We start from the raw sequence: 57,671 nt of genomic DNA on the forward strand, positions 1-57,671 counted from the left end.
GTGAAAAATATGTAGATTATTCAAAAAAAGTTTCACAATTTTTGGAAAATCACGATATTAGCGGTCAGATTGACGACAGAAACGAGAAGACAGGTAAAAAGATCCGTGATGCTGAATTAAACAAAATTCCTTTCATGCTTGTCGTAGGAGAAAATGAAGAAAATGAAGGCACGATTTCTGTAAGAAGACGTGGAGAAGGAGATCTTGGAGTCATGAAAATGGAAGATTTCGTTGCTTACTTTAAAAAAGAAGCAGCCATATAATAAATTTAAAATTAAAAGATTGAAGGATTCAAGAGTTAATACAATAACAGAATCTTTCAATTTTTAAATATTTGAATCAATTAAATTAAGTAATTAACCAATAAAATTATAATACAATAGCACAAAGATTTAACAACAGGGGCCCACAAAGACGTCCGGTACAAGAGGACTTACACTTGATCAACGATAAAATTCGTGTGAGAGAGCTTCGTTTGGTGGGCGATAACGTAGAGCCAGGAATTTATCCAATTGACAAAGCAAGACAGATTGCTGCAGATCAGGAATTGGATTTAGTAGTAATTTCTGATAAAGCAGAACCTTTTATTGCAAGAGTATTAGAATATAAGAAATTCTTATACGAGCAAAAGAAAAAACAAAAGGAACTTAAGGCTAAGCAAGTAAAAGTGGTAGTAAAAGAGATCCGTTTCGGACCTCAGACTGACGACCATGATTACGAATTCAAAAAGAAGCATGCTGAAAAATTCCTTGAAGAAGGTTCTAAATTAAAGACCTACGTATTTTTTAAAGGACGTTCGATTATCTTTAAGGACCAGGGAGAAATTTTGCTTTTAAAACTTGCTCAGGAACTAGAGCACGTAGGAAAAGTAGACCAGCTTCCTAAACTTGAAGGAAAAAGGATGATTATGATGATGAGTCCTAAAAAACCAGCAAAATAATTAAGTCATTATTTTAATATAAAAAAACCTCAAATTACTTTGAGGTTTTTTTATGCTTTAATTTTAAGAAGAGAATGCCATACTACTCTACCGTCTATCCTTCAAAATCACCACAATCATGCTCTGTGAAAAGAGGTAAAGCTTTTTCGGTAGTAAAATATTTGGATATTCTTTTGTTTTTTAATTCCAGTTTTTTGCCTTCTATTACGAGTTCATAAACGGGTGCTTTATCTATTTGGGTTAAAATATAGGTTCTTTCCGGAGTTTTAAAAACAGTTTTGTTTCCTTCATTAGAGTATGAAAAATCATCAATTATAAAAGTATCTTTTTCATCACAGACATTCGTCCATCTGATTTGCTTCTTTGTTATAGACAGGCTTGTCAGATCGCATGAATAACAGTTTCCGGAGAACTCTATACCATATTTATCATGTACATTGGTACTTTTACTATTCAACAAATCAATAGGAACTAATGTTGAAAAATCACCTGGTATTTCTAATGTTGCCGGATCAATCTTCACTGGTTCTGGTTTAGGTGCTGCAATTTCTTTTTTGGTGTCCGGAGAAATATTTTTTTCCACTTTTTTGTCTGTAGCGGGTGAACAGGATGCCAGTAAAGCAGTCACCACCGAAAGGCTGATTATTAAGTTTTTCATGTTGATAAAAGTAAATTACAATATTGGGTTTATCGTTTTGTAAAATTGTCCAAATTCTGCCACTTCATATATCCCTATTTTCAGCCATTTATTGCCCATATTCAGGCGTTTTTGTTGGCTGCTGGTACGAATACCGATACATTTGCCCCAAAATATAATAAATGAAAGTCATCAATCAAATCTTTATATCGTCAATGATGGTTCTTGCAGGATGCAATCAACAGAATAAAACATCAGAGAGTAACAAACCCGAAACTGAAGTTAAGCAAAAAACAATAACATTATCTGATTTCAAAAAAATAAAAGGTGTGGATAATGTTCAGGAAGTACCATTTCAATTATTTACCAAGCTGGATTCTATACAGTTTTTTATAACGCCGAGTAAAGATGCCGCTCATTTGAAAATGGCATATAATAAGCTTGATAACTATTACGGATTTGAAGAGTTTGAAGACTTCTATTCTATCCATTACAGCATTAATAACAATATTTCGAACAGTATTGAAGCATTTGTCCTGAAATCAGAATTCACTCCGGCATATGAGCTTACATTAAAAGGTGTGGATCTTTATGAGATCAGAAGCAGTACATTTAAACAATCTGATGATTTTAAGAATAAATCTTTTAAGAAGTTTGGAACTATTACTGAGATTTCAGAACAGGAATTTAAAACCAGTTCAAAAAATAGAATCAACGAAACATTGGTAAAAAATCCAAATATACAACTGCAGGCAGATAACTGGGTATACAAAGAAAATGGCAGAGAAGAAGTGATTACACAACATGAAAGCATCTCTACAGAAACGGGGCCGCTTGCCAATGAATATGTAGGAAGATCACCTTACTTAAACCTGGAAGTATTCAAAGAAAATTCTGATGAAGTTGTAGATTCCTATTATTCCTTTTTCAATATAAAAAACGCAGTTATGTTTGAACTGAGTACAGAAGGCTATCCACAAATCCTTCCTTCCAAAGGCTGGGTTACCTTTGTTTCATCCAATAATGATGTGGGGAGTAATTTTGTGATTTCCAAATATTTTCCACAAACCAAAAAATAGGACAATCTTTTGTATGTGAATTTCACTAACTTCAAAATAGCAGATGATAAAAAAGCATTCTGGACAGATCATGATACTTTTTATACAGAAGTCTACCCGCTGAATTCCGCTTCGGCTAATGGTAAAAAGCAGAAAACGGCTTATATAAAAATTCAGTTGAAGGCTGATCTGTTTTAGGATAAATTAAAAAACCCCTGAAATCAGCCAGTGTTTATGGGAATAAAGTCCAATATCTTTGCTGCAATATTTAAAGAGATACAATGAAAAAATTAAGTTTGACCTTCCTTTTTTGTTTATTAAGTTTTATGACTTTCGCGCAATCGTTGAAAGTGGTTATTAAGCAGGACGGAAAAGTGATTGAGCCTGTGAATGATGTTTATGAACTGAAAAAATCTACTTTTCAATTTGAGATTACGTCTACCAACCTGGAAGGATTTTTAATAGGTGCCACTACGAATAAAGACATCTATGCAGGAGCTCTGGGCGTTTTGAATATGGATGTGCCATGGTTTCAGAATACAGGTATGGCAGAAGAGCTATATAATAAGGACAAAGAGATGTTTCTGATGGATTCTGCACCATCGTACTGGTACTATACAGATGCGAAGGATCACAGATTTGATAAAAACCCTAAAGGTAATGCCAAACAATGGACAGCTACCCGTACTATTACAAGGTTTTATGATATCATGGTAGATCAGCCCATCAATCTGAAAGATTTTGACGGCAGCGTTTTTATGCTGATGTATCAGCCTGAATATAATGATGAATATGATTTAATAGGAAAGAAAAACCTGTTTCAGGCTGCGTTGAAATTCAAAGACTAAGAGAACACACCCGATTATTTGATTATATAAAAAAAGGTCTGCTTTTACGATGTAAGCAGGCCTTTTTGTTGGATGAATATGTTATTCGATTACCAAACCGTATTCTATAGCCAGCTTAATGGCAGAACTAAGATTAGAGGTTTGAAATTTTTCAATAAGATTTTTTCTGTGGCTTTCTACCGTGTGCGGGCTGATAAAGAACTTTTCTGCCATTTGATTGGTTGTAAGTCCTTTTGCTGCCTCGGCTAAAATTTCCTTTTCTCTTCGGGTCAGTTTCGGGACATGATTTAATCCATCTGCAGATTTTTTTTCCAGAACAGATCTGGTTTGTGAGCATAAAAATCGGTTACCGGCATTTACGGCTGTAATTCCTTCAAGGATTTCGGAAACTGAAGCATTTTTCTGAATGTATCCCAAAGCACCTTCAGCCAAAGTACTGTTAATAACAGGCAGCTCATTGTGAACGCTGAGAATGATAATCTGAAGGTTACTGTACTTTTTCTTTAAAGGCTTTATCAGCTCGATGCTGTTGATATCTGCCAGATTGATGTCCAACAGTAAAATATCAACTGCTTGTTTTGCCAGACCTGCATTCATTTCTGAAACGTTTTTGAAACAGTCTACAACATCTATCGTATCGCTGTTTCCTAAAATATTTTTCAGTCCTTCCAAGAGAAGTGGGTGATCATCTGTTATGGCTACTTTTATCATGTTTAATGAATAGGAATTTGAAGTTCTATACTGGTACCAATATTCAGTTCGGAGGTGATATTCATTGTTCCTTTTAAAAATTGGACTCTTAATTCTATGTTGTGAAAACCTGCTGTTTTTCTCACATCCAGGTTTGTATGATCGAAGCCTTTACCATTATCTTCTACTGTAAGATTTAACAGATTTTCTTCTTCGCTTACCTGAACAATAATCTCTGAAGTATCGGCATGTTTTATCGCGTTATTCACCAATTCCTGAATGATTCTGTAGATAATCAGCTGCTTTTCCTTTGATATTGAATTGCTGTAATTGATAAATTCGGTATGGATTTCTAATGCGTTATTGGATATACGGGAAGCAAACTCCTGAATGGCTACTTCCAATCCGTATTTCGTTAATAAATCAGGCATTAAATTATGTGCTACTATTCTTAACTCTTCTACAGCTCCATCAATTTGCTCAATCGATTTTGAAATTCCTTCTTCTATATTTTCGGACTGATGAGGATTTAAATAAGACAACTGATGTTTCGTTCCTGAAAGCAAACCTCCCAATCCGTCATGAAGATCACGGGCAAGACGGCCACGCTCCTGCTCCTGCCCTTCAAGCAATGCGGTAAGTGTAGATATTTTTGAGTTTTGTTTCTCTTGTTCCATGGCTAAAGCATGCAGCTCGTCTCTTCGTTTAATAGACTTTGCACGCTGTTTATAGGCATAAAGCAATAAGAGAATCAGAACAATGAAAAAGATAATAAAAAAGATGTAGTACGTATTGATCTTTTCCTTGAATGCCAACAGCTTTTTAAAGTTGTTGATATCGTTATTTTTCTGCTGGGTTTCCAGTTTTGCCAAACGAAGCTGCTGTTCTTTTTTCTCTGATTCAAGTTCTGAAAATTTCAGTCGCTCACGCTGGTTTTCTTCTACCAGTTTTAGGTTGTTGTAGACCTGCTCACGCTGTGCACGCAAAATGTTAATCAACTTAATTTCCTGTGCTTTTTTATCACTTTCCAGTTGTAATTTGATGTATTTCTGCTCCTGTCGTTCTTTATCAAACTGCGATTCTAATCTTTTGGTAATATCAAGTTTTTCCTGATCGTAAACACTTTTGTATTGATCAACATAGCTTTTATAATAAGTCAATGCTTCTTTGTAATTCCCTTGCTCTTCACTGATTCTGGATAAAGACTCAAGAATAGACAGTTCAATATTATGATCTCTCACCGGACTTTTTCCAATTTCCATAGAGGCTTTTAGAAAATAAGATTTGGCTAAATCATAACTCTTATTCTGCAGCGCCAGTTCTGCCAGAATCCCAAACGAAGAAGCGATATGAATGGCATCACCGGTTTCCAGACTTACTTTATTAGCAAGCTGGGCATATTGCATCGCCTTATCACTGTCAAATTCTGTATATAAATTGGCTAAATTAATGGCCGCATAAGAAAGACTGCTTCTGTTAAGCATCCTGTCTTTATTTTTGTTGAAAGTCGCAATAGCCTGCAGATAATACTGCTCTGTTTTATCTCTTAACTCTGTATTTGATGGATTTTGAATGTATTTTTGTTCATACACATACCCCATTCGCATATAGGCATCGAAGATAAGATTTGGATCATTTTGCCTGGATGCCAGTAATAGAAACTGTTTACTATATTTTTCTTCCAGCTGGTATTCATTGAGATTAGAATAAATAGTGGATAATTCTTTTGCTACATTGCCAAATCTCCCGTACAGCGTAGAAGTTGTTGGTGAGTTTTCGTAATAATCAATCGCTTTCAGGTAAGCAGAAACAGCATCGGTCGTTTTATTATTACGGGCAAGGATCCAGCCTTTTGCATATTGTACATAACCTTTTGCTTCATTACTATTCGTTTTTAAGCTATATGCCTTTGCGATGTCAAGACTTTTTGAAGACTCCGCTGTTTTATTATCCAGCCGATAGTTCATGGCTTGCACCGCGTATAAAATTGTGGCATACTTTCCGTCTGTCTGTCTTACAGCAATGGAAATATTGGTTTCTAAAATCTGATAAGATTTAGGTTTAAGGTTATGAAAAAATAAGGCAGTCGCGTATTTGGGAGCCAGGTTGAGCTGTTCTGCCGTATTGCTTGATGCATGATTGTATTCTCTTTCTAATTTGCTTAAAACATCCTGCGCCTGAACAAAAAACGGACAAATAAGTAAAATAAATATAAATAATAGCCTGTGCATCAAATCCTTATCTTTATTAAATTGCATTCCATTAAGGAACGTAAATATAGGTAAATCCCTGCTAATCTATCTCGAAACCATGTCTTTCGGCAAAAGATCTCCATTTCTGAAATTTCTTTTCATTTTTAAAGACCGGATCTTCACCATAGTAATACACCAAACGTTGAGTTGCATATTCGTAGGCACTGTAAGCATTGGCCTGTTCAAAATACTTAATGGCTTTCTTCACATCTGTTTTTACACCCATACCGAATTCGTAGATAATACCATAATAAATACCTGAATATGACTGATCATAGTCTTTCTTTAAGTATACCAAAAGGTTTTTATAATCTCTGAACTGGTAATAGATTTCTGAAATTTTATCGTAATTATAGGAGTATTTTTTTTCGGCTTTCTGATAAAAATCCAAGGCTTTATTGTAATCCTGAAGCACATGTTCTCCAAAATAATACAAATCACCCAGGTTGACAAGTGCCATTTCGTCACCAATCTCAGCACTTTTTCCGTATGCCTGAATTGCTTTTTTGATATTAAAAGAATATCCTATTCCGTTGTGATACAAAGCCCCGATATTATTCCAGGCTACAGGATGGTTTTGCTGTGCTGCTTTTTCGTAACAGATGATTCCTTTTTGTGGATCAAACAGTGATTCTATTTCAGGATCGGTAAGCAGTATTCCTATTTCTACCAGGCTGTCTGTGTCGCCTTTTTGAGCAGATAATTCAAACAAACGAAGGGCTTCATGGTAATTTTGATTTTCTTTTGCGTCAAAAGCCATTTTTTTAATGGTTCCGACTTCCATGAATTGTTCGGCGTTTTTACCTGCCTGACTTTTCCAATGGTTATAAAAGAAAGTAAAGTATTCCAAATCTTTTCCCCGGAACGAATACCGGTCCAGATAAATGGCTCCATATTCGGAAACCTCTACCCTCTGAATACTTCTGTCTTCATCCATTCTAAACATATTTTCATCCTGATACAGAAATAACAAACCTTCTTCTGTTCTATAATTCAAAGGATTGGAAATGTAATTGTATAATTGGGCTGACAGACCATTCTCAAAATCAAACAATTGATACCCTTCATTTTTTTGAATAGATAAAAATCCATTTTCCACATAATGAATTTGTTTAATTTCTGATTGGGGAACGATTAACCAACTTTCGTTGTCTGTATCAAAAAGTCCTGTTCCTGTTTGGGTTTCCAGAATAAAGACATTGTTTTTGTATCCGGCATTAGATTGTGCCTTTACCTTAATAATAGATTCATTTTCTAAAAGAAACTGATGTTTTAAAGTGTGATACATCTGCCAGTTTTTATCTTTACGAACAGCCAGAGTTTCAAAATTATCAATTAGAATCAGCTGATCTGCTTCGTCAATGATAAGGTTTCCTTTTTCATCTATTAATTTTCCTTTTTTATCAAATTTGTTTGGTTTAATCCAGAAACAGACACTTGTTTTTACGATACTTCCTTCTAAAAAATCACCCAGATAGTTTCCTTCTTTCGTATAATATTTACGCTTGCTGGTGCCTTTTTGTTTGGTGAAAAATAATTCAGGGAAATAATCGTACTCATAAGAGCTTTCATTTTCTACAGGGATAATAAGTCCGTTCTCATCACTGTAAATTCCAAACTTCCCGTTATTCTCTACGCCTAAGAATCCATAGGCTACTCTTTCAATAGCATCATAGCCGGGAGGAACCATCCAGGTGTTTGAATAGATTTTTAAAATTCCTGATTTTCCATTCACTTTTACTTCGCCTAAAGGCTCCTGCGCAAAATCAAATACATCAAAGGCTTCTTCATACACCGGAGAAACCCATTCTTTTCCGTTACTTTGCAGATAACCGAATAAACTATCTTTTTGAATCACAGATATACTGTAATTATAGTCTGCTTCAAAAATATCATCATAAATGGCTGGGGCTAAAATACTCCCTTTTGCATTCTTCAAGCCAAATTTTCCATCTTCTTCAAATATGGAGGATGCGGCTTTTTTATAAGCAAGTTCCTCAAAATAGCCCAATCCGTAATCAATCCAGTCGGTTTGTAAAATTTCGAGAAATGAGGAATATCCTATCTGCGAGAACAGGGAATCCAGCAACGAAAGATTTTGAGTTTTTACAGCCTTTTTATAGAGTTTGCTTTTCTGTTGAATTTCCATCAGCCATTCCTTTGCCTGTACCTTATGCTTTTCTTCGTTCATATTGAAAACATCCGTTGCATTCAATACAAAAGAGTCATAAGGCAGAGCTTCCAGGAATTCAAACATTTTATTAACAGGCTCGTAGTAAGCTTTCTTGTAATGCAGCTGGTAAGTATCTGCCAGCAGGTTGAAAAAGTAACGCAACTGAACAATTCCCTGGTTTTTATCTGAGAAAAACTCAACGCCTTCCACTTTGATGTCTTCCGCCAGCAAAGGATACAGCAATAATGGAATTTCATAGTTCCACTCGCCCAGATAGGTATCGAATGTCTGATTCGATTTTTGATCGTAATTATATAAATAAATCCGGTGTGCCATTCATTAAATTTTATCCGTCGGAAAGCAGTAAAACGTTTTCCGGTTACAGGGATTGTTATTGAAATTAAATATTAGTATTTTGTGAAGCTGTCATCTGTAATTTGTTATTAAGTATTCTTGCAGCTGGTGTACGTTACCAAAAGATACTCAGCCCTATTACTTTTACAGCTTCTTCTTCACTCAATTTTATTTGGCTAGTGTTTTTACCCATTCGTTTTAGTGTTTGCTCGAAATAAGAATTTATTTGTTAATTGGGCGTGAAAAAGAAAGCTATAAAAGTTATAAAAATATTTATATAAGTAAATGTGAATGACTTTAAATCACGAGGTTCTTCATCGGATTAGTTTAATATTTTTCCGGATTAAAGGTAATAAAAGGGGTTGCATGAAAATATCCCTGATAACAGTGGTTTTTTGTTTATTCATTTTTAGAATCTATTCCATCATATCTTTTAAGGCATATAGACTTCAGCCTGTTCAAATAGTATCATATAACAATAAAATGCGGTTAAGACTACTCCAATAAGCCCGGAAATAAGAAATCCGAAGATATAATATCGTCCCGTTTTATTTTTCTTTAGTATAGAATTGATAATAAAAATGATGAGCGTACATAAAAATCCTGTTCCGAAAAACAGAATCAAAACAGCAATAAACAACGCTCTTTCCAGGTGTAAATCTGCAGATGACAGCATAATATAATTTAGTTTATAATGAAATCTTATTCATCGTATTCAGCAATATTAGAGAGAATTGAAGAACATTGCAATCCCGATTATCAGCTATATTTTAAAGTAGATATCACCTTTCAAAGGTTACCAAATATATTATCTGCAAATTTCAAATAATACTGAGGTTTATATTCCTCTATACTTTTAAAATATTAATGATGTATTATTTATTTACATTTTGTCAATCATAATTCCATCACACTATTATATTATAAAACTACAATTTGTTCTATTATGATTGTTTTACAAATAAACACTAAATAGTGTGTTAAATAAAATTAAAAAATACCGTAAATAAACATTTACATTAAATATCAAATTCTTTAATATGTGAATTATATTAGAAAACTATTATATTTGCCTCGTCAAAAAATAACCTATGAAATTAAAATTATTGACTTTTTTAAGTCTTTCGATGCTATTAGCATCTTGTGCTCAGGACGAAAATCGTGATAATACAATGCCTGCCGAAAAGAAGATTGGTTTACAAAAAAATAATACTTCCCGCATTGGAAATCTTACGACTGTAGAACTCTTACAGGAAGTATATAATCCTTCGGTATTAAATGCAGGGGAAGCCATTACTTTGGTGCAAAACGACAGAAAATATCAACTCATCATGCAGCCTGATAACAATCTGGTGCTATATATGACAAGATTTGGGCACACTTCTGCATTATGGAGTTCCAACTCTTATTCTGCCCTTGGCGGTATAACGCAACTTATTGCACAAAATGACGGAAATATGGTCATTTATAGAAATGGAATTCCTCTATGGAACACCAATAAAACGGTTAACTTTTATGTGAATGATCCGCACATGAAGCTTCAGCTTTTCTCCAGGTCCGGAACACTGATTACTCCAGGATTCAGAATGAAATTTGTTCTGGGAGGAAATAATCAAAATATAAATGATGTCTTCGAGGTGGATTTCGATTAAAATTAAACTTATTACTTAACCGTTTCTTTGAAACGGTTTTTTATTGATATGATAAAATCAAGATTATAACCCTTCGAATTGATTTTTTTCGTATCTTTGCGCACTATTATTCCTAATGTCCTTAGGAGTAACCAAAACAGATATTGATAACAAAAACAATAAAAAAGCAGAACAATGCCAAAATTAAAAACGAAATCAGGTGCTAAGAAACGTTTTGCTCTTACCGGATCTGGTAAGATCAAAAGAAAAAACGCTTACAAAAGCCACATCTTAACTAAGAAAGAAACTAAGCAGAAGAGAAATCTTACTACTACTTCTTACGTAGCTAAAGTGGACGAGAAAAGCGTACAACGTCAATTAGCAATTAAGTAGTTTTTATAAATCTATATTCGGTTTATAAGAATTCAAACAAATTCAACATTTTAACCCTGAAACGGTGCAAATAAGAGTAACATCAGTTGCCGCCCTTTTCAAAAAAACAATTTAAATTATGCCAAGATCAGTAAATGCCGTAGCTTCAAGAGCTCGCAGAAAGAAAATTTTTAAGCAAGCTAAAGGTTTTTTCGGTAGAAGAAAGAACGTTTGGACTGTAGCTAAAAACGCGGTAGAAAAAGCAATGCAATATGCTTACCGTGGTAGAAAAGAGAAAAAGAGAAACTTCAGAGCACTTTGGATCACTCGTATCAACGCGGGAACCAGAGAGCACGGAATGTCTTACTCTCAATTTATGGGAGCTCTTAAAAAGAACAACATCGAACTTAACAGAAAAGTTTTAGCAGATTTAGCAATGAATCACCCTGAAGCTTTCAAAGCTGTTGTAGATCAAGTAAAATAATGTAGAATAGATTTTGTTATCAATATAAGTCCCGGGTTTTTCCCGGGATTTTTTTTGCTTTATACTTTTCAATTCTGTGTGTTTTCAAGTTGAAATTCAGTTTCAGTTACTTCAGATTTCAGAGGCATTTGATATATCATTAATAAAATTCATCTAATCATAAAGTAGAATACTGAATTTTCAACATAAAATATTTAAAATAACAGAAAAATATACATTAAAACCAATTCATTAAATGAACATCAGCCTAACATAACAATAAACTGTATAAAAAGTTATATTATTATTAAAAAACTAATTAATTACATTAAAACAGATTTAATTATTAATAATAAATCATGATTTATTGCTATATTTACAATCTCTAAATAAAATATCAAAATGAAAAGAGCTGCAGTTTTTTTGCTGACTTCCATTGCACTGCAAAATATAAGTGCACAAAGTTTTATTCAGGCTTATAAAAACCGGGCTGATATGGTCACGCAAGCTAATATTAACACCAACCTTCAGGAATTTGCAGCCTTTGGAATAAAAAAAACAGGGACAACAGCTAATAATAATGCGCTGGACTGGCTAAAAAACAAATACCTGTCTTATGGATATACAGCCAATGATTTCTCTGAAGATGCTTTCACCTATGGAGGCAATGCATCAAAAAACCTGATCATCACCAAAACCGGTACTTTGTACCCTAACAAATATGTTATTATCTGCGGGCATTACGACACCATCGTAGGACCTGGGGTAAGCGACAATGGCAGTGGAACCTCTATCATCCTTGAGGCGGCAAGAATTCTGAAAGATATTCCAACAGAGTATTCTATTAAGTTTATCCATTTTTCCGGAGAAGAACAGGGTTTGGTGGGAAGTAATCATTATGTAAACAATGTAGCATACCAGGGAGGTACAAAAGTTCTGGATATAAAGCTGGTTTTAAATATTGACCAGGTTGGAGGTCTTATAGGAAATAATAACAATACCATCACCTGCGAAAGAGATACAGGAGGAATGTCTTCCAATAACGCAGCATCCAATACTGTGACTCAGGAATTGATGACATGTACAACCCTCTACTCTCCTCTTCAGACCAATCTTTCCTATGCTTACAGTTCTGATTACATGCCTTTTGAAGCTAAAGGATATACGATCACAGGGTTTTATGAATATATCAAAAGTAATAATGAGCACACTGTAAGTGATACCTATGCCAATATCGACCCTGTATATGTTTTCAATGTAGGAAAAGCGGCTGTGGGAGCATTACAGCACTTTGCCGTTGCCACAACATCAAGTAATCTTTTAAGCACCCATGAGACCACAGCACAGAAGCCAGCAGAAGAAATCAGAATTTATCCCAATCCTGCAAAAGATCTTATAACGGTAGAATTTCAGCAAGAAGTAACATCATTCAAAGTTGAGATTAATGACATGGTAGGAAATATAGTCTTACATGCTGAAAACGAGAAAAAAATAAACACATCCGGTCTTACAAACGGAGTTTATATGGTTACTATCAAAACGGATAAAGGAAATACAACAAAGAAAATAATCATTAATAAATAATGTCAGACTTGAGATATAGATGAATGTTAGATTTATCTGTACTTCAGTATTACAATCATAAAATGAAGAAAATCGCTACTTTTTTACTGGCTTCCATCGCCATGCAAAGTCTTGGAGCTCAAAATTTCATTCAGGCTTATCAGGACAGAGCGAATATGGTAACCCAAACCAATATAACAACTTACCTTCAGGAGTTTGCCAATTTAGGAGTAAAAAAAACGGGTACAGCAGCAAACAATAACGCTCTTGAATGGCTTAAGACCAAATACCTTTCCTATGGGTATACTGCCAGCCAGATGGCAGAAGATCCTTTTACTGCAGGAAGTTATAATTCTAAAAACCTGGTGATTACGAAGACAGGAACTGTGTATCCTAATAAATATGTTATTATCTGCGGCCATTTCGACAGTATTACCGGTTCGGGAGTCAATGATAACGGAAGCGGAACTTCTATTATTCTTGAAGCAGCCAGAATCCTGAAAGATGTACCAACGGAATATTCTATAAAATTTATACATTTTTCCGGAGAAGAACAGGGACTTCTGGGAAGTACTCATTATGCCAATACGGTAGCATATCAGGGAAGTAACCGTGTTTTGGATATCAAACTTGTCTTTAATCTGGATCAGGTGGGCGGTGTGATGGGAAATAACAACAATACAGTTTACTGTGATCAGGATCTCGGTGGGCTTACCTCCAATAATGCCGCTTCTGCTGTTGTGACTCAGGAATTAAGAAACTGCACAGCACTTTATTCTCCTCTTCTGACTGCTGTAGATCCGGCTGAAGATACAGATTATATTCCTTTTGAGCAGAAAGGCGAAGTGATCACAGGATTTTTTGAAAGAATCAGAAGTACATACCCGCATACGGTAAATGATACTTTTGCCAATACGGATCCCGTGTACATTTATAATATAGGAAAAGCATCTGTGGGGGCACTTCAGCATTTTGCTGTTGCTACGGGTACATTGGGTACGCATGAAGCTGTGGTAAAAAATACATTGGAAACTGTAAAAATTTATCCAAATCCGGTAAAGGATATCATTAATATTGAACTTCCTGATTCCGGAATTAAGAATTTTACTTTTGAAGTGACCGATTTCCAGGGAAGATCTATTTTCAAGAAAACAAATGAAACAAAAATCAATGCTTCGGGATTGGAAAATGGCGCTTATCTTGGAATTTTAAAAGCTGGAGATCAGACTGTGGTAAGAAAAGTGATGATTGAAAGATAATTTGCATTGCATATCATAAATTATAAAACCTTTGAAGCTGTTCAAAGGTTTTTACTTTTTAGACAACTGCACATATTAAGCATCTGCAACACATCAATGTCTTTCAATGCGAAATCTATTGATAACATAGCAAAAATTTCATTTTATTTTAAAATATTAAACACTTCGTTGTGATTTATTTACTACATTCGTGTTACCAAAATAATATCATATATGAAAAAATTTACAACAGTTTTATGCACTGCACTGATGATGCAGAGTATAGGGGCGCAAAGTTTTATCCAGGCTTATAAAGACAGAGCGGATATGGTTACTCAGGCCAACATTACTACAAATCTTCAGGAATTCAGTAATTTAGGAGTAAAAACTACAGGTTCAGTAGCCAACACCAATACATTGAACTGGATTAAAAACAAGTATCTTTCTTATGGTTATACTGCCAGCCAGATTGTAGAAAGTCCGTTTACTTTCGGAAGCACCAGTTCTAAAAACCTGATTATAACTAAAACAGGAACACTCTATCCCAACAAATATGTTATTATCTGCGGGCATTTTGACACCATTTATGGCCCTGGAGTGAATGATAACGGAAGCGGAACTTCTATTATCCTTGAAGCGGCAAGAATTCTAAGAAATGTCCCGACTGAGTATTCCATCAAATTCATCCATTTTTCCGGCGAAGAACAGGGATTAAAAGGAAGCAGTCACTATGTAAATAATGTGGTGTATCAGGGAGGTGTACGAAAATTAGATATAAAGCTGGTCTTTAATCTTGACCAAGTAGGCGGAGTAAAAGGAAACAACAATAATACAGTGTATTGTGATGAAGATCAGGGAGGTCTTTCCAGCAATAATGCAGCTTCTGCAGCAGTAACTCAACAGCTGAGAAACTGTACAGCACTCTACTCTCCTCTTCAGACTGCCGTAGATCCGGCTGAAGACACAGATTATATTCCTTTTGAACAGAAAGGTGAAGTGATTACGGGCTTTTTTGAAAGAATCAGAAGCACTTATCCTCACAGCTCCAAAGATACTTTCACCAATATGGACCCTGTCTATGTTTATAATATTGGAAAGGCTACTGTGGGAGCTTTACAGCACTTTGCAACAGCTTCCACTACACTGAGCAAACCAGCATCTAAAAACGCTTTGGAAACAGCAAAAATCTATCCCAATCCTGCCAGCAATGTTCTCAACATTGAATTGCCGGATTCCAAAGAAACAAACTTCAGTTTTGAACTCAGCAATGCGATGGGAAGATCAATACTGAAAACAACTAATGAAAGAAAGATTGATGTTTCCAGCCTTCAAAACGGAGTGTATATTGGAGTTTTAAAAGTAGGAGATCAGACTCTTGTTAAAAATATCATGATTGAAAGATAAAACATCTTCATATTCAGAATAAAGAAAACAGCAGGGGACTCTCCTGCTGTTTTGTATTTCCAAGGTACCTCATTTTACTTTACACAGTCATTTTGTAATGCTAATTCCTTAATTTTAGAAATTATATCTTCATCATTAATAAATCCCGCTCTGATATCTGTTAGTAATTCTTCTAATGTTATTTTATAATGATCTGCTTTATTATATGATAAAAAACCTATTATTTCATCAAAAGCACTGTCATAGTCTTTTAATTTACAATAAGATAGATATTTAATTTGAGAAGCTAATTCATTTTTAGGATTTTTTTGCAGTAATCTATCAGCAATTTCGATTGCCCAATCATACTCTTCTAAATTAAACCAACAATTTGACATGAATAACAACCTGTAGTTCTCAGACTTTAAGGATAAACCATTTAATGTCTCTAAAATAGTAAGTGCTGGGATGTACTGTCCAACATCCATCAAATTTTTAGCTTTTTGTAGGGGAGTCATGAGTTAAAAGATTAGTTTATTTTTTAAAATTAAAAACATCTTTCATTTTGAAGAAGTACAAATTCCTTTTTCCTATCAAATATTCAAAGGTTTTATTTATTTCTGTTTTGAAGAATCTCCTCTATCTCTTCCATTGAAAACCCTTTCGCTTTTAATAAAATCAAGAAGTGATAAAGCAAATCTGCGGCTTCATTTTTAAAAAGATCATCGTTATTGTCTTTTGCTTCTATAACCAGTTCTACGGCCTCCTCACCTACTTTTTGAGCCATTTTATTGATTCCTCTCTGATATAATGAGTAAGTATATGAGTCTTCAGTCTTCATATCTATTCTCTGAGATATTTTCTCTTCCAGCTCATACAGAAACCCTTTTGCATTTTTTTCACCGAAACAGCTGAAACTCCCTGTGTGGCAAACTACATTTTTAGGAACAGCTTTAATTAAAATGGTATCCTGATCGCAGTCTATATCAATACTTTTTACCGTTAAAAAATTTCCTGATTCTTCCCCTTTGGTCCACAATCTGTTTTTGGAACGGCTGAAAAATGTAACAATGCCTTCTTTTTTTGTTTTTTCAAAGGCTTCTTCATTCATGTAGCCCAGCATCAGCACCTGCAATGTTCTGCTGTCCTGAATGACCACCGGAACAAGGCCGTTATCTTTATTAAAATCTATTTTCATCGTACTTCAATTTTTTGAGTTTTTAACTGTTGTTTTAAATCCTGAATCTCTATTTCATTAAAATGGAATATACTGGCTGCCAATGCTCCTGTAGCCTTTGTTTCATTAAATACTTTAACAAAATCATTTGCAGCACCAGCTCCTCCTGAGGCAATCACCGGAATATTGACCGCTTCAGAAACCAGCTTTGTGATCCTGAGATCAAACCCATTTTTAGTACCATCACCATCCATCGAAGTCAGCAGAATTTCTCCTGCTCCCAAACGCGCTGCTTCCTGTGCCCATTCTATAGTAGTAAGCTCAGTGGCTTCTCTTCCTCCTTTGATATGCACAAGATCAAGATCACCAACCTGCTTTGTATCAATAGCTACCACAACACATTGGCTTCCGAATTCTTTAGCCAGATCAGAAATAAGTGCCGGATTTTTTACAGCCGAAGAGTTGATGCTGATCTTGTCTGCACCCTCTTCCAAAAGCTTCCTGACATCTTCTACAGATGATATCCCACCTCCTACTGTAAAAGGAATACTAAGCTCTTTGGCAATATCTTTTACCAGCTCTACAAATGTTTTTCTATCTTCAATAGTTGCCGTAATATCCAGAAAAACGAGCTCATCAGCACCTTCCTGTTCATACTTTTTGGCCAATTCAACCGGATCGCCTGCATTTTTAAGGTCTTCAAAATTGACTCCCTTTACTGTAGATCCATCTTTAATATCCAGACATGGAATGATTCTTTTCTTAAGCATTTTCAATAAAGTTTTGAAGTTGTTGCAGGCTTATTTTACCCTCATAAATTGCTTTTCCGATAATTGTACCGGCACAGCCGATATCTTTCATTTTATAGACATCAGCGATGCCTGAAATACCTCCGCTTGCTACGAGCTGAACAGATGTTTTATATAAAATCTCAATATACAGTCCTGTGGACGGGCCTTCCAGCATCCCATCCTTTGAAATATCGGTACATATTGCTGTCTGCATTCCTTTTTCCTGATACTGAAGAATAAAATCAACAATATCATGATTGCTTTCTTCCAGCCAGCCGGAAGTTTTAATCTTCCTGTTTTCACAGTCTGCCCCCAGAATAATTTTCCCGGAACCGTATTTTTCCAGCATTTCGAAACAGAATTCAGGATCCTGAACCGCAATACTTCCTAAAGTAATCTGCTTTGCTCCGGAATTAAAAGCCGTTTCAATATCTTCCTGAGTTTTTAACCCTCCTCCAAAATCAATATGCAGTGAAGTTGAAGCAGCGATATTTTCTAAAACCTTTTGATTGACAACATGTTTCGATTTCGCCCCGTCAAGATCCACTAAATGAAGATATTGAATCCCAAAGCTTTCAAATTCTTTTGCCACTTCTACAGGATCTTCATTGTATATTTTTTTTGTACTGTAATCTCCTTTTGACAGACGGACACATTTCCCGTCGATAATATCTATAGCCGGAATTATTTTCATCATTATAAATTTATAAAGTTACTGACAATCTGATTTCCTACCATTCCTGATTTTTCAGGGTGAAACTGCACTGCATAGAAATTATCTTTCTGCAAAGAAGCACTGAATGGCAGGATGTAATCACAAACAGATGTTGTAAAGTCTGAAAGCTCACAATAATAGCTGTGAACAAAATACACATCATTATTCTCTTCTATCCCTGAAAATAATGGCGATGTCTGTTCTGAAAGCGTATTCCAACCCATGTGTGGAACAATATCCTTTGCCGGAAATTTTCTGACATTGATATCAAAAATCCCCATTCCTTCGGTATCTCCTTCTTCATTTCCTTTACACATCAGCTGCATTCCTAAGCATATTCCTAAAACAGGCTGTGTAAGGCCAGGAATCAAGAGATCAAGTTCTTTTTCCTTCAACAGTTTCATCGTTGAAGAAGCCTCTCCAACACCTGGAAAGATCACTTTATCTGCTTTTAAAATCTGTTCAGGATCATCTGTGATCACAGAATCAACATTCAGCCTGTTGAGTGCATTCTGAACAGAATTGACGTTTCCTCCGTTGTATTTTATTATAGCAATCATATTTATAAACTTCCTTTTGTAGAAGGCAAACTGTAATTAGTATCTGATTGGTTTACTGCCATTTTAATGGCTTTCGCAAAGGCTTTAAAGATAGATTCAATTTTGTGGTGTTCGTTATCTCCTTCTGCTTTTATATTCAGATTGGATTTCGAGGAATCTGTAAATGACTTAAAGAAGTGAAAAAACATTTCTGTTGGTACATCTCCTATTTTTTCTCTTTTAAATTCAGCATCCCAAACCAACCAGGGCCTTCCTCCAAAATCAATAGCCACCTGAGAAAGACAGTCGTCCATCGGAAGCAGGAATCCGTATCTCTCAATCCCTTTTTTCTTTCCTAAAGCTTTTACAATAGCCCCTCCCAGCACAATCCCGGTATCTTCTATCGTGTGGTGCTCATCTACAGTAAGATCTCCATTAACTTTAATCTTAAGATCCATGTTCCCGTGTCTTGCGATCTGGTCAAGCATGTGATCAAAAAAGTGAAGCCCTGTTGTAATATCTGATTTTCCGTTTCCATCGAGATTGACTTCAATTTCTATATCGGTCTCATTGGTTTTTCGGGATACCTTAGCCTTCCTCATTCCTGATTTTAAGAACTGATAAATCTCTGCCCATCTCGTTGTAGACAGCTCTGCTTCTTCATTAAAGTTTTTGTTAAGATAAATAGCTTTAGCACCCAAATTTACAGCTAATTGAACATCAGTACTTCGATCACCAATTACATAAGAATTTTCAAGATCATAGTTGCCATAGATGTATTTCCCCAGCATTCCGATTCCTGGTTTTCTTGTCGGGAGATTTTCGTGTTCAAAACTTCTATCAATTAAAACATCGCTAAAAATGATCCCTTCATTTTCAAATGCTCTTATCATTTTTTCCTGTGGTTTTATAAAATTTTCTTCAGGAAAACTTTCAGTTCCCAACCCATCCTGATTGGTTACTATTACCAGTTCATAATCCAGTTCATTGGCAATTTTTGAAAGGTATTGGAAGACTCCCGGATAAAACTCAAGCTTTTCCAGAGAATCAACCTGAAAATCCGTAGGCGGTTCAATAATCAATGTTCCGTCACGGTCTATAAAGAGTACTTTTTTCATTTTTAGATACGTTTTAAAAGATTAATTAGTTTTTCATTTTCTTCACGGTTTCCCACATTGATCCTGATGCATCGCGGAATAGCCGGATCTCTTCTGCTGGTCAAAATTTCCTCTTCCAGCATTTTTGAATACACATTGTCAATATTTTCCATTCTGATCAGAAAGAAGTTTGCATCTGTGGAAAATACTTTTGAAATGCATGTAATTCCTTCAAACTGCTGCTTCAGCCATGTTCTCTCTTCCAAAATGCGGTTTACGTTTTCCTGAAGTCTGCTTTCATCATCCAATGTCTTTAAAATCAATTCCTGGCTCAATACATTTACGTTATAAGGCGCTTTTACCGTACTGATCAGGTTGATAATTTCCTCGGATGCGTAAGCCATTCCTACTCTTGCTCCTGCAATTCCCCATGCTTTAGAAAATGTTTGCAGTACGATCAAGTTAGAATATTGATCCAAAAGCTCCAGGCTTGATTTTTTTCCTGAGAATTCTATATAAGCTTCATCTACCACCACAATTCCTTTGAAATTCTGAAGGTAAAATTCAATATCATCAATACTATTTCCGGTAGGATTGTTAGGCGAACATAAAAAGAAGATTTTAAGAGATGGATCTGCTGAAATTTTTAAGAAATCACTTTTGATGATCTCAAAGTTTTCATCCAGATCCAGTTTCAAAACTTTATTTTCATTAATAGTTGCATAGAAAGCATACATCGCGAAAGACGGATTCATCATCAGAATGGCATCTTTTTTAGGCTCACAGAAAATTTTAATGATAAGGTCTATCAGCTCGTCACTTCCGTTTCCTATGGCAATCTGTGAGGGTGAAAGGTTTTTAAGACCCGCAAGCCTGTTTTTAAGCTCTTTCTGAGTGGAATCCGGGTAACGGTTGCATTCCCCAAAAGGACTTTCATTCGCATCCAGCATAACGGGTGCATTAAATTCATTATGATCCCTGAAACTGCTGTAGGGCTGTAATTGTACTATATTTTCTCTTACCAGAGTCTTGATACTGTTATTTTTCATTGTATTGTTTATTTAAAACTATTTTTAAACCATTAAGATGAATTGAATTATTAAGGATATTGAAGAAAATATATTCAGATCTTTATTAAGCTGTGAGCTAAATTCAAATGTATTTAAATCTTAATTTTACTTAAAAGTTTCATTTTCTTAATGGTTTAAATTCTTTTTTTGATAAACGCAAAGGCGCAAAGTTTTTAATTCTTTTGCTTTTTTAAGGCGCGAGAATATCGAAGATTTTCAGCAAGGGTCTGAATTTTATTTTGTTTTTTATATGCATTATTCAATTTTATCGGCGATAAAATCCTTGCGTCTTAAAACATGCTCCAATTATATCCTTCTTGCGTCTTTGCGTTTTCCAACATTTATTATTTTAATCTTATGGATACTGCATTTTTGTGGGCAAACAGGCCTTCTGCTTCTGCCATGAGTTCTATTGTTTTTTCTAAATTCCGGAGACCTTCTTTTGAAAGATGCTGGAAGGTTATTTTCTTCACAAAACTATCCAGTGAAACTCCGCTGTAGTTTTTTGCATATGCATTGGTAGGAAGAGTGTGATTGGTTCCACTGGCGTAATCTCCGGCACTTTCACAGGAATAATTTCCAAGGAAAACTGAACCTGCATTCTGAATTGCCGGGATATATTTTTCAAAATCGGCAATGGCCAGAATAAGATGCTCAGGAGCATAGAGATTGCTAAACTCAAGAGCTTCTTCTAAAGTATTCACCAAAATAAAAGAGCTGTTTTCCAAGGCCTGAGCTGCAAATTCATTCCTTGGTAATTCTTTGATTTGCTGCTCAACAGCACTGATTGTTTCATTAAAAACTTTAACATCAGTCGTAATAAAAACAACCTGGCTGTCACTACCATGTTCCGCCTGTGAAAGAAGGTCTGCGGCACAAAATTCAGGAACAGCTTGTTCATCTGCAATCACGAGAACTTCACTCGGACCGGCAGGCATATCGATCGCGATCCCAAAACGCTGAGCATACTCTTTAGCGGCTACGACAAACTGATTTCCCGGGCCGAAAATTTTATTAACCTGAGGAATACTTTCTGTTCCTAAAGTCATAGCTGCTACAGCCTGGGCACCACCTGTTTTAAAGATTTTTGAAACTCCGCAAAGGTCTGCCGCATACAGGATCGCAGGATTGACATTTCCATTTTTATCCGGCGGTGTACACAGAACGATTTCTTTACAACCTGCGAGGTTTGCAGGAACAGCAAGCATCAGCACTGTAGAAAATAAAGGAGCAGTTCCTCCGGGAATATAAATACCCACTCTTTCAACTGCACGATTCTCGCGCCAGCAAACAACACCTTTCGTAGTTTCGATTTTTTGAATCTCCTGTTTTTGTGATGCGTGAAATATTGAAATATTCTCTTTTGCCTGTTGAATCGCCTGTTTCAGTTCATCTTTTACCTGCTTTTGTGCATCTTCAATTTCTTCTTTGGAAACCGAAATGCTTTGAGTATCTGCTTTATCGAATTTTTTATTGAACTCTATTAGAGCTTTATCTCCGTTTTTTTCAACTTCTGCAAAAATTTCTGTGATGAGCCCTGAAATTTCTTTCTGCTCAAGAACAGGGCGCTTTACCAGGTCTTTCCAGTTGTCTTTTGTGGGAAATCTGTATATATTCATTGTACTATTTTTAATTTTAACAAACTATTACACTGTTGACTTTTAATTTTTTTTTACGCAAAGTCGCAAAGTTTTTAATTCCTATATCTTTTTAAGGCGCAAGAAAATCTAAGATTTTCAGCAAGTATGTGAGTATTTAAACAGTATTCAATTTTATCGCAGATAAAATATTTGCGCCTTACAACAGTCTTAATTTTTATTCTTTTGCGTCTTTGCATTGGCCAATATTTTAAATAACCATTTTATCAATTGGAATGATTAAGATATCCTGTGCTCCGTTATCTTTCAGCTCATCAATTACTTCCCAGAATCGTTCTTCATCAATTACAGAATGAATGCTGCTCCAGCCTTCTTCTGCCAACGGAATTACTGTAGGGCTTTTTAATACAGGAAGAACTTCTGATACTTTCTGAATTTTTTCATTGGGAACATTCATCAGAATATATTTTGAGTTTTTTGCTTTTAAAACAGCTTTAATTCTGAATACAAATTTTTCCACAATCGCTTCTTTTTCAAGGGATAATTGTGGGGTCTGAGCTAATACTGCCTCGGATTTGAGTAAAGTAACCGTTTCGCGCAATCCGTTTTTGAACAATGTGCTTCCGGAGCTGACAATATCACATATCCCGTCTGCCAGACCGATATTAGGAGCTATTTCTACGGAACCTGAAATAACGTGAATGTCTGAAGTGATTCCTTCTTTTTCTAAAAAGCTTTTAAGGGTATTTGGATAAGAAGTGGCAATTTTTTTACCTTGAAAATAAGAGAGTTCATCGGTTTCCACTTCTTTGGGAACAGCCAATGAAACGCGGCATTTTGAAAACCCAAGCTTCTGGATTGTTTTTATATTTTTACCTTTTTCAATCAGGAGATTTTCGCCTAGAATAGCAACATCCACCACTCCATCTTCCAGGTATTGCGGGATGTCTGAATTCCGAAGGTACATGATTTCCATCGGAAAGTTATCTACTGAAACTTTGAGTTGGTCTTTCCCGTTGTTGACGAAGATTCCGCAGTCTTTGAGAAGCTGTAGTGATTCTTCGTAAAGCCGGCCGCTTTTTTGGATTGCAATTTTTAATTTACTCATTTTGCCTTTTTTGGGTCCGAGCAAATAAAAACTGATCTATTGAAATTTCTGAGGAGAATTCAGGAAACAAAAAAACCGCCTATTTACTCAGACGGTTTTAATTATTTTTGATTTTAGCACATACTTATATCAATCAATTCCGCCTAACAGAGATGATGATAATGATGTAATGCTAAAAAAGTTGGTTTCATTGTATTGAATTATGATGCAAATGTAGGATTTATTTTTAAAATGCAAAGTTTTTTCAGATAATTTTTTGATAAAAATTCATCAACTGTTTTGCAATAGGTTCGTCATTAAATTTCTGAACAAACTCGAAACCCTTTTCCTCACGGCGTTTTCTCTCAGATTCATTTTCCCAGAGAAATTTGAGTTTGGCCCGAATATCAAGATCATTATCCGGATTGATATAAACAGAGTCTTTTCCTCCTGCTTCGGGCAGACAGCTTGTATTGCTTGTAACCACAACAGTTTTGGAGAAAAGTGCTTCAATCACAGGAATTCCGAAGCCTTCAAAGAAACTCGGATAGACAAAAATATCTGCCAGTTTATAGATCGCAGCCAATTCATCTATAGAAACTCCCTCCAGAAACAGCACCTGTTTTTCCATCTTGTTTTTTTTAAGGAAACTCTCTATTTTCTGATAATATTTGGTCTTCCTTCCCACTACTACAAGAGGAATTTCTGTACCCTTGATTGCTTTTACGACATTTAAAAGATTTTTACGGTCTTCGATGGTTCCTACGTTGAGGATAAATCTTTCAGGAAGATTATATTTGTCCTTTACAGCCTGCATCAGTTCAGGAGACTGCTGTTCTTTAAAAGCATGATGGCATCCTTGATAAATGACTTCAATCTTAGTCTCAGGAACTTTTAAATACTGAATAATATCTCTTTTGGTCTGTTCTGAAATAGCAATGATTTTGTCGGCCATATCAGCTGCTTTTTTAAATTTCCAGAAATGTATTCTCCTGTCAAAAAAAGAGTAATACTGCGGATATCTTACAAAGATCAGATCATGAATAGTAACCACCTTTTTAATAGGTTTTGGGTCCCATTTTAAGGGAAGTTCGCCGGATAAACCATGGAAAATGTCAGCTCCTTGCTTTTGGGCGTCTTTACCCATTTTCAGCTGGCGTGAAAAGTTTCCTTTTGAGGTTTCAATACAATGAACATTCGGGCGCTCAAGGATCTCTTTTCCGCGTTCCGATTTGTTTTTATTAAGCAACAGATATTCGTTATCCGGTTCATACTCAGAAAGTATTCTTACCAGATCTCTTGAGTAATTTCCCAATCCGGATGTGTTATGGAAAAACCGTTTTGCATCAAAAGCAATCTTCATCGTTGTATCTGTTTTTGAAATTCCTGAAATGTACCGAATGTATGTCCTTTCGCTTTCAGCCAGCCTACGAACGAATCAAATCTTTCCACCATTTCTTTTCCTGAGTTTTTTACTGTAAATCCAGGAAGTTTAAAGGCTTCATCTTTAATCTCTGCAAATTCCCACGGATGGAAATAAATATTAAGATAATTGTCCTTTTTCAAGGTATCTGAAGCCAGTTTCTTGTATAAAAACAATGGAAAGTTATGGAAACTTAACCAAAACAGTGGAATTCTGAAGTTAGGAGAAACCGAGGCCGGAACCTGAGTTACACCCCCTTCTTTGAAATAGGTTCTGGAAACTTTTAAATTATTATATCTTCCCGGTAAAAACGTAGGATTGATGGATGAATTGTAGGAATATCCTGCCCTTTCAACTTCTTTTTCGTCTACGGGCATCATTCTCGGCATTCTCAATCCGGTTACTCTTGTAGAAAATAATTCTTCCAGTTTTTCTCTTGATTCTTTCAGGTGTTTGTCTTCAAATTCTGAGTGAAACCACGTGTGAGAAGCCAGTTCATGACCTTCGTTCAATAGTCTTTCAATAAGATGTCTGCTGTTTTCTGCAAAAACTACGGTAGAAAAAAAAGTAGCTTTTGCATTATGTTTTTTAAGGATATCGAGTATTCTCTCTAATCCTGTCTGTGAAATTGAAATCTGCTTTTCAAAGGGAATTTCACCCTTATATTCTAATGGCATATCAAATTCTTCAATATCAAAACTCAATAAAACCATTCTAAAAATTTTTGTTTTTAATAATATAATTAGGTCTGTCTTTCACCTGTTTAAATATTTTACCTAAATAAATCCCCATGATTCCGAGGATGATTAACTGAAGTCCTCCGAAGAAAACAATCGTCATAATCAATGAAGCCCAACCCGAGATCTCCGTTTTTGCAATAAAGGAATGAACTACATAAGCACCATATCCGATTACTGAAAGTGCTGAGAATAAAAAGCCCAGATAAGCCGCCAAATACAATGGTTTCACACTAAACGCTGTAATTCCCGTAAAGGCAAAGGTGAACATTTTTTTAAGATTATAGCTGCTTTTTCCTGAAAGTCTTTCTGCAGCGGTAAAATCAATTCCAATCTGTTTAAACCCCATCCAACTCGTCAGGCCTCTGAGAAATAAGTCATCTTCGTTAAAGTTTCTCATTACATCAACTGCTCTGGCATCCAGCAATCTGAAATCTGAGCCGCCGCCTTTTGTTAGGTTAACGTCTGACAGACTTGATAAAAGCTTATAAAATAAGTCTGATGTTTTTCTTTTAAAAAGGGATATCTCTTTAGGATAAGTCCTGAAAGTAAAAACCACATCATAGCCTTCCTCCCATTTCTGAATCATTTCAGGAATAATTTCCGGCGGATGCTGAAGATCTCCGTCCATCGAAATAACTGCATTTCCCTGTGCACTGTCCATTCCTGCTTTCACAGCGGGCTGATGCCCAAAATTCCTCGAAAACTCAATGAATTTCACTTCATCGTACTGATTGGAAAGTTCTTCTAATTTTTGTTGTGTATTGTCTCTGCTGCCATCATTTACAAATATGATTTCAAAGTCGTAATTAGGTAAGCCATCAAAAACTTCTTTAATTTTCTGATGGATCATTGCGACATTTCCTTCTTCGTTATAGGCAGGAATTACAATTGAAATTTTCTTCATATTTATTAATTCAGGCTGTAATTTTTCTCAAAATCTTTAGTCAGAAGTTCATAAGTTACTCTCAACCAGATTACAATACAAGGTACAGCTTTTAATGAATATTTGATGATATAGTTTTCTTTTACAAATTTCGGAAATAGGTCCGAAGTGGAAAAACAGGTGAAAATAATAACGAAAACAAGCAATCCTATAATAAGCGGTGTTCTTTCTTTCTGCAGAAAAAACCATATCAGCACTCCTACAACCGCAATAATATAGGTTGGAGATTCTGAACTGGAACTGAACAATACCAAAAACAGTAATGTTGAAGCCAGAATCATCAATTGGAATGCATAGTGCTTATACTGCTTAATTCTGATATATGGTAAAGCAAAAAGCGGTAATCCGCCGGCTAAAAATACAAGATTGGAAATAGAAGCATCTCCTAAAATTCTTCTTACAAAGCCCATCAGTGAAATGTCCTGCATATTTCCCAACACCTGATTTTCACTGTTTTTTTCTACAATAGACCGAAACCAGTCAGAGTAACACTGAATCACAAACTGAGGGCTTGAATAGGCCATTGGAAGTACAAAAAACAGTACTGCAACAGCAATTCCTGAAAGAATAAATTTCGCTTTATTTTTAATGAAGAAAAACTGTGTCAATCCTACAATTCCGTAGATTTTCACAAATATTCCTATTAAAATTGCCGTTACAGATTTTACCTCTTTTCTTTCGTAAATATAGACTGCAGATAAGAGTAAAAGGCCTGTCAGTGCTACGTTAAACTGTAAACTTAAAGCTGCTGTAATGTATTCCTGAAGGCAAAGCAGTCCGAAAATTGCTTTTTTACTGTCTGAAAACGGCAGTTTGTAAATACCATAAATGAAGATAAAAGTATTGGCAATATTCCATAGTGAAATTCCCAGCCAATCCGGCATCATGGCAAACGGAGCAATCAATGCACTGAAAAATACGCCATAATGGTTTAAATCAAAATAAAGATCGGGATAATGGATAAATAAGTTTTTCTGATTGACAGTATTAAAAAATACATTTTTAAAAATCAGATAGTTATTGATCGCATAATCTCCTCTCAGATATTTGGAAATTGCTGTAACAACGGATATAATAAGATAAACCCCAAATATATATTTAGGGTTTAATAATATTTTAAGAAATTTTTCTTTCAAGATTGTAGTTTTAGTTTAAAGTATTAATCTTAAACAGCTACATTATTCTCCCTCAATGCATCATTAAGAGATGTTTTCTTATCTGTAGATTCCTTTCTCTGACCAATGATCAAAGCACATGGAACCTGGTATTCCCCAGCAGGATACTGTTTTGTATAGCTTCCAGGGATTACTACTGAACGTGCAGGAACTCTTCCTTTGATTTCGATAGGTGTATCTCCTGTTACATCAATAATTTTTGTAGAAGCTGTCAATACTACGTTTGCACCCAGTACAGCTTCTTTTTCTACGTGAACTCCTTCTACAACAATACATCTTGAACCGATGAAGCAGTCATCTTCAATGATTACCGGAGCTGCCTGTAACGGCTCCAATACTCCACCGATACCTACACCACCACTCAGGTGAACATTTTTACCGATCTGCGCACAGCTTCCTACTGTTGCCCATGTATCTACCATTGTTCCTGAATCTACATAAGCACCAATATTTACGTAAGATGGCATCAAAATCACTCCCGGAGCAATATAAGCTCCTTCTCTTGCCACTGCATGTGGTACAACTCTCACCCCTTTTTCAGCATAATTTCTCTTTAAAGGCATTTTGTCATGAAATTCAAACGGACCTACTTCAATAGTTTCCATTTTCTGGATCGGAAAATACATTACTACTGCTTTTTTCACCCATTCATTTACCTGCCATCCGTTTTCAGTAGGCTCTGCTGTACGAAGTTCACCTTTATCAACCAAAGAAATAACCTCCCTAATCGCCTTCTGGCTGTCTTCATTCTGCAATAAATCTCTGTTGTCCCAGATATTTTCAATAGTTTGTTGTAACGACATGTTTCTTATTTAAAATTATACCGGCCAAAGATACAAAAAAGTTCAGCAAAACGGGTTTTAACATCATGCTTTTAATAAAGACTCAACATGCGCTTCACCCTCATTTTGTAGGTCAGGTAAATTTGCCCATGTTCTTTTAGGAGATACTCTTCTTCAAGCCTGATCTGGATCTGGATCAAAATACTTCCTATCAGAAAAAAAGCAAGCGCAATGACAGTAGGAAAAACAAGGCAAAATCCGATAAGACTGATGGTCATTCCCAGGAATATGGGATTTCTTGAAAATCTGAATAATCCATGGGTTACCAAATCTGTTTTCGTTGTACTGTCAATCCCGATACGCCATGAGTTTTTCATTTGTAACTGGGCAATAACAACCCAAATCAAGGCCATCATCATTAAAACTAAGCCTGTGTATTGAATGAGATTATATTCCAAAACATTGATTTTAAAAGCAGGGAAAATATCTTTCGGAAAAAATAAAAGAAGTATCACATAGATAAACAAAGCAAATAAAACCAGCTTAAAATAAAATCCGACAAGTCCATATGCGGAATCATCTTTGGGAAGAACATTAGGATTTTTACCTATTTGCTTAGCCACTCTGTAGCTGATACCTACAAAAGAGACCAAAAAGAAAATAATAAAGTAAAAAGGGATAAAAAATCTGATGAAATCTGCCATATGATAATAGTTTTAGGCAAATTTGCTAAGTTTCGTGATGCAATGCTATTGCAATGATGAATAGCAGATAGATGACAACGGAAACGTAAAAATTTCCCCTCCTCCGGAGGGGTGGCGAAAATTCAAAGAATTTTTGACGGGGTGGTTTGTAAAGACTAACGAGATAACTATAAGTTTTGGCTAAAGCCAATTGATTGATTGCCATTTTATTGAACGGGCTAAAGCCCGCTCCTATTGAATATTTCACTCGTTATGATCTCGCAGATTGAGGAGATTACGCAAGATTTTAAATGTATTTACTCCAAAATAATAAACTCCATCGTTTTTACTACATGTTTTTCCTGAATAATTCCCCGCGAATATTGAATATTATGATCACTGTTATATTTTGTCAGATATGCCTGATTAATTTCTTCAGTAAGATCATTTACATCTTCAGGAATCATAGCTTTTATGGAATAAACTGTTTCGCCACATTGAATCTCTCCTGTGGAATCTTCTAAAAAAGTATTGTACCAGCTTTTTTCGGCAAGTCCCCACGACCTTGCAAATATTCGGTTTTGGACTACAACCATCCATATTTCCAGAAATTCAGGTCTTTGATGTCCGGCTTTTATTCCGATAATCGTATGATTTTGAATATAATCTAATGCTTTTTCTTTATTCATTATCTTAATTTTATGTAAAACTAAAACATTAGTAGATGAATCAAAAATTATTTATGTACAAGGCAGGAAATATGATCTAGTTGAACGCTTTTCTGATGTAAAGAATATTTTAAAGCATCATGTTACCAAGAGCTGTCTGCAGACATTCTTTATAGCTTTTGGCGACTGTAATTTTTAAATCACCGCAGATTAAGTGATTGTCTTCTAAAGATTCAATATTGGTGAGATTGACGATGTATGAATTGTGAACCCGCATAAATTCTTCCGGCAGGGTTTCAATGAGATCTTTAAGTGTTTTGTAGTAAATATATCTTTTATGATCTACGGTATGAACTTCCACATAGTTTCCGAGCCCCTTGATGATAATAATATCTTTGAAGAAAAGCTTGACCAGCTTTTTATCTGTTTTAATGAAGGCAAAGGTCCGGTTTTCTATCATTTAAAGATTTTTTACAGAACTCTTTGGGCATGAAGGTAGGCCTTATTCCAATATTTTTCGTTCAGGGATGAAATAATCACCCCTTTTGAGGTAGAAGCATGGATAAACTTTACTTCTCCGTCAGGCCCAATATCATGAACAATTCCTACATGAGATACTCTGCTTCCTCCTGCTGTGGCAAAAAACAAAAGATCTCCAGGTTTTACGTCTCTGATATCAATATTTTTTCCGGCTTCAGCCTGATCAGAAGATCTTCTTGGGAGGTTGAAGTCGTTTTCTTCAAATACTTTTACGGTAAATCCGGAACAGTCAAATCCTGATGATGTATTTCCCCCGAATTTATAGGGTGTTCCGATGTATTTTTCGGCGTCCTTCAGAATATCATTAATTGATCTGGATACACTTCCGTCAAATTTTGAATCCAGTTTTCTGAGGTTCTCAGATTTTGCAACTGTCTTTGTATTTGATTTCTTACTGCCGGAAACACTTTTCGATGACCCACAGGACACTACAAAAGCAGATGCAATCAGTAAAACAGACCACTGCTTTATTCTCATTTTTTGTTCAAATAATCCCAATCCCATATTCGTCTGATTTTTACTCGGTTAAGTAATTCTTCAACAAATATACATTTTATATTTTAATTACGATATAACTATACTACAACTATATGATAAATATATGTTAAAATTTTATTTTCAAGTATTTATTGGTATATTTGATTTCTATTTTGAAGATATGGCAACATATGAAAGTCTCATTAAGATCACCGGGGCTGTAGGTGACCTTGTATTTTATAATCTGAACGGCAAAAATGTGGTTCGGAAGAAAAGCGGGTTTAATAAAACAGCTTTTAAAAAAAGTCCGTCGTATGAGAAAGTGCGGCAGAACAGCTCGGAATTCGGGCATTGCTCTAAAATTGGGAAGATTATCCGGAATACTCTGAATCTCTACATCAAAGAAGCAGGTGATCCCCTCCTCTACCAGAAGTTCGCAAAGGTTATGACAACGATCAAAGATCTGGATATGATTTCCGAAAGAGGAAAACGAACAGTTGAAAATGGTTTAATGACTGAAGAAGGAAGAAAGCTTCTGAGAGAATTTCAGCTGGGTACAGTTCCTAATGTTTTAGATTGTATAAGAATTGAGAATCATATCCTATATAAAAACGATGATTGTATCACTGATAGAGCCGTAATTGCAACAATAAAATTAAATTCTGAAAATTACAGCACAGAATATGCTGAAGAAATAATCAGCTGGAATCAGCAGCGAAGGCCTTTTAAAAAGTATTTTTCAGAGAATGATCTTCTCCTTTATTTTATAGTTCTGAAGAATGATCACGATGAGATTACCCGAATGGGATTTGTTTAAATAAAAAAGTCTGCAGAATTTGCAGACTTTCTTGTTTTATTTCTTCTCTCCTTTCCAGCTTCCTGACTGTGCAGGTGTAGGAAGTGAGTTGGACCAGTTTCCGTTTCCTTTTTTTTCCGTTGTTAACGTTCCTTTGAAATCTCCTTGTGAAGGAAGTCCTACTCTTGCGTTAAGATCTCCCGATTCACTTAAATTTCCGGAAATACTATAGTTTTCATTATTAACATCGGAATGCATTGTTCCTACCACTTTACCACTCTCATCTACCACGAAGTTCCAAACTCCTTTATCATTTCCTTCATAAGAACCTGACCATGTTCCTACATAATCATAGATGGTATCATCATTAGAGCTGCAACCGATAAATAAAAACGCCGTTAATAAAAGTAAAAAAAGTTTCTTCATAGTTTCAGTAGTTTTATAACCTAAAATCCTGTTATTCTCGATGGAATTCCCTTCTAAAAATCCGTCACAGAGAATAGTGCTTAATATTTATTATTTTTTGTTCCGTGCAAATCTACTAATTTTTTCATTCAAATTATCTGAATTTTAATTAGCAACCAATATGTTTATTAAAAAACAACATATTTTGGCTAAAATACAAATATTTTTCAAACAAATACAAGGTGTATAATTTTTGAGTTATTTAAAAAATGATACATGAAATCTGATATTACTCTACTCAATATTTGTTTACAATTAGTTTACATGAGATTTCAGGCAATTTTCACATCCGTTTTAAAGTTATTTCATATCTTAGTGAAAAATTTAACCTTTTTCAAAAATAACATGAAAACAAAAACATTCTTTTTGGCAGCACTTGCTATTGGTGGGAACTTGATAGCCCAGGTAGGGATTAACACATCCACTCCTTCTCACACATTAGATGTCAATGGCCTGGTAAGAGTAAGAGGACTTTCAAATGCTGAAAAAAAAATTGTTGCGGCGGATGCACAAGGAGTTTTAACTCTTATCTCTCCTGAAGAAATTTTCGCTCCGAAAGCTTTATTGAACACTTCTACCTCTTCCAGTGAACAAAGACTCACAATTTACGAAGGAAAATGTTTCCAACCTGGCGATAATGCTTCTTCCTGTACCGTTTCTGTAAACCATTACTCCTCTTGTGCGGGGTTCAGTAATCCTGTAGATACTCAAATTATAGTAGGGCAAGGAATTAACACAGGAAATGGACAGTTTCTAGGAATATGGACAGCCCGATATGTTGATAATAAAGGATTTGCAAACACAACTCCTGTTGCTAATCAGACAGCGCCTGACTATCCCAGAATCTCTTACCCAAGTACCAATACAGTGAACTATTTAGGAAGTGGAAACTTTGCGGGCCAATGTAATACGGATCTGGTGACTACCATCAACCAGGCCACCGGAGATATAAAAGTAGAGTCTGTAAAACGAAGCATGTTTGCACATCTTGTGTATCTTATCAACATCGCCCGTTCCAGATCTTTATAATAGTCGATATTTGATTTCAAAAGAGACAGCCACAATTGAATTGTGGCTGTTTTTGTTTTTACTAAATAAAATCCTTTTTTCAGAGGGTAAAATAATTTATTTTTATTGGGAACGCATTCACATGAACAATCATATAGTATTGCATTTTATTACTAAAAACACTCTAAAAATGAGTTTAAATGATATTCAGATTAGCTATATTTGGTTTAAATATTAAAATATGAAAGTAGTTTTTGTATCGGATGATTTAAAGGAAATTGAGATTACCATTCCAGCGGTTGAATTTGATATATTACCCGTTGTAGGTGACTGGATTAATATAGAATCCTATGTAGATGAAATACAGTGGCAGGAAATTGAAAAGTATTTATATTCAATCAATAAACTGGCATTTGGAATGATTAATGGCAGAACCTGGACCAGAGAAGATGATGAAAATATCCTGTATGCTCACTTAACATTCAGCTCGCTCGATGAGTAAGTAAAAAATAATTATACCTTTTAAAACTAACTTGTTGTTAACTTCTTTACTTTCATAATAATTACGAAAAAAGATGCCAGTAAAAACAGAACTCCTGCGGCCATAATCGCTGCAGAGGGATTGCTCTCCAGAATATATTTATAAAATGCTCCAAAAGTCAAGGTCTGTATCAGCATCGGAATCACAATCATCATATTAATCACCCCCATATAAACTCCTCTTTTGTTCGCAGGGATTGATGGAGATACCATGGAGTAAGGAAGCCCCATCATGGCAGCCCATCCGATTCCAAAGAGAGCCATAGGCAGCAGTATTATATTTTCATCCGTGATAAACGGAAGTACCAGCAATGATATTCCTGTAATCACCAGACAAAATGCATAAACACTTTTGGCAGAATATTTCAGCGCAAAAGGAATCAGAAGAAGTGCTGATATCAGAGTAATAAAATTATAAAAACCATTCATAAGGCCTGTCTGCCCAACTGCTTTTTCTACCAGACCGAGTACATTTTTTGCCCACAGCAGATCATTCTGAGACACAACAGATCCATTTTTTGATAGTCTGATAAGTAAGTTTGCTTTTTCTTCATCTGCTTCCGAAACATGATAGAGAGTCCTTTTGATCATAGGGGTAACAAACTGCCAGTAACAGAAAAGTGCATACCATTGAAATAAGTAGACCAATGCCAGCTGCCAAAGTATTTTTGGCATATTAACAATAGATTTAAAGATATCGATGAACGGTGTAAATAGTGTATCATTCTCTTTTTCAGCTTTTAACTGAATAAGCTCTTCATCTGTTGGAGGAATTTCCGGTGTCTTGTATACAGACCATAGCACAGAGATAACAGAACAGAATGAACCCAGAAAAAATGAATAATAAACCCATGCAGGAATTCCCCCTGCTTCACTATTTCCTCCAAAATATTTCTGAAAAATAAAAAGGGAAAGATTAGCCAGTGTAATTCCGCCACCTACAAAGAGACTCTGCATCTGAAAGCCAAAAGTCTGCTGCTCTTCCGGAAGTTTATCTCCAATGAAAGCTCTGTAAGGTTCCATAGCTGTATTATTGGCGGCATCCAGAATCCAGAGAAGTCCCACTGCCATCCAGATCGAAGAGCTGAACGGAAAAGCAAATAATGCAAGACTACATAGTACCGCTCCCAATAAGAAAAAGGGCTTCCGGCGTCCCCATTTTACGCTCCATGTTTTATCACTTATTGCTCCTATCAGCGGCTGAATAAGTAATCCCGTAACAGGACCTGCAAGATTAAGAATAGGAAGCTGATCTGTATGAGCCCCTAAAAAAGAATACAACGGATTGACAGCGGTCTGCTGCAACCCAAAGCTGTATTGAATGCCGAAAAAACCAACATTCATATTCCAGATCTGCCAAAAACTCAGTCTTGGTATTATTTTCTTATTCATAGCTCAGACTTTATGATTTGATAGTTCTTATCCAGTAAGAGATCTGCTTTTTCTTTGAACTGATGAATAATCTTATGTTCGATCTCTAACACTTTTTCAATAAAATCACTTTGTTCGTCACGATTTCTTTTCATCCGGTTTTCAAAGGTATCTTTATAAGTACGATCTATGAAGATAGTTAAATCAAAGTCATCAATACTCAACACATAAGTACCCTCAACAATAATAATCTGAACACCTTCTATCTCCAGGGTTTCCTCAGTTATAGAGTTTTCAGCATAATGGATTAAAGGCTTTGTAATAAAAGGTTCTTGCTCTTTAAACTTTTTTATGTTGTCCTGAATCTTATTCAGATGTACTTCATGAATACCTACATGTTTAAGATTCTTTTGCCGGTTTTCATGGTTGCTTTTAGGAGGAAGCTTAAAATAATCATCCATTTGTATCACCAGACTTTTTATTCCGTTTTTCTCCAAAATTTCACTTAAAGCAAAGGCCGTGACCGATTTTCCACTGCCACTTTCTCCTCCAATTCCAATAGCCCATTTTTGAAACGGCTGCCGTCTTTCCCTTATTATCTGGTAAATATTTTCAGCCGTGTCCAAATGTTTCTGCTCTAAATGTATGACATCTCCAATCATCTTTTAATCCGTTTTAAAAATATATAAATTGTATTGTAACCTGATCCTGATCTTTGTATCAGATCTTCATCAGAAGGTAGCCGCAAGCTGAAAAGCAAAGAAATTCAGTTCCTGAAGGGATCAGCTGATCTGTAGAATAATATTCGTTGAAATCTGCTCCTTTTTCTGTGAAAAGTTTTTCGTATCCAGTTACAATTTTCAGTGGTATTTCATCATGCTTTCTTTTTTTCAATCCCAGGCAAAGCCAACCAAGATATATGGGCCATGATCCGCCATTATGAAAATGATAAGGCTGATTTTTAAACTGATAGCTATAATTATTTTCTAGTAAATTCCAATCCGGATCTTCTGGGAATACAATCGGATAAAATACTGGCAGCATCCAGTGACCGAACTCGATTTTTAACTGTTCTAAAAAATGAGTAAAAGCACTTAAATCTAAATCCAGACCTAAAAAAACAGCCAATGCATTTCCAGCAAGATCAAATCTTTCATCATATCCATTTGCGTTCAATGATGCCCAGAAATAGGGTTTTTCGGTTGCTTTCTGATAAGCATTTTCATGATATCGGTCTGCATCAGTACTGCTTTTCCTGAAATTGTTTTCTATCAGCTCTTTTGTTTTTTCAGCAAGAGATTGCAGACTTGCATCTTCATATACTTTCGCTGCACTTTTGAACGCCCAATAGCGAAGTACATTATCGTACAGAACATAACCTGAGGTGACATATTCATCTGCCCAGTTCCCTCCCAAAGGGCTATACACCAAACCTCTCTGATTGAATTCCCAGGTTTTCAGACAGGAAAATGCCTTATCTATTTTTTCTTTTAAAGCTTTTTTAAAGTCTTCATCCTTTGCATACATGATATATTCGCAAGCCCCGATAATCCACCAGACTGTTGCATCTGTTCGCCCTACAAGTGTTCCGTAACTAACTTTTTCACCATCTACATTAGAAGGAATCTGACCGTTTTCAGCCTGATGCTTTGCCAATGTTTTCACCGATTTCCTCAGTCCATCCACAATTGTTTGATTTTTGATTAAAATCCCCGTAATCCCTGTCATCATTGAGTCCCGGGACCATACTCTGGCATAGTTATCTTTTCTTTCGCAAGAGGCAAGAATTCCCTGTTCTGAGATGGATTGCTCTATAACCTGTAAAGCTTTTTGTGTAAACATATTATTGAATAAGTTGTTTTTATAAATCACCGTAATGATTTTCAATGAGATATCTGTTAATAAAATTAGAAATCAAATTTCACACTTGCACCAATTGTTCTTCCCGGCAGAGTTCTCGCTCTGACAATTCCATTGGTTCCCTGTAATGATCCTTCTTCTGCTTCGGTGATAGCAAGCGCATTAAACACATTATTAGCATTCACATTCAGTGTCAGATTATTGAGCAGTCTGTATGAAATGTATGGATTTATAATTATATAGCCCGGCATAATCAGCTTATTGCTATCCTGAGTAAATGCTTTTGTAGAGCCCACAGCAAAGAATCCAAAGCTCAGCTTTTCTATATTAACATTAGGATTGAATGAGTACATCAGCTTGGGAGTCCTTCTTGGCATATTCCCTATTATTGTCGGATCGATTGCATTTTTAATTTCGGCATGAGTATAGGTAAGACCTGCTTTGATATCAAAATTTTTATTGATCTTATAGAACCCATCGAACTCAATTCCCCAGGACTGGTACTTGTTTTCTGTTCTTATCTGGGTGGTTGCTTCGTAATTCGCCTCGATGGTTTTTGCGTAAAAGAAAGTTGTATTCAGAAAATAATTGGCTCCTCTTAGTTTATAACCGGCTTCAATCTGATTGAGTTTATTCACTTTTACAGCATCTAAGGCCGGGTCATCATTATTAGTATAATTGTATCCGGCAAAAAGAATTCTGTCGGCTGACGCACTTCCCCCCTGGCTTACTCTGGCAAAAACGGCATGATGAGAATTTAAGGTATAGTTTGCTCCAAATGAGTATCCGAAAATACCATATTTATAATCAACAGGAACAGTGCCATCTACTACAGCCACTGAAAGTTCAGGAGTTTCAATAATTCCGTTTTGATTCACGTCAATGATACGTGTTGTATTTTTTGTTCCGGAAAAACTTCCTGATACATTTCCAAAATCATATCGTGCCCCAAGATCCAGAGTTAGGTTCGCAATCGGATTAATTTCCACCTGCGCATGAGGTGCAATCACGGAATACTTAGTATCGTAATTTCTATTTACGCCTCCCCAATCCGGAACTCCATAGTGAAGCAGACCATTGTCTGTAATTTTAGTTCCCGTATTGCTGATGATATCTACCAATCTTGCATTATTATCGGAAACTTCCATCAGATAAGTATTCCAGTTCCAGAATAAGTTGATATTTTGAGTACTGTTGTACACTCCGGCATTGAGTTTTATCTTATTCCACTTTTTACTGATATTCAAATCGCTGAAAAAGTTGTTTAGATTATTCAGTTTGGTATTGAATAACACTGTTTTCATATACTTTGTATCGTTATCTACAGCATTGCTGGTTCCTGCATAGACTGCGTTTCCATACCCGGCAATAGATTCCAAAATTTCAGATCTACTGCCAACAGCTGCAGGAAAAGGTGCTAAAAACTGTCCGTCATTTGCAGCATATCTTGCCTTCGCATCTAATTTCCATCCGGCACCCAGATCATAATTAAATTCCATCCCTACAGTTTTGGATACAGAATGCATCCCGTCACGGATATCACTTTTCAGAATCTGTCCATTTCCGCCAAACGTAATATCATTCTTAAAATTAGCAGACTGAAGAGCTCCTGTTAAGATATTGTAATGGGCCAGAGAGCTGTAATCAGGGTTGGAATCTGAACCTGAAACTGCGACAGGCATTGGCATATATGCTGCTGTTCTGTCATCGAGATATTTACCATAAATCCGGATACTTCCTTTTTCGAATTTCTTTAGTAAAGATAGACGAAACTGCCCTCCGTTATTAGAGGTATATCCTGTCTTTCTGGGACCGTCTCCACCTCTGTAAAAACCACCTACTCCAATATAAAAGTCTTTCCCAAGAGGTGTTCCATAGTCTACATCTGTTCTGAAGTTATTATAATTCAAACCTACCTGCTGGGTAATGCTACCTCCTTTCTTTTCTCCTGTTTTTGTAATGAAATTGATAATACCTGCGGGTGAGTTTGATGCAAAAACGGATGCAGAACCTCCTCTCAGGGCCTCAACTCTGGATACAAAAGAATCAAATCTTGTAAACTGATCCTGCGTTCCAAAAGCAATATCTCCAAACTGCATTACCGGAAGCCCATCTTCCTGAATCAGAAGATATCTTGATCCTCCTGCAGAAACAGGAACTCCTCTTACCGTAATATTTGAGTTTCCTTCACCTCCTGAAGACTCACTGCGGATTCCCGGAATTGTCCTAAAAATTTCAGCTGTAGTCCTGGGTGCTGCATTGATGATATCAGCTTGTTTTAGAGTTGAAATTGAAGTACTTGTCTTAATGGAGGATTTAGGATTGGAATTACCTGTAATAACAACTTCATCTATGACCTTATTTCTGGCTGATATGGTATCATGAACAGTATCCTGAGAGAACATAAAAGCGGCTATATTAATAGTCCCTAAAATCAGCAATTTCTTTATTACTTGTGCTTCCATAGCATTTCTAAATTTTTGTTATGTCTCAAAAGTATTTTTTTTAGCATCTCAAAAAGGGATTTTGAACAGGGTATTAACGCTATGTTAATTTCAAACGGTTGCGCAAACGGTTGCGGTTGATAAGTTTTCGTAACGTTAACTTTTTCTTAACATATTAAAACTATTTATTTAACAAATATTAACAAAATATTTTACTACAATTATTCTTAATTTCTCCCAATAATTGACATGAACTCTTAAAATGAAAAGAACGACCATAAAAGATCTTGCGAAAATGCTCAACATTAGTACTTCAACAGTTTCCAGAGCATTAAAGGATCATCCTGATATAAGCAGTTCTGTTAAGCTCAAAGTGAAGGAAGCGGCAGAAACGTTTAATTATATTCCGAATGATTTTGCCATCAGTTTCAGGAAAAACTCTTCTAAGGTGATTGGTCTTATTGTTCCGGAAATTTCCATGTTTTTTTTACCATCAATCATTAATGGTATTTCATCCATTCTTAATAAAGAAGGATACCGTTTTTTTATATTATCATCCAATGATTCCTTTGAGACAGAAAAGGAACATATAGAAACCTGCATCAATTCCAGAGTGGATGGTATCCTGATTTCATTAACAAATGAGACCAAAAATGGTGAACATTTGAAAAAACTGAAGGAAATGGAAATTCCGGTTATTATTTTCGATAAAACGATTCCTCAGCAGAATTTTGAATCTGTAATTTTTGACAATATAAAAACAGCCGAACAGTGTGCAGAAAAATTAGTTGACCAGGGATGCAAAAATATACTGGCAATTTTTGGCGATGAAAATCTTGAAATCACACAAAGCAGGCTCAAGTCATTCGAAAACAAAATCAGACAATTTCCTTCTATCCGATTGAAGATTATATTCTGTAAATCTGCTGATATTGTGAAACAAAAACTGGATCTTTTGTTAGATGACCATTCATTTGATGGATTTTTTGCCATGAGTGATGAAACTTTAATGGGCCTCCATAGTTCATTAATCAAAAGAAACCTAAACAACACGAATAAGAAAGTAATTGCTATAAGTGAAGGAACTTTACCGAAATATCTGGATGAAACATATGAATATCAAATCAATGATGGATATAAAATGGGAACATTTGCCGCTACAAAACTAATGGAAAAAATCAAAAAACTCAATCCTAACTCTCCAACAAATCCCGATAATTGTTACTATTTATAGCTTAAAAGAAAATAGAAGTACATTATTAATATGAAACAGTTACCGATTGAAGAAACCTTTTCCTCACCGCAATGGTTAAAAATAATCTGCTATTTTTTTGGACTTCTCTTAGGTTTGACAGGATTTGGGCTTCTTATGCAGAAAGATCTTCCCCGGGAAATTATTTTTTTGGTACCATTCATTTTCCTGATTGCTGTTAGTATGCTGATGTATACCCGGCTAAGACTAATCATTTCAAATACAGAAATCCTCTTTACAGGAGGTTTGAGACAACATCAGTTTCTTTGGACTGATATTACAGGAATAGATATGAAAATTGTTGGAAAATATCAAACCCCAATCTGTATTGTACATTACGGCAAGAAATCACTGGAACTTCATAGAGGTTTTTACTTAAAAGGACAGTTCAATAGAATCTTATCATTGTTGGAAACAAAAGCCGCACCGGAATTATTTTCTGAACAATATCAATCGATCCGTCATCACCTCAGTTAATTTGTTAAAACTACAATAAAAAAGCCCCCATCGGGAGGCTAAAACTATTGGATGAATGAAAAACTTATCCCAAATGTAGGAAATATTCATTCTGTCATTTATGCGTACAATCATAATCAGAGATTTTTCTATTAAAATAAAAATCTCTGAGAAAAACAGTTTGTGACATCATTTTTTATAAAGGAATATATGCTCTCAATAAAAAAGCTGCAAAGAATTAACTTTACAGCTTTGATTTTCATAGTATGTTTTTAGAATCTTTTTTCTAGTCTGATAATTATCCTGAATTTAGTTTTGGAACTTTACAAAATCCAGATAAAAAGAAGGGTTGCCTCCATTAAATCCGGTCGGAACTACTAAATTGGTTTTATGAGCAACTATAGGATAAACTCCGGGAGCAGCAAAGTATAATACTCTGGTCTGATCTCTCGGCACAAAATTAATAGGATCAGGACTTGCAGTCCCACAATATGATTTCCATACTTCACCTATCCCAGGAATGTAAAACCAGTAATCATTACAGGTAGAAGTTATAGTAATTCCTGAACGGAAAAAATACCACCCTTTGGCAGGAATATTCACAGAAAGTCCTGTTGGCAAATTGTCTCCGCCTGAGTTTCCGGTAAAAGGATTAACCAATGTTCCTGTGTAAGATGTCCAGTTATCAGCAAATGCCGTAGTAACAGTAGAAGACCATGTTGCCAATCCGTTTGCATCACTGGTCAGTACATAACCCAGCTGCTGGGTGCCGTCTTTAATCTGAAGAGCCCCATTGGTAGTTCCGTTATCAATAACAACCTTTGCACTGGCAGCTCCTGCCGGTACTGTATTGGTTCCTACCAGAACTTTTCCTGTACCGTTGATGCTTAAATTGTTACCTGCCGTTGCAATATCAGTTGCCTGCGAAAGGGTTCCTCCCAATTTTACATCTGTACCGGATAAAGTAAGACCGTTACTTGCTGTGATATTATTATTAATGATTGTTGTACCGCCATTTCCATTACCTCCTGCAAGCTCGGTAACCGTCATAAATCCTATTCCCGGATTCAGCTGTGCAGTTCCGGCTCCTCCCAATCTTACCTTTACAGAGGTATCAACTGTAGGTCTGTAAATAGCATAGGCTTCCGGCTGACCGCCAATAGATGTTGCCGGATAATTATTGATGGCATCCACAACTCCTGTTGTACTGGAAGGAAGAACAGAGTTATTGGAAGCGTCTACCCATTCATACACAAAGAATCCTCCTGCCAGCGAAAAATCTGTGGCATGCAGCTGACAACGGAGCACATAGGTTTTACCTGCTTTCAGATTGAAAACACCTGCGCTGTAAGTAATATTATTGGAGGCAATGACAGATCCAAATGTCACATCTGATCCTGTAGATACGGATTGGGCTGCGTTTGGCTTCACAATAATATAATCCCCTGTAGCAGATGTTCCCGTTGAGAGAAGTTCCCATGTAGAATTCGTTCCGGTAAGTCCCGTACTCACCAGCTCCACGCTCTGATTGGCTGGTACTGAAATACTGGTATTTCCGTTAATTGTTTCCGGAGCCACGGCATTCACGGTGATCTTAAAGTTTGTGTTGTTTTTAATTCTGTAAATCCTCCCTTTGAAGTTTCCAATCCCACTGATGGAAGGCGGTAAACCGAATACGGCATCTGAACTTCCATTGTATGAAACGTGGAAATCTGATAATGCTAAATTATAAGTGGCTGTAGTGACCGCTTTATAATTAGCAGCCAATGATCCGTTAATATCCATCGTAGAACCGGGATTCACTGTGTTGACCCCAACATTTCCTGCCTGGGCAAAAGCAATAGCCGGACTCAGGGCTATCATTGCAAAGATTAGTTTTGTAGAAATTTTAACCATTTATCATTAATTTATTTACATTAATAAACCCGATTGTTTAACATAATGTAAAAGTATCAGAATAAATTCTACAGAAAACATCACCATGCGTAGAAAAAAACTAAGCAAATTGTAGAAAATTTTCTACACTCAAAAAATAGCTTTTATTTACAAAAATCAGTATTACGACATATAAGCTTCATACAGTTTAATAAGATCGGCCAGATTACTTGTTTTCAGCTTTTTATGGATTCTTTTTTTATAAGTGCTGATTGTGGACATCTGAATATCCATCTCATTTGAAATTTCCAGATTACCGTTTCCTTTTACCATGAGCATAAAAATTTCATACTCTCTTTCTGATAAACTTTTTATAGCATCAAGGGTGGAAGGCTGTAAAAGTCTGTTGACTATACCGTTTGGATAATAATTTCCTTCTGAAAACATTTTCATCACGGCTTCAGAAATGATATCTACCTTACTTAGTTTATTAATATATCCATCTGCCCCTTCCTTGATATACTGTATGGCAATCTCATCTTCATAAGCCGAAAAAACAAGTATTTTCAAGGCAGGATCAAGCAGTTTGATTTCTGAGATCATTTTTTTATTTCTGCTTTCAGGCATATTGATATCCAGAATAAGCAGATCAAATTTTTGCCTTGAAATTTTATCGAAAGCTTCAGGATAATCAGAAGCTGTATCTATCAGTACATCAGGAATGCGCGATTCTAAAATGATGGCGGTTCCTGTTAATACAATATCATGATCATCTGCTATAAGGATCTTTTTAACCATTTTTAAGATTTTTTAAGAATTAATTGGAAAGAAGTACCTTTTGTTTCGTTTCTTCTGATTATAATTTTACTTTCTAACATTTGGAGCAACTGAAGTATCAGATGGAGTCCCATCCCGTATTTTTGTAATAACAGCTTCTCATTTTCAATATTCTCCTGAAGCTTGGTGTAATATTCAATCTTGTGCTCATCCATGCCGATTCCTGTATCTGTAATTTCCAGAATAACAGCTTCCTGTTCATCCGATCCGGTTATGATAATATTCCCGTTTCGTGTATATTTTACAGAGTTATCCATCAGGTTATGAATAATAACAGCCAGAATATTTTTACTGATCTGTATCATTAGTTCTTTATCTACATTATTAACAATTGCCGTGTTATGATTAGCTGCAATCTCATCAAAAAGGATTTTCTTTTCCTCCACCAGGTCATAGAAGGAATACAATTCTGTTTCGTCAGTCCTGTATTCATTGTATATATCAGCATATTCTTTCAGTGTTTTCGTGAAATTGTATAACTGGTTGGATGATTTATAAATAGAATTCAGAATCCTTTCAGTGCGGTGCAAACTCATTTCCTGATAATCTAAAGCTTCTTTGCTGGTCAAAGCAATAAACTTCAACGGTGTGGTAATATCATGGGTAATGGTCCCGATGAGCTTTTTCTGCTGTTCGATTTCCTTTCCCAGTTTTGTTTGAGTAATTTCCAGGTTTTCCACAGTTTCTGAAAGAGTTCTGGTTCTTAAACGGATTATTTCTTCCAGTTCACGGTTCTTCTTTTTATGAAAGCTCATCCGCCATCTTACGGATAAATAAAGCAAAAAAAGCAACAGAAAAATGATAAACAGTTTAAACCATAGCGTTTGATAAAAAAAAGGAGGAATGATAATTTTAATTTTCTTAAAAACATATTCCTGCTTATCAGAAACAAGCATTCTAATGGTAAGAACATGGATACCATAGCCAAGGTTATTGAGTAAAAACTTCCGGTCCTTTCCTACAGACATCCATTTACCGGTTCCATTATCATCTAATTTTGTTTCAATGACAATATTATCAGGGTTTGCATAGTAAGGGACATCAATAAACAATTCAACCCGTCTGTTTTCCTGGCTCAGCATTAATGTATTTGTAAACAATCTTTCCTTATCATCAAACAAAGCCCTTTCTATACACATGTCTGTGGGATAATAACTTTTAACTTTCAAGGGATTAAAAAATACAAGCCCATTTAATGAGGGTAAAACAAAATCGCCATTTTTCAATTTGTTGCCATTTACATTACTTCCGCCATTAAATTCGTTGGTGTTAAAACCTGCTTCTTTTGAATATCTGTAATAGTTCAATTTTAAATTCCGGTTTTGTACATATTTCAAAAGCATGTTTTCTCTTATCTTGTACAAGCCATTGTTGGTTGGAATCCAGAAATAACCATCCTGATCTTCCAGCAGTGTGTGGGGAGACAAAAGATTCCCTTCCGGATCACTGGGCATTTTTATAAGCTGATTGTTTTTTATAAGATAAAAACCTCTTCCCAGAGTGGTTACCCATAAATTTCCATCTGTAGTATATACAATATCACGGATTGACAATTCATTTTTCCCGGTTAAATCGTAGATTTTATTATGATTGACTGATATTTTGTACAATCCTTTTATTGTACCAACCAAAATATCACCCTTTTCTGTTAAAATAATCTTAGTAGGTTCATTTGCAAACAGATATTTTTTCTTTAAAGACTTATAGGGTAAATCTTCATAAATGCTTAGTGTACCTGTGAATTCTGTATTTCCTTTTTTTTGTTTCGCTGCCAGTACATAGTATTTTCCATTGGCAAAGAAGAAATCTTTCACAGTGTCTTCTCCCGTGGAAATACTTTGGAAATCTGTAAAATCAGAATTTTTATTGTATACAAAAAGAGTTTGTTCTCTTCGGGTTACAATATTTCCCTGCTTGTCAAAATTTAAAAAATAGGATATATTTTTTTCGAAGTTTTTGCTTTTAACCAGTCCGTTCCTGTTATAAATTTCTCCTGCGGGGTTAATTACACATGAATCATTATAAGGTTGGATCGCATAAAAGACAGCTGATGATTTTGGAGTACTCTTTTTCGAAGAGGTAAAATCTGTTAAGCTCACTATTTTGAGTCCGTCTGTGCTGCTCCCAATATAAAGCTTTTTATATTTTTCATCATAATAAATGCTCATCAGGTTACTTTCGCTTATATGATCCAGCTGAACCAATTTTAATAGCTTGAGTGTTCCATCATTGTAAATACATCTGTAAAGAATATCATTATTCAATATAAATCCCTGCCCATTTGTTCTGTTCCAGAAAATTTTGCTTCTGACATCCGCTACAAGGGGTAGATCATAAGAACCTGTAATTTTCCCTTCTTCTATTTTTTTTACTTTTTTAGTATTCCGATCAATATAAAACAGGATATCTCCTATTGTAAAGGCATTTGGATCATTTTTATAAAGCGGTTTTACATCAAGTGTAACCTGTGATTTCGAAAGAAAATCTTCATAAACAAAGGAATTCTGTGTGATAAAATATCTTCCTTTTTTGAAGTCCATAAAAAAATAAACTCCCGGAGATGGGCTGTAGCTGTAGTTTGAAATACACAGATGATAATTGATATTATCTTTAACAATAATTGTTGGAAATCTTTTTATACTTTTAATAACTTTGGGGACCTTTTGGTGTATTAAAACTGTTTTTCCATAATCTCCTGCTGTAAAAATGCTGTCTTTTTTAGAATCACCGTAAAAATAAGTAAACCGCTGGCTGTTTAATGGGAAATTTTTACGAACAAAAAAATTGAGTCCGTCATATCTTACGATTCCATTTTCTGTTGTTAGCCAGATAAAACCATATTTATCTTTTATAATATCTTTTACACTATTCTGAGGGAGTCCGTTATCTGTATTGAAAAGCTGCACAGTATATTGCTGAGAGTAAATCAAAAGAAAAGCAAACAGAAAACCAACTGTAAGAATATTTCTACACAAACCAATCATTTTTTACCAATAGTGTAAAGATAATTTATTTAAACACATTATTTGCCAAAATATGTCTCATTGAGTTTTTATGTCAAATATTTCCTATTGGTTTAATATTTAATTCATAACAAAAGTAGGTTTATATGTATTTTTTTCCTTTTTGATAAAAATCGCAAGTCATTAGAATGTAAACCATTAAAAACAAATAAGGAGACTAATTGATGATCTCTCCTTTGCTATCATCTAATTTTTCACGAAACTTCTGAAGATCTTCAGGGTTAGGTTTTGTCCATTCTTCAGCTTCACCGATAATTTTCAAAGGCATTTCTGAACGATAAGAACGGGTGGGATTTCCTGGAAATTTTTTGTCTGTTACATTGGGATCATTTTCATAAATACCTGTTGGTTCTACAATATATACACGCTCTGCTCCATCTCCTTTTGCTAGAGCAGCGGCAAGCCCTGCGCCGTTAATCAAAGCTGTGAAATAGATATGATTCATTTTTAATTCTGACTTATAATTTGAGATTCCGCCAGACGTCAGCAGATCTCCAACCTGTAAATCTGCTTTTGTTCCATGGTAAAAAGGTCCTTTATCAGAAGGATGATTTTGTAATAACAGTGCCAGTTCGGAGTTCTTTTTTGATGTTTCAAGATCTCCTAATTCCTCATAGCATTTGGAAATATTCAAATAAAGAGAAGGCAAGGCACTTTTAACCGTATCATCATTTATTTTTAAAGCAAATTCCAGAGAGGTTTCAAGCCACTTCAACCGATCAGCAGGTGTTTTTTGATGACGAGATACATAATGAGCTGCCAGAAATTTTTCATGATCGTCTGCCGCTTCTTCCCAGGCTTGTAAAAACAGTCTTTTGGCCTCCTCAGGCATGGCTTTATCTTCCATATTCATCCCCTGAAGGCAAAGTTTGATAACATTATTAAATGGTGAAAACTCCATGTTTTATTTTTTTATTATTTCTGAATGTACTGTACGCTATTGAGCAAATTTATACAAAATAAAAAAAGGCTGGTTGCCCATTGGCTGAAATTATTTTAATGTTCTCACTGATAACACCATCACTATAAGTAATCCTATCTGATCTGAATTTACAGCTATTAATAATCATTTGAGAAACGGAGCTTTTCAACGATTGTTTATGCCTGTTTATCGAAAATCAGGACTGTTTTACAGTATTATGAATGAACTTTACATCAGCAAAAGAGCAATAATACTCAACTATAAATACCATTATTATGAAAACAAAAATCGGAATTACAGAAAAAAACACAGAAGCCGTTGCAGAACAACTGGCAAAACTATTAGCTGATGAGACACTGCTTTACATCAAAACAAGAAATGCACACTGGAATGTAACCGGAGACAACTTCCACGCCAACCACATTTTCTTTGAAGAACAGTACAAACAACTGGATGAACTGATGGACAGCGTTGCAGAACGCATGCGAAAAATAGGACATTATGCTCCGGCAACTATGAAAATCTATCTGGAACTGACTCATTTAACTGAAGATAGTGAAAGAACCAATGACGGAGCCGGTTTTATGAAAGACCTTTTGAGCGACCACGAAAGCATCATCGAGTTTCTCCGTGGAAACATCATTCCTTTTGCTGAAAAATACAAAGATTACGGAAGCAGTGACTTTATAACGGGTCTGATGGAAACCCATGAAGAGATGGCCTGGATGATCCGTTCATATTTTAGATAAAAGATATTTTTAACTTAAAGAAATTAATATGAAAACCAGATTTAAACATCTGCTAGCCATCCTGTTTGTTAGCCTGGGGGTCTTAGGAAATTTTGTATATGGACAAAAAACACCTGTCAAAAACATTGTTTTGGTTCATGGAGCTTTTGTAGATGGCTCAGGCTGGGAAGGAGTATATAAAGAACTTGTGAAAAAGGGATATCATGTCTCTGTAACCCAACAGACTTTGCTATCTTATGAGGATGATGTGAAGCAGGTAAACAGAATTATTGACCAGCAGGACGGTCCCTGCATCCTGGTAGGTCACAGTTATGGCGGTGCCATTATAACCACCGCGGGAAACAATCCAAAAGTTGCCGGACTGGTATATCTTGCTGCACATGCTCCTGATGAAGGCGAAACTGAGGCAGACAACGGAAAAAAATATCCGTCAGAATATAAATCTCTAATTAAGGGAAATGACGGATTTGATTATATAAATCCAGTCAACTTTCCTGCAGACTTTGCCGGAGGTGTAGCTAAAGAAAAAGCAGATTTTATGGCTTTCTCACAAACGCCTACGCAGGATTTGGTTTTTCACGCCATTATTCATCATCCGGCCTGGAAATCAAAACCAGTCTGGTATATGGTTGCTAAAGCAGATAAAATTATAAATCCAGACTTGGAACGTTTCTATGCAAAGCGGGCCAATAGCAAAAAAACAATAGAAATTGCAGGTGCAAGCCACTGTGTCTTCATGACCCATCCTAAAGAAGCTGCTGAACTTATTATTGATGCCGCCAAAGGAAGTGAATAAAATTTGATACACACAATATCTTATTAGTTTACAAAATCAAGCATAATGAACGAATGTCCGAAAATAATTAAGTAGTATATTTGTGTAAACAGAAAGAATTATACCTATGAAAGCTTTAATCGTGGATGATAACGACATTGCAAGGACAACTTTAGCACATCTGGCAAAACAGATTCCTAATCTCACGGTTATTGATGAATTTTCCAATGCGATCACCGCTTATAATTACCTGCAGTCCAATCCGGTCGATTTAATTTTTCTGGATATAGAAATGCCTGAAATGACAGGAATTGAACTTACGAAAACACTTTCAGGTAAAGATACTATTATCATTTTCACAACTTCCAAAAAAGAGTATGCACTCGAAGCTTTTGAGCTCAATATTGCAGATTATCTTTTAAAACCCATTATGCCGGCAAGATTCCTGCAGGCGGTAAGCAAAGCACAAACCATTCTCGAAAGCAGAAAAGAAAATGTGGAAGTAACCAGAGATGAGTTCCTTTTCGTAAGAGATTCCAATGTTACCAGACGCTTAAAGCTGGATGATATTTTTTACGCAGAAGCCATGGGCGACTATGTGAAGTTTTATACAAAAGAGAAAATGTTTGCCATTCATGGTAAAATGAAAACCGCTGAAGAACGTCTCCCGAAAGATCATTTCATAAGAGTTCACCGCTCTTATATTGTTTCTGTAAGTAAGATTGATACGCTTCAGGATGGCGGGATTATGATCAACGGTAAATTCATTCCCGTAGCGGATGCCTATCGTAAAGCACTTAATACAAGAATGAACGTTTTTTAGCAGTCGAAGATCGATGACCTTCCTACTACTCTATTTTTGATCTTAATCCCTCAATAAACTTAGGGTTATCTTTTTCTTTTACCGATACTTCCACCTTTAATCAGATCGTTATTTATGAAAAAAACATCTTCAGTAATGAATAGTAAACGGTTCAGTTATTTCATTATCCTGGCATTTATTGCAGGTTCGCTCCTATTGATCATTGTTCAGATCAATTCGGCAAGAAATACCAAAGCTCTTATTCAAAATAACAATACCCTTCTGAATGAATTACGTTCAAGCAACCATTTACGGGAGATTGACCGTGATATTCTGGGAGTGGAAAGCAGAATCAGAGCTTCAATTGCCACGAATGACATATCGCATCTGGAAGGTATTGATCAAAAAATCAATCAGATTGAAAATTTTCTGGACTCTCTCTCCAGAGACAATGTAAATGCCGAAGAAGAAAAGCTGATCCACAGGTTAAGTGTTCTTGCCATGGAAAAGAAAACAACCAAAGACAAATTAATGCAGCGTTACAGGTCTTTGGGAAATATGGATGACAATACCTCAATTGCCAATCCACGCGCAAGAAATATTTCTAATGAAATCACCAGGATTACTGCCAAGATCTATGAGAGCAGAAGGCTGAATATGGTTGAGCTCAGTCAAAAAAGTGGAAAAATGGGACAAAAAGCAAGGTTCTATGATATTTCATTGCTGGTTTTGCTCATATTAAGCGGATCCATTGTAGGATATCATATTCTTCGTCAGTTTAACCGTCAGAGATTATTGATCAGTGAACTTGATATTGCTGAAAAAAAGGCATTGATTGCCGCACAAACCAAGGAAAATTTTCTGGCTAATATGAGCCATGAAATCAGAACGCCTTTAAGCGGAATTCTGGGATTCACCAATCTGCTTCAAAAACGTCCACTGGATGAAACATCCGCAGAGTTTGTCTCTTCCATACAGCGTTCCGGAGAAAACCTGATGACCATCATCAATGACATCCTTGATTTATCCAAAATAGAAGCAGGAATGATGCGCATCACACCGGGAATTTTCAGCATCAATGGACTGGTCAATTCCGTTGAGACATTCTTTACAGAACGGACAAAAGAAAAAGGCCTTATTATTTCCAGTGCTATCGAGTCCTCGATTCCTGATACGTTGGTAGGAGATGCAACAAGATTAACTCAGATTCTGGTCAACCTGATCGGAAATGCTGTGAAATTTACCCAGCAGGGAAATATTACTATTGAAATTTATAGTAAACAGCAGACTGAAAAAGAAGCTGTAGTCGGATTCAGGATTTCAGATACCGGCATCGGAATTGACAAAGAAAAGCTCAGTGAAATTTTTGAAAGATTCAATCAGGGAGAAGATTCTACAACCCGAAATTACGGAGGAACCGGATTAGGATTATCTATCGTGAAAAGTTTAATTGTATTGCAGAATGGAGACATTGAAGTAACCAGCGAACAAGGTAAAGGCACAACATTTCATTTTTACCTACCTTACGGAATTGCTGAAGAACAGCTTACTGTACTTCCGGAAGCTGATCCACATTATTTTAAAGATAAATCGAATATTCCCCTGAAAGTTCTGGTGGTAGATGATAATACGATCAATCAAAGCCTGATGAAACATTTACTTTCCCAGTGGAATATTGATTTTCATGTGGTGTCAAACGGTCTTGAAGCAGTCAATTATCTCAGCAGTAATGAATGTGACCTTATATTAATGGATATACAGATGCCGCAAATGGACGGATATGCTGCCACACAAAAAATAAGAGAAGAACTGAAACTTAATATTCCAATCATCGCAATGACTGCCCACGCTCTTCCAGGTGAAAGAGAAAAATGCCTGAGTCGTGGTATGAATGAATATATTCCGAAGCCTGTAAAGGAAGAAGAACTGTTTACGCTGATTTCAAAATTAGGATTGAAAGAACACAACAGAACCGAAAAGAAAACCGAAGATACACCATCTGATTATCAGTACATCAATTTAACTTATATGCACACTGTAAGCGGTGGCGACAAAAGCTTTGAAAAGCTGGTCACCCAACAGTTTACTGAGAATATTCCCAATCATTTACAACAGCTGGCAACAGCATATAAAAATCAGGATTTTGCAGCTATGAAATTATGGGCTCATGACCTGAAATCAAGTATTTCCATAATGGGACTACACCCTTTATTAAAAGAAAAACTGGATATTCTGGAGACAGCTTCAGAAGAAAACCCTGAGTTGAAAAAAATACTGACAGAGGTACAGGAAATTCTGTTACAGGCTGTTTCCGAAGCTGAATCATTTTCAAAATCACTTTAAAAACTAGAAAAAATGAACTTATTTTCACCGATACACATCCGCAGTCTTACGCTAAAAAACAGGATTGCATTATCTCCTATGCAGCAATACAGTGCTAAAAACGGAATTCCGGGCAACTGGCACTTCGTTCATCTGGGAAGCCGGGCTGTAGGCGGAGCCGGACTGATTCTCACAGAATGTACTGCTGTTTCAGAAGAAGGTCTTGCCACATTATACGATGTAGGAATCTGGAATGAAGAACAGAAAAATGCATGGAAAAACATTGTGAATTTCGTTCACGAACAGGATGCAAAAATAGGCATTCAGCTGTGGCATGCCGGAGGAAAAGGAAGTCTGAAGCATCCCAATGAAAGGATGAAACCTCTCACACCGGAAGAAGGAGGCTGGACTGTAAAATCGTCTTCTGCAAGAGAATTTAACGGCGTTTTTGCTGAAGAGCTTACGATAGATGAAATCAGGGGGCTTACCGCTAAATTCGTAAAAGCAGCACTCCGCTCTGTTGAAGCAGGTTTTGATACCATTGAACTTCATGCAGCCCATGGTTACTTATTTCATCAGTTTTATTCCGCCGTGATCAATAAAAGAAAGGATCAATATGGTGGAAGTTTTGAGAACAGAACCCGGTTTCTGATAGAGACCGTTCAGGAAATCAGGAAAGTGATTCCTGCTGCAATGCCTTTGTTCGTAAGAATTTCTTCAGTTGATTATATAGAATCAGATGAAGCCTGGACCTTGGAAGATAGTATCAGACTTTCAAAAGTACTCAAGGAAAACGGTGCAGACTTCATTACTGCATCCGGCGGCGGATTTACCAATGTAAGCAAGGACAAGGTATTTCCCGGATATCAGGTTCCTTTTGCAAAATCAATTAAAGAACAGACGGGAATTATGACCGGAGCTGTCGGAATGATTACAGAAGCAGAACAGGCCAATGATATTATTTCCAACGGAAATGCAGATCTGGTTATTATTGCCAGAGAGCATTTGCGGGATCCTTATTTTGCAATTCACTCTGCTAAAACATTAGGTGTTGAAACAGAGATTCCATGGCAGTATAAAAGAGCATATTAAATCAAACAGAAAAAAATATCAGTTATGGAAAATCAGGGCGCCTCCGTTGTTATTACTCATCATATTCAGGATGGAAAACAGCAGGAATACGAAAAATGGCTGGACGAAATTGTTCCGGTTACCAAGCATTCAGAAGGATTTATTGATCTGCAGATTGTACGTCCTATTCCTGATCTGACTTTTGTATATACTGTTATTATCCGTTTTGATACCATTAAAAACCTTAGAAACTGGATGGAATCAGATGACCGGGAAAAACTCATTGAGCAAGCTAATCCGCTATTCACAAAAAATGACAATTACCAGATAAAATCCGGACTGGATTTCCTTTTTAATTCAGAAAATGAAGGCAATAAAGTTCCTGTCCGCTGGAAACAGTTTCTGGTTACCTGGTCTGCCATTTATCCGCTATCAATTCTTATTCCTGTTGTCATCCTTCCCTTTTTAAGAATATTTTCAATTCCTGCCAATCATTATTTCGACGGATTTGTTAATTCAGGGATCATCGTTTTTCTGATGATATTCTTAGTAATGCCTAATTATACCAGACTGATCAAAAAATGGCTGTATAAATAACCTATTTTTAAAATTACTTATTATCAATCACTGTAACCCACAGTGATTTTTTTATTTTCAATACCATTCATCCTGTTACCATTTGAACTTCCCCGGCTTATTCAACGATACTTTTCGCCTGTTTACCGAACAGCAGTAAAAATTAAAACTGTCGGTTGGTAGCTTTACATCATCAATAAAATAAACAATCAAAACCAACAGCTATGGAAATCGTACAAATACCCGAAAATGCACTATCTCATTCAAGCGTAAGCGTTATCATTAATGCACCCATTGAAAAAGTGAATATCGCAGACTGGCTGCTTAATCTGCCTGATGCCGAATATCAACGTTGCTCAACCCAGCATATTGGGGCTGCAATTTCAACTACTTTTGATGGTAAGCCAGTATCTTTAAATGTCGAAACCATTGGAGATGCACTAATGGTTCAGCATTATGTTGCAGATGTTCACCGTCCTGATTATTGCAGAATGCTTTCCACCTCTGATTCAATTACCAAAAACGGACGTACAAAAGTACAGGTTTTATGGGAACTGAAAGTCACGAAGATTGATGAAAACACCTGCCTTTATACCAATGAAATTCATGCAACAGCTACTCCTGAAATGTTTGAATATCTTAAAGAACACGGCATCAACCTTACAGATGCCGCTGCATCAAGACAAGCCGCTTCTGATACTCACAATCATGAAGAAACTCCAAATTTTGCAAAAAGCATTGAAAATAAAGCATTAACAGGTCAGTATAACCAGCCTTTTTAACACTGGTGGCACCTCTATATTTTTTCAACGACACTTTTTGCCTTTTCACCGAATGACACCTAAAAATAATAGGGTTTCTGGGTAGCTTTACAATAGCAAAAACAAAGAAAATTAATCACTAAAAAATAATAATATGAACTCAACATCATTAAGTTTCAGATACGAATTAGAAAAAAAGGAACCGCGTACCAATGATGGCGGCACAACAAGAGGAGCTTCTGTAAAAGAATTCCCTGCGTCTATAGGTATTGCCGGAGTTTCCATGAGACTACAGCCCGGAAGCATGAGAGAACTTCACTGGCATGCCAATGCTGCAGAATGGGCTTATGTGATTTCTGGAACGGTACGTACAACGATCATTCATCCGGACGGTCACAGTTATACGGATAATTTTGAGCCCGGTGATGTCTGGTATTTTCCAAAAGGTTATGGCCATTCTATCCAGGCTACAGGAACAGAAGAATGTCATTTTATCCTGATTTTTGATAATGGTAATTTTTCAGAAGACCATACGTTCAGCGTTACAGATTTTGTTTCAAGTATGCCCCCTGAAATCGTTGCACAAAATTTAGGTTTGAGTCTTGAAGAAGTAACAGCACTTCCCCAGAAAGAGGTTTACTTCGCTGCAGGAGTTGTTCCTGACGAATTATCCGCTAATGCTGCAGCCCGCCCTGAAGAATCAGATATTGAGCTGACAAGTCTTCACCGCTACCCTTTGCATTCCCAACAGCCAAGAATTATTCCCGGCGGAGGTTTGCAGAGACTGGTTACCCGTAAAGAGTTTCCTATCAGTACAACAATGGCAGGATCTATACTGGAACTTCAGCCCGGAGCATTACGAGAAATGCACTGGCATCCCAATGCTGACGAGTGGCAGTATTTCATTTCAGGACAAGCAGAAATGTCGGTGTTTTTGGCAGAAGGTGTTTCTGTTACAGAGCAGTTCAATGCAGGTGATGTGGGTTATGTGCCTATGGGAGCAGGACATTACATCAAAAATACAGGAGACACGGTCTGTAAAGTACTGATCGGATTTAATAACGGCACCTATGAATCTATTGATATCAGCGAATGGCTTGCAGGAAACCCGAAAGATGTAGTCATAACTAATTTCGGACTGAAAGAAGGAGAAATAGAAAAATTTCCTGAAAAGAAAGTATTTATTAAACCTGGAAAATAAATACTTTGGTTCCGGAAACACAATCTCTTATTTCTGACGGATCTGTCAGAATACAGGAGAAACTTGCAATATTCCTGGCTTTTATCGCAGGATATACCGATGCCACAGGACTGATTCGATGGAAAACCTATGTTTCTTTTATGAGTGGAAATACCACACAGCTGGGAGCCGCTTTTTTCAATGAAAAATCCGGTATAATCATTACTTCTGTTACAGTTATCTTATTTTTTCTGACCGGAATTTATACGGGTACCTGTTTATCTTTATGGAAGAGATGCAGGATTAAAAATATTACCTTCTACATTGTTTCAGGAATCATGATCTTTTACAGTATCGCTGATTATTATGAACATATTGCGAATGTGGTATCCATCGCAGTGATCGGTTTTTCGATGGGCCTTATGAATACGATTGTAACATCAGTCGGCAGCCAAAAGATCAATACCGATTTTGTTACAGGAACTTTAAACAGCCTCGCAAGAGCGGCAGCCCTGTTTGTAATGAATGATAATAAAGACCAGCGCAATGAATATAAAGCGAATATCTTTCATTTATTATTCTTATGGCTGGGTTTTCTCTCCGGTGCTTCGGCGGCTCCTTTCCTACTCGCTTTTTCAGGAAACTGGGCACTGATTTTTCCGGCAGCTTTACTGCTGATCTGCGCATTAACAATACCAATTTCAACTCTTAAAAACTAATTCAATGTTACAAAAAAATACAGTTGCTCCTGATTTTACATTATTTGCAACTCCTGATCAGAAAATCACCTTATCCGAATTCAGAGGCAGAAACGTCATCCTTGCTTTTTATCCCGCAGACTGGAGCCCGGTTTGTAGTGACCAGATGGCTTTGTATAACGAAATGCTGAAATATTTCAAAAAATATGATGCTGAGATTTTCGGAATCTCTGTAGACAGTAAATGGTGTCATCTGGCATTTTCACAATCCAGAAACCTGCACTTTCCATTGCTGGCAGATTTTGAAGCAAAAGGAGAAACCGCAAAGAAATATGGCGTTTATAATTATGAGGAAGGGGAATGCAACAGAGCGCTTTTTGTCATTAATAAAGAAGGCATCATCCAATGGAGCTATCTCTCACCCACGGCGATCAACCCAGGTGCGGACGGAATTTTAGAAGCTTTAGAAAACCTTAATACAAAATAAATATGTCATTAAAACCATCAGTCAGCAATGCTGACCATACCCAGGGCAATTTGGATGCCGATTTAGTCATTGTAGAATACGGGGATTATCAGTGTCCTTATTGTGGAGCCGCCTATCCGGTTCTTAAAGAATTAATGAAAGAATATGGAAATCATATCAGGTTTGTTTTCAGAAACTTTCCTCTGTCGGAAATGCATCTTTATGCAAGGCCGGCAGCGTTGGCAGCAGAAGCGGCAGGATTACAGGGAAAATTCTGGGAAATGCATGATGCTATTTATGAAAATCAGGAATTTC

59 protein-coding genes (2 of these 59 cut by a window edge) are annotated in these 57,671 nt (G+C 36.0%); 27 read left to right on the forward strand and 32 right to left on the reverse strand.

Translation table 11 applies throughout. The annotated features are described in order from the left end of the window. Together thrS and infC are read left to right on the forward strand one after the other, a co-directional pair. Positions 1–263: the 3' end of a threonine--tRNA ligase gene (gene thrS, locus LC457_RS03695; RefSeq protein ID WP_223598655.1), read on the forward strand. Its footprint begins 1,657 nt before the window's first position; the window shows 263 of its 1,920 coding nt (coding positions 1,658–1,920); its start codon lies beyond the left edge, outside the window; it ends in the stop codon at positions 261–263. 176 nt (positions 264–439) lie between these two features. Next, positions 440–940, forward strand: a complete 501-nt coding sequence (infC, locus tag LC457_RS03700) for a translation initiation factor IF-3 (protein WP_185114236.1) — start codon at positions 440–442, stop codon at positions 938–940. Between the two features lie 94 nt (positions 941–1,034). On the opposite strand, the gene LC457_RS03705 is transcribed toward infC, so the two are convergent. Continuing rightward, a complete protein-coding gene (locus tag LC457_RS03705; protein WP_223598656.1) occupies positions 1,035–1,598 on the reverse strand; it encodes a hypothetical protein in 564 nt (187 codons plus the stop codon). 161 nt (positions 1,599–1,759) lie between these two features. Here LC457_RS03705 and LC457_RS03710 point away from each other — a divergent pair, with 161 nt between their 5' ends. The 3 genes from LC457_RS03710 to LC457_RS03720 all read left to right on the forward strand — a co-directional run bounded on the left by LC457_RS03710 (position 1,760) and on the right by LC457_RS03720 (position 3,483). Then, positions 1,760–2,656: a resolvase gene (locus LC457_RS03710; RefSeq protein WP_223598657.1), complete on the forward strand. Its 897-nt coding sequence runs from the start codon at positions 1,760–1,762 to the stop codon at positions 2,654–2,656. Positions 2,657–2,671: 15 nt separating this feature from the next. After that, positions 2,672–2,833, forward strand: a complete 162-nt coding sequence (locus LC457_RS03715; RefSeq protein WP_223598658.1) for a hypothetical protein — start codon at positions 2,672–2,674, stop codon at positions 2,831–2,833. Positions 2,834–2,916: 83 nt separating this feature from the next. After that, entirely contained in the window at positions 2,917–3,483 is a 567-nt protein-coding gene (locus tag LC457_RS03720; RefSeq protein ID WP_223598659.1) for a hypothetical protein, read from the forward strand. Between the two features lie 81 nt (positions 3,484–3,564). Here the strand turns inward: LC457_RS03720 and LC457_RS03725 are convergent, their stop codons facing one another. The 4 genes from LC457_RS03725 to LC457_RS03740 all read right to left on the reverse strand — a co-directional run bounded on the left by LC457_RS03725 (position 3,565) and on the right by LC457_RS03740 (position 9,628). After that, complete coding sequence (locus LC457_RS03725) at positions 3,565–4,194, reverse strand: response regulator transcription factor (RefSeq protein WP_223598660.1); 630 nt, start codon at positions 4,192–4,194, stop codon at positions 3,565–3,567. A gap of 2 nt (positions 4,195–4,196) precedes the next feature. After that, positions 4,197–6,431 (reverse strand): ATP-binding protein, encoded by a 2,235-nt coding sequence (locus LC457_RS03730; RefSeq protein WP_223598661.1) that lies wholly within the window; start codon positions 6,429–6,431, stop codon positions 4,197–4,199. A 34-nt stretch (positions 6,432–6,465) separates the two neighbouring features. Further along, the gene (locus tag LC457_RS03735; protein ID WP_223598662.1) at positions 6,466–8,934 is read right to left on the reverse strand and encodes a tetratricopeptide repeat protein; all 2,469 of its coding nucleotides are present in this window, start codon (positions 8,932–8,934) and stop codon (positions 6,466–6,468) included. Positions 8,935–9,385: 451 nt separating this feature from the next. Next, a complete protein-coding gene (locus LC457_RS03740) occupies positions 9,386–9,628 on the reverse strand; it encodes a hypothetical protein (protein ID WP_223598663.1) in 243 nt (80 codons plus the stop codon). 415 nt (positions 9,629–10,043) lie between these two features. Between LC457_RS03740 and LC457_RS03745 the strand changes: the two genes are divergently transcribed. The 6 genes from LC457_RS03745 (at position 10,044) to LC457_RS03770 (ending at position 15,623) form a co-directional block, all read left to right on the forward strand. After that, entirely contained in the window at positions 10,044–10,604 is a 561-nt protein-coding gene (locus LC457_RS03745) for a hypothetical protein (protein WP_223598664.1), read from the forward strand. A 174-nt stretch (positions 10,605–10,778) separates the two neighbouring features. Further along, a complete protein-coding gene (gene rpmI / locus LC457_RS03750) occupies positions 10,779–10,976 on the forward strand; it encodes a 50S ribosomal protein L35 (RefSeq protein WP_002979658.1) in 198 nt (65 codons plus the stop codon). A 118-nt stretch (positions 10,977–11,094) separates the two neighbouring features. After that, complete coding sequence (gene rplT / locus LC457_RS03755) at positions 11,095–11,439, forward strand: 50S ribosomal protein L20 (protein WP_034694451.1); 345 nt, start codon at positions 11,095–11,097, stop codon at positions 11,437–11,439. A 381-nt stretch (positions 11,440–11,820) separates the two neighbouring features. Further along, a complete protein-coding gene (locus tag LC457_RS03760) occupies positions 11,821–13,002 on the forward strand; it encodes a M28 family peptidase (protein WP_223598665.1) in 1,182 nt (393 codons plus the stop codon). A gap of 23 nt (positions 13,003–13,025) precedes the next feature. Continuing rightward, positions 13,026–14,240, forward strand: coding sequence for a M28 family peptidase (locus LC457_RS03765; RefSeq protein ID WP_223598666.1), 1,215 nt, complete (start codon positions 13,026–13,028; stop codon positions 14,238–14,240). A gap of 213 nt (positions 14,241–14,453) precedes the next feature. Next, positions 14,454–15,623: a M28 family peptidase gene (locus LC457_RS03770; RefSeq protein ID WP_223598667.1), complete on the forward strand. Its 1,170-nt coding sequence runs from the start codon at positions 14,454–14,456 to the stop codon at positions 15,621–15,623. A 74-nt stretch (positions 15,624–15,697) separates the two neighbouring features. Here LC457_RS03770 and LC457_RS03775 read toward each other — a convergent pair whose 3' ends face one another. The 18 genes from LC457_RS03775 to LC457_RS03860 form a co-directional block, all read right to left on the reverse strand. Beyond that, complete coding sequence (locus LC457_RS03775; protein WP_223598668.1) at positions 15,698–16,120, reverse strand: hypothetical protein; 423 nt, start codon at positions 16,118–16,120, stop codon at positions 15,698–15,700. A gap of 92 nt (positions 16,121–16,212) precedes the next feature. Next, positions 16,213–16,800 (reverse strand): bifunctional phosphoribosyl-AMP cyclohydrolase/phosphoribosyl-ATP diphosphatase HisIE, encoded by a 588-nt coding sequence (gene hisIE, locus LC457_RS03780; protein WP_223598669.1) that lies wholly within the window; start codon positions 16,798–16,800, stop codon positions 16,213–16,215. Further along, positions 16,797–17,549: an imidazole glycerol phosphate synthase subunit HisF gene (gene hisF, locus LC457_RS03785; RefSeq protein ID WP_223598670.1), complete on the reverse strand. Its 753-nt coding sequence runs from the start codon at positions 17,547–17,549 to the stop codon at positions 16,797–16,799. The genes hisIE and hisF overlap by 4 nt, the downstream gene beginning before the upstream one ends. Continuing rightward, entirely contained in the window at positions 17,542–18,264 is a 723-nt protein-coding gene (gene hisA, locus LC457_RS03790; protein WP_223599153.1) for a 1-(5-phosphoribosyl)-5-[(5-phosphoribosylamino)methylideneamino]imidazole-4-carboxamide isomerase, read from the reverse strand. Before hisA ends, hisF begins: the two co-directional genes overlap by 8 nt. A gap of 2 nt (positions 18,265–18,266) precedes the next feature. Continuing rightward, entirely contained in the window at positions 18,267–18,845 is a 579-nt protein-coding gene (gene hisH / locus LC457_RS03795; RefSeq protein WP_223598671.1) for an imidazole glycerol phosphate synthase subunit HisH, read from the reverse strand. A 2-nt stretch (positions 18,846–18,847) separates the two neighbouring features. Then, entirely contained in the window at positions 18,848–19,942 is a 1,095-nt protein-coding gene (gene hisB / locus LC457_RS03800) for a bifunctional histidinol-phosphatase/imidazoleglycerol-phosphate dehydratase HisB (RefSeq protein WP_223598672.1), read from the reverse strand. Positions 19,943–19,944: 2 nt separating this feature from the next. Beyond that, on the reverse strand, positions 19,945–20,970 hold the full coding sequence (gene hisC / locus LC457_RS03805; RefSeq protein WP_223598673.1) for a histidinol-phosphate transaminase: 1,026 nt from the start codon (positions 20,968–20,970) through the stop codon (positions 19,945–19,947). Positions 20,971–21,335: 365 nt separating this feature from the next. Beyond that, entirely contained in the window at positions 21,336–22,610 is a 1,275-nt protein-coding gene (hisD, locus tag LC457_RS03810) for a histidinol dehydrogenase (RefSeq protein WP_223598674.1), read from the reverse strand. 229 nt (positions 22,611–22,839) lie between these two features. After that, positions 22,840–23,697: an ATP phosphoribosyltransferase gene (hisG, locus tag LC457_RS03815; protein WP_223598675.1), complete on the reverse strand. Its 858-nt coding sequence runs from the start codon at positions 23,695–23,697 to the stop codon at positions 22,840–22,842. A gap of 244 nt (positions 23,698–23,941) precedes the next feature. Further along, positions 23,942–25,039 carry a glycosyltransferase family 1 protein gene (locus LC457_RS03820; RefSeq protein WP_223598676.1) on the reverse strand — a complete coding sequence of 366 codons (1,098 nt, stop codon included), beginning with the start codon at positions 25,037–25,039 and terminating at the stop codon, positions 23,942–23,944. Further along, the gene (locus LC457_RS03825; RefSeq protein ID WP_223598677.1) at positions 25,036–25,812 is read right to left on the reverse strand and encodes a polysaccharide deacetylase family protein; all 777 of its coding nucleotides are present in this window, start codon (positions 25,810–25,812) and stop codon (positions 25,036–25,038) included. The genes LC457_RS03820 and LC457_RS03825 overlap by 4 nt, the downstream gene beginning before the upstream one ends. Before the next feature lies 1 nt (position 25,813). Then, the gene (locus tag LC457_RS03830; RefSeq protein WP_223598678.1) at positions 25,814–26,743 is read right to left on the reverse strand and encodes a glycosyltransferase family 2 protein; all 930 of its coding nucleotides are present in this window, start codon (positions 26,741–26,743) and stop codon (positions 25,814–25,816) included. Between the two features lie 5 nt (positions 26,744–26,748). Further along, entirely contained in the window at positions 26,749–27,918 is a 1,170-nt protein-coding gene (locus tag LC457_RS03835) for a glycosyltransferase family 87 protein (protein WP_223598679.1), read from the reverse strand. A 29-nt stretch (positions 27,919–27,947) separates the two neighbouring features. Then, positions 27,948–28,760 carry a 2,3,4,5-tetrahydropyridine-2,6-dicarboxylate N-succinyltransferase gene (locus tag LC457_RS03840; RefSeq protein WP_223598680.1) on the reverse strand — a complete coding sequence of 271 codons (813 nt, stop codon included), beginning with the start codon at positions 28,758–28,760 and terminating at the stop codon, positions 27,948–27,950. 71 nt (positions 28,761–28,831) lie between these two features. After that, the gene (locus tag LC457_RS03845) at positions 28,832–29,443 is read right to left on the reverse strand and encodes an isoprenylcysteine carboxylmethyltransferase family protein (protein ID WP_223598681.1); all 612 of its coding nucleotides are present in this window, start codon (positions 29,441–29,443) and stop codon (positions 28,832–28,834) included. A 296-nt stretch (positions 29,444–29,739) separates the two neighbouring features. Beyond that, positions 29,740–30,111 (reverse strand): DUF2255 family protein, encoded by a 372-nt coding sequence (locus LC457_RS03850; RefSeq protein ID WP_223598682.1) that lies wholly within the window; start codon positions 30,109–30,111, stop codon positions 29,740–29,742. 109 nt (positions 30,112–30,220) lie between these two features. Beyond that, positions 30,221–30,550: a LytTR family DNA-binding domain-containing protein gene (locus LC457_RS03855; protein ID WP_223598683.1), complete on the reverse strand. Its 330-nt coding sequence runs from the start codon at positions 30,548–30,550 to the stop codon at positions 30,221–30,223. Positions 30,551–30,561: 11 nt separating this feature from the next. Continuing rightward, complete coding sequence (locus LC457_RS03860) at positions 30,562–31,134, reverse strand: C40 family peptidase (RefSeq protein ID WP_223598684.1); 573 nt, start codon at positions 31,132–31,134, stop codon at positions 30,562–30,564. Positions 31,135–31,288: 154 nt separating this feature from the next. On the opposite strand from LC457_RS03860, the gene LC457_RS03865 reads away from it, so the two are divergent. Beyond that, positions 31,289–31,924, forward strand: a complete 636-nt coding sequence (locus LC457_RS03865) for a hypothetical protein (RefSeq protein WP_223598685.1) — start codon at positions 31,289–31,291, stop codon at positions 31,922–31,924. A 36-nt stretch (positions 31,925–31,960) separates the two neighbouring features. On the opposite strand, the gene LC457_RS03870 is transcribed toward LC457_RS03865, so the two are convergent. Then, the gene (locus tag LC457_RS03870; RefSeq protein ID WP_223598686.1) at positions 31,961–32,329 is read right to left on the reverse strand and encodes a hypothetical protein; all 369 of its coding nucleotides are present in this window, start codon (positions 32,327–32,329) and stop codon (positions 31,961–31,963) included. A gap of 384 nt (positions 32,330–32,713) precedes the next feature. Between LC457_RS03870 and LC457_RS03875 the strand changes: the two genes are divergently transcribed. Together LC457_RS03875 and LC457_RS03880 are read left to right on the forward strand one after the other, a co-directional pair. Beyond that, the gene (locus tag LC457_RS03875) at positions 32,714–33,397 is read left to right on the forward strand and encodes a hypothetical protein (RefSeq protein ID WP_223598687.1); all 684 of its coding nucleotides are present in this window, start codon (positions 32,714–32,716) and stop codon (positions 33,395–33,397) included. Positions 33,398–33,617: 220 nt separating this feature from the next. Then, entirely contained in the window at positions 33,618–33,878 is a 261-nt protein-coding gene (locus LC457_RS03880) for a hypothetical protein (protein ID WP_223598688.1), read from the forward strand. Between the two features lie 26 nt (positions 33,879–33,904). Here LC457_RS03880 and LC457_RS03885 read toward each other — a convergent pair whose 3' ends face one another. From LC457_RS03885 to LC457_RS03900, 4 genes are all read right to left on the reverse strand, one after another. Then, positions 33,905–35,308 (reverse strand): MFS transporter, encoded by a 1,404-nt coding sequence (locus tag LC457_RS03885; RefSeq protein WP_223598689.1) that lies wholly within the window; start codon positions 35,306–35,308, stop codon positions 33,905–33,907. Continuing rightward, on the reverse strand, positions 35,305–35,949 hold the full coding sequence (locus LC457_RS03890) for a hypothetical protein (RefSeq protein WP_223598690.1): 645 nt from the start codon (positions 35,947–35,949) through the stop codon (positions 35,305–35,307). The genes LC457_RS03885 and LC457_RS03890 overlap by 4 nt, the downstream gene beginning before the upstream one ends. Before the next feature lie 58 nt (positions 35,950–36,007). Further along, positions 36,008–37,129 carry an amylo-alpha-1,6-glucosidase gene (locus tag LC457_RS03895; RefSeq protein WP_223598691.1) on the reverse strand — a complete coding sequence of 374 codons (1,122 nt, stop codon included), beginning with the start codon at positions 37,127–37,129 and terminating at the stop codon, positions 36,008–36,010. Positions 37,130–37,194: 65 nt separating this feature from the next. Then, the gene (locus LC457_RS03900) at positions 37,195–39,612 is read right to left on the reverse strand and encodes a TonB-dependent receptor (protein ID WP_223598692.1); all 2,418 of its coding nucleotides are present in this window, start codon (positions 39,610–39,612) and stop codon (positions 37,195–37,197) included. A gap of 241 nt (positions 39,613–39,853) precedes the next feature. Here LC457_RS03900 and LC457_RS03905 point away from each other — a divergent pair, with 241 nt between their 5' ends. Together LC457_RS03905 and LC457_RS03910 are read left to right on the forward strand one after the other, a co-directional pair. Further along, entirely contained in the window at positions 39,854–40,825 is a 972-nt protein-coding gene (locus tag LC457_RS03905) for a LacI family DNA-binding transcriptional regulator (protein WP_223598693.1), read from the forward strand. A gap of 30 nt (positions 40,826–40,855) precedes the next feature. Next, positions 40,856–41,320, forward strand: a complete 465-nt coding sequence (locus LC457_RS03910) for a hypothetical protein (protein ID WP_223598694.1) — start codon at positions 40,856–40,858, stop codon at positions 41,318–41,320. Between the two features lie 288 nt (positions 41,321–41,608). On the opposite strand, the gene LC457_RS03915 is transcribed toward LC457_RS03910, so the two are convergent. The 4 genes from LC457_RS03915 to arr all read right to left on the reverse strand — a co-directional run bounded on the left by LC457_RS03915 (position 41,609) and on the right by arr (position 47,605). Further along, positions 41,609–43,162, reverse strand: coding sequence for a hypothetical protein (locus LC457_RS03915; protein WP_223598695.1), 1,554 nt, complete (start codon positions 43,160–43,162; stop codon positions 41,609–41,611). 195 nt (positions 43,163–43,357) lie between these two features. Beyond that, positions 43,358–43,972 carry a response regulator transcription factor gene (locus LC457_RS03920; RefSeq protein ID WP_223598696.1) on the reverse strand — a complete coding sequence of 205 codons (615 nt, stop codon included), beginning with the start codon at positions 43,970–43,972 and terminating at the stop codon, positions 43,358–43,360. A gap of 2 nt (positions 43,973–43,974) precedes the next feature. Next, entirely contained in the window at positions 43,975–46,995 is a 3,021-nt protein-coding gene (locus LC457_RS03925) for an ATP-binding protein (RefSeq protein ID WP_223598697.1), read from the reverse strand. A gap of 196 nt (positions 46,996–47,191) precedes the next feature. Then, positions 47,192–47,605 (reverse strand): NAD(+)--rifampin ADP-ribosyltransferase, encoded by a 414-nt coding sequence (gene arr / locus LC457_RS23480; RefSeq protein ID WP_374200533.1) that lies wholly within the window; start codon positions 47,603–47,605, stop codon positions 47,192–47,194. A 626-nt stretch (positions 47,606–48,231) separates the two neighbouring features. On the opposite strand from arr, the gene LC457_RS03935 reads away from it, so the two are divergent. From LC457_RS03935 to LC457_RS03985, 11 genes are all read left to right on the forward strand, one after another. Further along, a complete protein-coding gene (locus LC457_RS03935; RefSeq protein WP_223598699.1) occupies positions 48,232–48,705 on the forward strand; it encodes a Dps family protein in 474 nt (157 codons plus the stop codon). Between the two features lie 28 nt (positions 48,706–48,733). Then, positions 48,734–49,501 carry an alpha/beta fold hydrolase gene (locus LC457_RS03940; protein ID WP_223598700.1) on the forward strand — a complete coding sequence of 256 codons (768 nt, stop codon included), beginning with the start codon at positions 48,734–48,736 and terminating at the stop codon, positions 49,499–49,501. Positions 49,502–49,607: 106 nt separating this feature from the next. After that, positions 49,608–50,303, forward strand: a complete 696-nt coding sequence (locus LC457_RS03945; protein WP_223598701.1) for a LytTR family DNA-binding domain-containing protein — start codon at positions 49,608–49,610, stop codon at positions 50,301–50,303. Between the two features lie 135 nt (positions 50,304–50,438). Then, on the forward strand, positions 50,439–52,625 hold the full coding sequence (locus LC457_RS03950; RefSeq protein WP_223598702.1) for a hybrid sensor histidine kinase/response regulator: 2,187 nt from the start codon (positions 50,439–50,441) through the stop codon (positions 52,623–52,625). Between the two features lie 12 nt (positions 52,626–52,637). Next, complete coding sequence (locus LC457_RS03955; RefSeq protein WP_223598703.1) at positions 52,638–53,696, forward strand: NADH:flavin oxidoreductase/NADH oxidase; 1,059 nt, start codon at positions 52,638–52,640, stop codon at positions 53,694–53,696. Positions 53,697–53,720: 24 nt separating this feature from the next. Continuing rightward, on the forward strand, positions 53,721–54,272 hold the full coding sequence (locus LC457_RS03960; protein ID WP_223598704.1) for an antibiotic biosynthesis monooxygenase: 552 nt from the start codon (positions 53,721–53,723) through the stop codon (positions 54,270–54,272). A 203-nt stretch (positions 54,273–54,475) separates the two neighbouring features. Beyond that, positions 54,476–55,033, forward strand: a complete 558-nt coding sequence (locus LC457_RS03965; protein WP_223598705.1) for a hypothetical protein — start codon at positions 54,476–54,478, stop codon at positions 55,031–55,033. A 133-nt stretch (positions 55,034–55,166) separates the two neighbouring features. Next, positions 55,167–56,213, forward strand: a complete 1,047-nt coding sequence (locus LC457_RS03970; protein ID WP_223598706.1) for a cupin domain-containing protein — start codon at positions 55,167–55,169, stop codon at positions 56,211–56,213. A 5-nt stretch (positions 56,214–56,218) separates the two neighbouring features. Beyond that, positions 56,219–56,911, forward strand: a complete 693-nt coding sequence (locus LC457_RS03975) for a YoaK family protein (RefSeq protein ID WP_223598707.1) — start codon at positions 56,219–56,221, stop codon at positions 56,909–56,911. A gap of 4 nt (positions 56,912–56,915) precedes the next feature. Further along, entirely contained in the window at positions 56,916–57,377 is a 462-nt protein-coding gene (locus LC457_RS03980; protein ID WP_223598708.1) for a redoxin domain-containing protein, read from the forward strand. A 2-nt stretch (positions 57,378–57,379) separates the two neighbouring features. Beyond that, positions 57,380–57,671, forward strand: the 5' portion of a protein-coding gene (locus tag LC457_RS03985) for a thioredoxin domain-containing protein (protein WP_223598709.1). It continues 227 nt past the right edge of the window; 292 of the gene's 519 nt are visible here — the first part of the coding sequence; it begins with the start codon at positions 57,380–57,382; its stop codon lies off the right edge, out of view.

Source organism: Chryseobacterium sp. GVT01B (assembly GCF_019970045.1).
GTDB lineage: Bacteria > Bacteroidota > Bacteroidia > Flavobacteriales > Weeksellaceae > Chryseobacterium.

Bases quoted from the DNA above. Each gene is read 5' to 3' on its own strand.
- LC457_RS03705 (WP_223598656.1), bottom strand. From the start codon at position 1,598: ATGAAAAACTTAATAATCAGCCTTTCGGTGGTGACTGCTTTACTGGCA.
- LC457_RS03710 (WP_223598657.1), top strand. From the start codon at position 1,760: ATGAAAGTCATCAATCAAATCTTTATATCGTCAATGATGGTTCTTGCA.
- LC457_RS03720 (WP_223598659.1), top strand. From the start codon at position 2,917: ATGAAAAAATTAAGTTTGACCTTCCTTTTTTGTTTATTAAGTTTTATG.
- LC457_RS03725 (WP_223598660.1), bottom strand. From the start codon at position 4,194: ATGATAAAAGTAGCCATAACAGATGATCACCCACTTCTCTTGGAAGGA.
- LC457_RS03730 (WP_223598661.1), bottom strand. From the start codon at position 6,431: ATGCAATTTAATAAAGATAAGGATTTGATGCACAGGCTATTATTTATA.
- LC457_RS03735 (WP_223598662.1), bottom strand. From the start codon at position 8,934: ATGGCACACCGGATTTATTTATATAATTACGATCAAAAATCGAATCAG.
- LC457_RS03740 (WP_223598663.1), bottom strand. From the start codon at position 9,628: ATGCTGTCATCTGCAGATTTACACCTGGAAAGAGCGTTGTTTATTGCT.
- LC457_RS03745 (WP_223598664.1), top strand. From the start codon at position 10,044: ATGAAATTAAAATTATTGACTTTTTTAAGTCTTTCGATGCTATTAGCA.
- rpmI (WP_002979658.1), top strand. From the start codon at position 10,779: ATGCCAAAATTAAAAACGAAATCAGGTGCTAAGAAACGTTTTGCTCTT.
- rplT (WP_034694451.1), top strand. From the start codon at position 11,095: ATGCCAAGATCAGTAAATGCCGTAGCTTCAAGAGCTCGCAGAAAGAAA.
- LC457_RS03760 (WP_223598665.1), top strand. From the start codon at position 11,821: ATGAAAAGAGCTGCAGTTTTTTTGCTGACTTCCATTGCACTGCAAAAT.
- LC457_RS03765 (WP_223598666.1), top strand. From the start codon at position 13,026: ATGTTAGATTTATCTGTACTTCAGTATTACAATCATAAAATGAAGAAA.
- LC457_RS03770 (WP_223598667.1), top strand. From the start codon at position 14,454: ATGAAAAAATTTACAACAGTTTTATGCACTGCACTGATGATGCAGAGT.
- LC457_RS03775 (WP_223598668.1), bottom strand. From the start codon at position 16,120: ATGACTCCCCTACAAAAAGCTAAAAATTTGATGGATGTTGGACAGTAC.
- hisIE (WP_223598669.1), bottom strand. From the start codon at position 16,800: ATGAAAATAGATTTTAATAAAGATAACGGCCTTGTTCCGGTGGTCATT.
- hisF (WP_223598670.1), bottom strand. From the start codon at position 17,549: ATGCTTAAGAAAAGAATCATTCCATGTCTGGATATTAAAGATGGATCT.
- hisA (WP_223599153.1), bottom strand. From the start codon at position 18,264: ATGAAAATAATTCCGGCTATAGATATTATCGACGGGAAATGTGTCCGT.
- hisH (WP_223598671.1), bottom strand. From the start codon at position 18,845: ATGATTGCTATAATAAAATACAACGGAGGAAACGTCAATTCTGTTCAG.
- hisB (WP_223598672.1), bottom strand. From the start codon at position 19,942: ATGAAAAAAGTACTCTTTATAGACCGTGACGGAACATTGATTATTGAA.
- hisC (WP_223598673.1), bottom strand. From the start codon at position 20,970: ATGAAAAATAACAGTATCAAGACTCTGGTAAGAGAAAATATAGTACAA.
- hisD (WP_223598674.1), bottom strand. From the start codon at position 22,610: ATGAATATATACAGATTTCCCACAAAAGACAACTGGAAAGACCTGGTA.
- hisG (WP_223598675.1), bottom strand. From the start codon at position 23,697: ATGAGTAAATTAAAAATTGCAATCCAAAAAAGCGGCCGGCTTTACGAA.
- LC457_RS03820 (WP_223598676.1), bottom strand. From the start codon at position 25,039: ATGAAGATTGCTTTTGATGCAAAACGGTTTTTCCATAACACATCCGGA.
- LC457_RS03825 (WP_223598677.1), bottom strand. From the start codon at position 25,812: ATGGTTTTATTGAGTTTTGATATTGAAGAATTTGATATGCCATTAGAA.
- LC457_RS03830 (WP_223598678.1), bottom strand. From the start codon at position 26,743: ATGAAGAAAATTTCAATTGTAATTCCTGCCTATAACGAAGAAGGAAAT.
- LC457_RS03840 (WP_223598680.1), bottom strand. From the start codon at position 28,760: ATGTCGTTACAACAAACTATTGAAAATATCTGGGACAACAGAGATTTA.
- LC457_RS03845 (WP_223598681.1), bottom strand. From the start codon at position 29,443: ATGGCAGATTTCATCAGATTTTTTATCCCTTTTTACTTTATTATTTTC.
- LC457_RS03850 (WP_223598682.1), bottom strand. From the start codon at position 30,111: ATGAATAAAGAAAAAGCATTAGATTATATTCAAAATCATACGATTATC.
- LC457_RS03855 (WP_223598683.1), bottom strand. From the start codon at position 30,550: ATGATAGAAAACCGGACCTTTGCCTTCATTAAAACAGATAAAAAGCTG.
- LC457_RS03860 (WP_223598684.1), bottom strand. From the start codon at position 31,134: ATGGGATTGGGATTATTTGAACAAAAAATGAGAATAAAGCAGTGGTCT.
- LC457_RS03865 (WP_223598685.1), top strand. From the start codon at position 31,289: ATGGCAACATATGAAAGTCTCATTAAGATCACCGGGGCTGTAGGTGAC.
- LC457_RS03870 (WP_223598686.1), bottom strand. From the start codon at position 32,329: ATGAAGAAACTTTTTTTACTTTTATTAACGGCGTTTTTATTTATCGGT.
- LC457_RS03875 (WP_223598687.1), top strand. From the start codon at position 32,714: ATGAAAACAAAAACATTCTTTTTGGCAGCACTTGCTATTGGTGGGAAC.
- LC457_RS03880 (WP_223598688.1), top strand. From the start codon at position 33,618: ATGAAAGTAGTTTTTGTATCGGATGATTTAAAGGAAATTGAGATTACC.
- LC457_RS03885 (WP_223598689.1), bottom strand. From the start codon at position 35,308: ATGAATAAGAAAATAATACCAAGACTGAGTTTTTGGCAGATCTGGAAT.
- LC457_RS03890 (WP_223598690.1), bottom strand. From the start codon at position 35,949: ATGATTGGAGATGTCATACATTTAGAGCAGAAACATTTGGACACGGCT.
- LC457_RS03895 (WP_223598691.1), bottom strand. From the start codon at position 37,129: ATGTTTACACAAAAAGCTTTACAGGTTATAGAGCAATCCATCTCAGAA.
- LC457_RS03900 (WP_223598692.1), bottom strand. From the start codon at position 39,612: ATGGAAGCACAAGTAATAAAGAAATTGCTGATTTTAGGGACTATTAAT.
- LC457_RS03905 (WP_223598693.1), top strand. From the start codon at position 39,854: ATGAAAAGAACGACCATAAAAGATCTTGCGAAAATGCTCAACATTAGT.
- LC457_RS03910 (WP_223598694.1), top strand. From the start codon at position 40,856: ATGAAACAGTTACCGATTGAAGAAACCTTTTCCTCACCGCAATGGTTA.
- LC457_RS03915 (WP_223598695.1), bottom strand. From the start codon at position 43,162: ATGATAGCCCTGAGTCCGGCTATTGCTTTTGCCCAGGCAGGAAATGTT.
- LC457_RS03920 (WP_223598696.1), bottom strand. From the start codon at position 43,972: ATGGTTAAAAAGATCCTTATAGCAGATGATCATGATATTGTATTAACA.
- LC457_RS03925 (WP_223598697.1), bottom strand. From the start codon at position 46,995: ATGATTGGTTTGTGTAGAAATATTCTTACAGTTGGTTTTCTGTTTGCT.
- LC457_RS03935 (WP_223598699.1), top strand. From the start codon at position 48,232: ATGAAAACAAAAATCGGAATTACAGAAAAAAACACAGAAGCCGTTGCA.
- LC457_RS03940 (WP_223598700.1), top strand. From the start codon at position 48,734: ATGAAAACCAGATTTAAACATCTGCTAGCCATCCTGTTTGTTAGCCTG.
- LC457_RS03945 (WP_223598701.1), top strand. From the start codon at position 49,608: ATGAAAGCTTTAATCGTGGATGATAACGACATTGCAAGGACAACTTTA.
- LC457_RS03950 (WP_223598702.1), top strand. From the start codon at position 50,439: ATGAATAGTAAACGGTTCAGTTATTTCATTATCCTGGCATTTATTGCA.
- LC457_RS03955 (WP_223598703.1), top strand. From the start codon at position 52,638: ATGAACTTATTTTCACCGATACACATCCGCAGTCTTACGCTAAAAAAC.
- LC457_RS03960 (WP_223598704.1), top strand. From the start codon at position 53,721: ATGGAAAATCAGGGCGCCTCCGTTGTTATTACTCATCATATTCAGGAT.
- LC457_RS03965 (WP_223598705.1), top strand. From the start codon at position 54,476: ATGGAAATCGTACAAATACCCGAAAATGCACTATCTCATTCAAGCGTA.
- LC457_RS03970 (WP_223598706.1), top strand. From the start codon at position 55,167: ATGAACTCAACATCATTAAGTTTCAGATACGAATTAGAAAAAAAGGAA.
- LC457_RS03980 (WP_223598708.1), top strand. From the start codon at position 56,916: ATGTTACAAAAAAATACAGTTGCTCCTGATTTTACATTATTTGCAACT.